Genomic DNA, 56,860 nt, shown 5'->3' on the forward strand with positions numbered 1-56,860 from the left:
TCGCGCGGCGCTGGCGGATCGTGCCGCAGGGCGCGCCGACGCGCCTCGCCAGCCCCTTCCTCCACGGCTTCACCGCCATGCCGGTGAAGATCGAGAAAGACTGAACCGAGCCTCAAGCATCTGGCATAACGTAACGGGAGAAATGCGGCCATGAGCCTGCCGAAAGTGTGCATCATCGGGGCCGGATGTTCCGGCTTCACCACGGCCAAGCGGCTCAAGGACCACGGCATCCCGTTCGACATCTTCGAAGCGTCGGACGACATCGGCGGGAACTGGTACTACAACAACCCCAACGGGGTCTCGTCGTGCTACCAGAGCCTGCACATCGATACGTCGAAATGGCGGCTGGCGTTCGAGGATTACCCGGTGCCCGCCGAATGGCCGGATTATCCGCACCATTCGCAGCTGCTCCAGTATTTCCACGACTACGTCGACCATTTCGGCCTGCGCCCGTCGATCCGCTTCAACACGCGGGTGGAGAAGGCCAAGCGCCTGTCGGGCGGCGGCTGGGAGGTGACGCTCTCGACCGGCGAGGTGCTGCGTTACGATGCGCTGGTGGTCGCCAACGGGCACCACTGGGCGGCGCGCATTCCCGAATATCCCGGCACGTTCAACGGGCCACAGGTCCATTCGCACCACTATCGCACCCCGTTCGAGCCGATCGACTGCGTGGGCAAGCGCGTGCTGGTGGTGGGCATGGGCAACAGCGCGATGGATATCGCCAGCGAACTGTCGCAGCGCCCGATGGCGGCCAAGCTGTTCGTGTCCACCCGGCGCGGGGTGTGGATCTTCCCGAAATACTACCGCGGCCAGCCGCTCGACAAGAACCCCGCCCCGGCGTGGATGCCCAAGAAGCTGCGCCAGTGGCTGGGCAGCCGCATGATCAAGAACCTCGTCGGCAAGATGAGCGACTACGGGTTGCCCGAGCCGGAGATCGAGCCGTTCGAGAGCCACGGCACGGTGTCGGGCGAGTTCCTGCTGCGCGCAGGGTCTGGCGATATCAACATGAAGCCAGGTGTGGAACGGCTCGATGGCGATGGCGTGGTCTTCACCGATGGCAGCCGCGAACAGATCGACGCGATCGTGTGGGCGACGGGCTATGACATCAAGTTCCCGTTCTTCGACGAACCGGCCTTCTGCGCCGATGCCGACAACAAGCCGCCCGCCCTGTACAAGCGCATCCTCAAGCCCGAGGTGCCGGACCTGTTCTACGTCGGCCTGGCCCAGCCGCTGCCGACGCTAGTGAACTTTGCCGAACAGCAGTCGAAGCTGGTGGCGGCATACCTCACCGGGCAATATGCGCCGCCGCCCCCGGCCGAGATGCACCAGATCATCAAGGACGATGAGGAATACTACACCGGCGGGTACTATGCTGCGCGGCGCCACACGATCCAGCTGGACTTCGACCACTATGTCCGCGCGCTGAAGAAGGAACTGGAGCGCGGCGCGAAGCGCGCAGCGGCCAAGGGCCATGCCCTGCCGGTGGTGGCGCGCGCGGAGGTTGCTGAAGCGGCCTGAAACTTGGGTTAGGATCGAGCCCACCCCTAACCCCTCCCGCTTGCGGGAGGGGGATTAGCAGTACAGCACTGCCCTCTTCCCACCCGCAGGCGGGAGGGGCCGGGGGTGGGCCAAAACCGGCACAAACCTCAAAGGAAAAGGGCGAGCCTTGCAGCTCGCCCCTTCCCTTCATCCGATAACGTAACGGGCTATTCAGCTGCCTCCAGCACCTCGCGCGCGGCGGGCTGGTTGTCGTACCAGAACTCTGGCCCGTCGAGGTCAATCGCCGGGATCGCTTCCTTTTCCGCCCAGTAGTTCTGGTTGTGGCGCCACACTTCGTTGTCGCCCCGCCTGGGCAGCTTGTCGAGATCGCGCATCAGGTAGTTGGGGTTGAAGTTGTCGCCTTCGATCCACGGCAGGATCTTCATGTCCTTGTCCTCGGGCCGCAGCTTCACTTCCACCTTGTGCGCGCCGCGCTCGTCCATGTGCTTGAGCAAGCGGCACACGAAATCACCCAGCATGTCCACCCGCAGCGTCCACGAGGCGCGGAAGTAACCGAACACCCACAGCATGTTGGGCACGCCGGTGAACATCATGCCGCGATATGTGACGGTATCGCCCCAGTTGACCTTCTGGCCATCGACCTCGAACGGGATGTCGCCCAGCACCTTCAGGTTGAAGCCTGTGCAGGCGACGATGATATCGCCATCGACCGCCTCGCCCGAGCTGACGACGAGGCCGGTCTCGGTGAAATGGTCGATCGTGTCGGTCACGACCGTTACCTTGCCCTGCGCGGCGAGCTGGAACAGGTCGGCATCGGGGCAGAACGCCAACCGCTGCTGCCAGGGGCGGTACTTGGGCGTGAAGTGCGGCTCGAACTGGAAGTCCTCGCCCACATAGGCGCGGACCAGCGCGCGCAGTTCCTCGACCACGACGTCGGGCTCTTCCACGCACCGCTTATCCATCACGGCCTGGTCGTGCATGACTTGCATACGCACGATGCGGTGGATGGTCGGCTCGTCCACGCCGATCTCGCGCAGGCGGTCGGCCAGCTCGTTCTGGTTGGGGTGGCAGAAGAAGTAGGTGGGCGAACGCTGCACGATCGTGACATGCGCGGCCTTCTGCGCAAAAGCCGGCACCACGGTCGCCGCCGTCGCGCCCGAACCGATCACCACGATGCGCTTGCCGGTGTAGTCGATGTCGGGGTCCCAAAGCTGGGCGTGGACGAACATGCCCTTGTAGGCATCAAGGTTCTTCGCCTTCCATTCGGGCGGGATGTAGGGAACCTCGTGGTCGTAATAGCCCTGGCACATCCACAGCAAGGTGGCGGTGAACACGTGTTCCACCCCATCCTCCGTGCGTGCCGTAACGGTCCAAAGGTTGTCCGCGCTCGACCAGGAACACTGCGTGATCGTGTGGCCATAGCGGATGTGCTGGCCGATGCCGTTTTCCTCGATCACCTCGCCCATGTAGTCGAGGATCGCCTGCGCGCTGGCGATCGGCGCGTCGGTCCACGGCTTGAAGCGGTAGCCGAAGGTGTAGAGGTCGGAGTCGGAGCGGACACCGGGGTACTTGTGCGTTTCCCAGGTGCCGCCGAACGTGTGCATCCTTTCGAGCACGGCGTACGTCTTGCCCGGACACTGGTCCTGCAGGTGATAAGCAGAACCGATCCCGGAAATGCCTGCGCCGACGATCAGCACATCGAAATGCTGGGCCGTATCCGCTCGTGCCATAACGCTCTCTCCACTCGATTATCGCTTGATATGCGGCATCAGTGCCGTCTCTTGTCTAGGACGCCTTGACCAATATCAAATCGAAACGGATTCGGCAGGCCCTTTTCGTTGGTCGGTTAAAAAAGAAAGTCGATCACCCGGCCGCCTGCCAAGTGCGGACCGCCTCGATCGGCCAGGCGAGCATCAGGACGTTGAGCGCCAGGTTGTCGCGGATCATGGCGAGCGTGAACAATTCGAATCCCAGCGCCAGGAGCACCGTGACCCATGCGGGCGCGCGGGCAGCAAACAGGAAGCCCAGCGCCATGCAGGCGATGTCCGACGCGGAATTGAGCACGCTGTCGCCGCTGTAGCCATAGCTGACCGTGACCGCGCGATAGCGGTCGATGATGATCGGCGAATTTTCGAGGATTTCCCACGCGCCTTCGGCCAGCACCGCCACGACCAGCGCCCAGCGGCTCGCAACGTAACGCGCCAGCCCCGCCTTGCGCCACAGCAGGTGCGCCGCGCCATAGAACAGGAAGCCGTGGATCACGTGGCTGAAGCTGTACCAATCGGTCAATTGCTGGCTATTTTCGGGCGACTGGACCACGCCTGCCCACAGGCGCACCGTCCCGCACGGGCAGATCGGCGGACGATGCATGGCGAGCAGGATGGCGACGACGAGCAGACCCCCGGCCAGCGCCACCCCGCTACCCGTTCGATCCGGTCGCAACGTCGTATCCGTGCTTTGCGCGCGCATCCCCATCCCCCATCTCGCTGTCCTTCCCTTTGGTGCCCGTCGGGCCCTTTGGGCGCAAGCTGCGGTTGCGTGGACTTGCCCTTGCCCTTAACGCCCTCGTCATGACCGTTCGACGCTGCGACATCGCGATCCTCGGGGGCGGCCTTGCCGGCGGCCTCGTCGCGCTTGCGCTCGCGCGGCACCGGCCGGACCTGTCGCTGCTGCTGGTCGAGCAGGACGAACGGCTTGGCGGCAACCATATCTGGTCGTTCTTCGGCAGCGATGTCGGCCAGCCCGGGCGCGACCTGCTGGCACCGGCCGTCGCCGCCGCGTGGAAAGGCTATGACGTGCGCTTTCCGGCGCACGCCCGCACGCTGTCGACCAGCTACTACGCGATGACGTCAGACCGCTTCGATGCCGCGCTGCGCGCCGCACTGCCTGCCGACGCCGTCCTGACAGGCGCACGCGTGCTTGCCGCAAGCTCCCGCAACGCCACGCTGGCCGATGGCACGCGGATCGAGGCGCGGGCCGTGATCGACGCTCGCGGCATCCGCAACATGGGCCATCTTACAGGGGGTTGGCAGAAGTTCCTGGGCCAACGCCTGAAGTTGTCTGACCCACACGGAGTGGTCCGCCCCCTGATCATGGACGCCACCGTCGAGCAACTCGATGGCTACCGCTTCATCTATGTGCTGCCTTTTGCCGAGGACGAGGTCTTCGTCGAGGACACGTACTATTCCGACAGCGCGACGATCGACGGCGAGGTGCTGTCGGTGCGTATTGCCGACTACGTGCGCCGCCAGGGCTGGACGGTGGAACGCGTCGTGGCCGAAGAGCAAGGCGTGCTGCCGGTCGTGTCGGGCGGCGATTTCGACGCGTTCTGGCGCTCCACGGGCAAGGAAATCGCGCGCGCTGGCACGCGGGCCGGGCTGTTCCACGCCGTCACCAGCTATTCGGTGCCCGATGCGGTGCGCTTTGCACTGGCCCTTGCGCGACGGGCCGATTGCGGCGGCGAAGAACTTGCGCGATATACCGAAGAATATGCCAGAACACACTGGAAAAAAGGGTTATTCCTTCGCCAGTTGACCGCCATGCTCTATGGCGCGGCGGCACCGGTCGATCGCTACAAGGTGCTCGAACGGTTCTACCGGCTCGACGAGAAGCTGATCGAGCGTTTCTATGCCGGACGCACGACCGCATTCGACAAGATCCGCGTCCTGTCGGGCAAGCCGCCGGTGCCGATCACGCGCGCGCTGGGCGTGCTGACGGGACTGGGCGAAAAGCCGCAACCGCTGTCGCTGGCCGGAAACCGCACGAAATGAGCCCGCACGAAATGAGGAAGTCGCAACGATGAAGAAGGCGTGCGTTATCGGAGCCGGGTTCGGCGGGCTGGCCCTGGCCATCCGCCTGCAGTCGGCGGGGATCGAGACAACCGTGATCGAGGCCCGCGACAAGCCGGGCGGCAGGGCCTATTTCTGGGAGCGCGACGGCTTCACCTTCGACGCCGGGCCGACCGTCATCACCGATCCGCCGTGCCTGCAGGAGCTGTGGGCGCTCAACGGCCACCGCATGGAGGACGATGTCGAGCTGATGCCGGTCAGCCCGTTCTACCGGCTGAACTGGGCGGATGGCACGAACTTCGATTATTCCAACGATGAGAGCGCCTTGCGCGCGGAGATCGCCAAGATCAGCCCCCGTGACGTTGCGGGATACGAAGCGTTCGTCGACTATGCCGCAGGCGTGTTCGAGGAAGGCTATGTCAAGCTGGGCGCGGTGCCGTTCCTCGATTTTGCCAGCATGATCAAGGCCGCCCCGGCGCTCGCGAAGTATCAGGCGTGGCGCTCGGTCTATTCGATCGTTTCCAAGTACATGGAACACGAAAAGCTGCGCGAGGCGTTCAGTTTCCACACCCTGCTCGTCGGCGGCAATCCGATGCAGACCAGCGCGATCTATGCCTTGATCCACAAGCTGGAAAAGGACGGCGGCGTGTGGTGGGCCAAGGGCGGCACCAACCGCCTGATCGATGGCATGGTGCGCCATTTCCAGCGGATCGGCGGCACGGTGCGGCTGGGCGATCCGGTGACGAAGATCCAGTCGCTGGGCAACCGCGTTACGGGCGTGGAGACGCGCAGCGGGTGGCAGTCGAACTTCGACGCGGTCGCCTCCAACGGCGACCTGATGCACACCTATCGCGACCTGCTGAGCACCAGCACTCACGCGCAGCGGCAGGCCAAGGCCTTGAAGCGCAAGAAGTTCTCGCCCAGCCTGTTTGTGGTCCACTTCGGCATCGAAGGCACCTGGCCGGGCATTCCGCACCACATGATCCTGTTCGGCCCGCGCTACAAGGGGCTGCTCGACGACATCTATACCCACGGCGTGCTGCCCGAGGACTTCTCGATCTACCTGCACCACCCGACCGTCACCGATCCGTCGATGGCGCCCGAGGGAATGAGCACGTTCTATGCGCTGGTGCCGGTCGCCAACATGGGCAAGCTGCCGGTCGACTGGGAGCAGATCGGCCCGCTGCTGGAAAAGCGCATCCTCGATGAAGTGGGGCGTCGGCTGATCCCCGACATCCACAGCCGTATCGTGACGAAGTTCCACTATGCCCCCAGCGACTTCGCCACGGACCTGTCGGCGCATCTGGGCAGCGCGTTCAGCCTTGAACCGCTGCTGACGCAGAGCGCCTGGTTCCGCGCGCACAACCGCGACGATGCCATCCCCAACCTCTATCTGGTGGGCGCGGGGACGCATCCCGGCGCCGGGATTCCGGGCGTTGTCGGCAGCGCCAAAGCGACGGCGAAGCTCATGCTGGAGGATCTTGCGTGAAGCGTATCGCGGTCTATTGCGGATCGGCTTCCCCGGCGGACCCGCGTTACGTTGCGCTGGCGCGCGCGGTGGGCGCGACGCTGGCCGCGCGCGGGATCGGCATGGTCTATGGCGGCGGGCGACTGGGCCTGATGGGCGCAGTCGCGGCGGGTGCGCTGGCGGCAGGCGGCGAAGTGATCGGCGTGATCCCCGAAGCGCTGGCGGGCCCCGAAGTCGCGAACCCGGATTGCACCGAACTGCACGTGGTGCGCTCGATGCACGAACGCAAGCAGGCCTTCACCGACCTGTCCGACGGGTTCCTGACCCTGCCCGGCGGCGTCGGCACGATGGACGAACTGTGGGAAGCGGTGAGTTGGGCGCAGCTCGGCTACCACGCCAAGCCGGTCGGTCTGCTCAACGCCTTCGGGTTCTACGATCACCTGCTGGCGTTCAACCGCCACATGATCGAGGTGGGCTTCGTGCGGCCTGCCCACGCGGGCATTCTCATCGCCGAACACGATCTGGACCTGCTGCTGGCGCGCATGGCCGCGCACGAACCGCACCAACCGATCTTTGCGATGAAGGCCGAGGACCTGTAAGGTCAGGGGAGATGGAAGATCGAAGTAGCCTCGTCGCCACGGCGCGCGATTCGATCCGCAAGGGATCGAAGAGTTTCGCCGCGGCGAGCGCCCTGTTCGACCGCGCGACGCGCGAGCGGGTGTGGCTGCTCTATGCCTGGTGCCGCCGCTGCGACGACCTGATCGACGATCAGGACCATGGTGGCAGGTTGGGCAGCACCAAAGACGTAACGCAACGTCTCGCCGAGGTGCGCGACCGGACCGCTCTCGCCTTCGCGGGCATGCCTGCGGGTGATCCGGCTTTTGACGCGCTGGGGCTGGTGGCGACCGAGACCGGGCTGACGCTCGACATGGCGAACGCGGTGATCGACGGCTTCGCGCTCGATGCGGCCGACTGGCAGCCGCGTAGCGAGGCCGACCTGATGCGCTATTGCTGGCATGTCGCGGGCGCGGTCGGCGTGATGATGGCCGTGGTCATGGGAGTCTCGCCCACCGACGAGGATACGCTCGATCGCGCCTGCGACCTTGGCCTTGCGTTCCAGCTCGCCAACATCGCGCGCGACTTCGCCGAGGACGATGCGGCGGAGCGCTGTTACGTACCGCTCGAATGGCTGGCCGAAATGGACATTCCCCCCGGCGAGCAGATGAAGCCGATCCACCGCAAGGCCATGGCCGCGCTGGCGCAGCGCATGTGCCGCCTGGCGCACGCGCACGAATGTTCCGCGCGGGTGGGCGCTGGCCGGCTCAAGCCCCGCCAGCGCTGGGCGATCCTCGCGGCGGCGGGCATCTATGGCGAGATCGCGCGAGAGGTGGAGCGCCGGGGTGAGCGGGCGTGGCACAGCCGCACGGTGGTGAGCAACGGGCGCAAGCTGCAGTGGATCGCGCGGGCCGGATTGCGCGCGCTGCGCCCGGTGCCGCGCGCGTGCCACGAGGGCGCCGCCGCGCGGCGCCATACCCGCCGCGACCTGATCGCACTCGCCGGAGAACACCGATGGACCACGCCGCGCTGATCTATCGCACGCGCCTGCCGGTACGGATCTGGCACTGGCTGAACGCCTTGAGCGTGTTCGTGATGCTGATGAGCGGGATGATGATCCTCAACGCCCATCCCTGGCTCTACTGGGGCAAGTTCGGCGCCAATCCCGACCATGCCTGGCTGGAAATCCCCAACTTCCCCGGCAGCGACGTGCCCTTCCCGCCGCTGCTGACGATCCCCAGCCGCTACGACCTTGCGGCCGCGCGCCAGTGGCATTTCTTCTTCGCGTGGGTGCTGGCGGCAAGCCTTGTCGCCTTTCTGGTCTACGCCGTCACGTCACGCCACCTTGTGCGCGATCTCTGGCTGCGGCGCGAGGAGCGATCGCCCGGCCACCTGTGGCGCGATATCAAGGCGCACGCGGCCTTGCGCTTCCCCACCGGAGACGCCGCGCGCGCCTACAACCCCTTGCAGAAGCTCGCCTATCTCGGCGTCCTGCTCGTGCTGTTGCCGCTGGTGGTGCTGACCGGCCTGACGATGAGCCCGGCGCTCAACGCCGCGTTTCCGGTTCTGCTCGACCTGTTCGGCGGGCGGCAATCGGCGCGGTCGATCCATTTCCTCTGCGCCAGCGGGCTCGCCCTGTTCATCGCGGCACATCTGGCGATGGTGCTGCTGGCCGGACCGCTCAACGAACTGCGCTCGATGGTGACGGGGTGGTACAGGTTGCCAATGGAGAAGCGGCCATGACGATCCTCACCCGCCGCAATGCTCTGGTCGGTGGCGCGGGGCTGATGCTCGCCGGGTGCGACCGCATCGTCGCATCGCCCACGGTGAGGAAGGTGCTGACGCTGGGCGAGAAGGCGACGATGAGCGCGCAACGTCTCGTTACGGACCGCAACGCGCTCGCGCCCGAGTTTACGCGCGCCGATCTGTCGCCCAGCTTCCGGGTCAACGGCACCCGCGCGCCGGGATCAGCGGATTATCAGCGCCACGCAGCCGAAAACTTTGCGAACTGGCGACTTGCCGTGGGCGGCATGGTCGCACATCCGTTGTCGCTGAGCCACGCACAACTGCGCGCCATGCCCGCGCGTAGCCAGATCACCCGCCACGATTGCGTCGAAGGCTGGAGCGCGATCGGCGAATGGACCGGCGTGCCGCTCGCGCTTGTGCTGCGCCATGCCGGGCTTTCGGCAAACGCGCGTTACGTGGTGTTCCATTGCGCCGACGACTATGCGGGCAAGCCCTATTACGAGAGCATCGACATGGTCGACGCCTTCCACCCGCAAACAATCCTGGCCCACACCATGAACCGCCAGCCACTGTCAGTTGGCCACGGCGCCCCCTTGCGGCTGCGGGTCGAGCGGCAGCTGGGCTACAAGCAGGCCAAATACGTCATGCGGATCGAAGCGGTCGCCAGCCTTGCGGGCATCCACGGCGGCGGCGGCGGATACTGGGAAGATCACCGCGGCTATCAGTGGTACGCGGGGATCTGAGCCCGCCGTCCTCGCCCGCAGCGTAACGTCACACCTTCACCAGCCCGAGGTCGATCAGGCTGCGCGCAGTCTCGATGATCGTGTCCTCCGCCGGATGCATGGTCCAGCCGACGCGCCGTTCCGCATGGGCGGAACTCGCCGCGCGGACCTTGCCGAGTTCGGTCGACACCTGCTTGAGCGCCGAGCTGAACGGCGCGCCGAGTTTCACCACGAAATTGGGCAGCCGCCGCGTCGGCACCTTGCGCGCCTCGTGCCCCAGCCGCCGCTTGAGGATGGCGGCGATCTCGGAAAAGGTCAGGAACGGCCCCGAGGCGAGGAAGCGTTCGCCCGCCAGCCCCGGCTCGGTCAGCGCGCGCACGTGCAGGTCCGCAACGTCACGCACGTCGACGATGCCGAAGCCGACATCGGGCAGCGCGGGAATCGCGCCTTCGAGCAGTTGCTTGACCAGTTCGATCGAGGTCGAAAGATCGCCGCTCGTCACCGGCCCGAGCACCGCCACGGGGTTGACCGAAACGAACTCCATGCCCGCGCCTTCCGCCGCGATCCAGTCGCGGGCGGCGCGTTCGGCCACGGTCTTGCTGCGCATGTAGGGCGGCACGGCGGGGTTCTCCAGCACGGTCCAGTCACCCTCGGCAAAGACCTTGCCCGCCACGTAACGATGCGGCGGATGGCCATAGCCCACCGCGGCGAACGAGGAGGTCAGCACAAAGCGCGTCACCCCCGCCTTCTTCGCCGCGCGAAGGGCGCGCAGCGCACCGTCGCGCGCGGGCCCGACCAGCTCTTCGGGGTCCTTGGGCACGTGCAGCGGAAACGGGGAGGCCACGTGCGCCACATGGCTGCATCCCGCCGCCGCCTCGTCCCAGCCCGCGTCGGAGGTCAGGTCGGCGGCAAAGAACTTCAGCGTTTCGGGCGTTCCGCCCAGCAAGGGCCGCAGTTCCGCCTCACGCGCAAGGCTGCGCACGGTGGTGTTCACGTGCCAGCCCGCGTCGAGCAGCTGGCGGATCAGGAAGCCGGCAATGTAGCCGCTGCCGCCGGTGACAAGAACGGTTCCGTTCATCGGATTGCTCCCTTTCAGAATGCCAGCATGAGGCGGCGCGCGAGCGCGGGCGACAGCGAATAGACCAGACGCAGGAACTTCACCTGCCCGACGTTGGCCTCGTCGGCGTTGCGCTGCATCGCGGTGACGATCTCGGCGGCGCAGGCCTCGGGCGACAGCTTCTTCATGTGGAGCTCGGTGGTCATCGCGGTTTCCACGACCGGCGGCAGCACTTCCAGCACGTGGATGCGGGTGGCCTTCAGCTGTTCGCGCAGCGCGATGGTGTAGCTGCGCAGCGCCGCCTTGGTGGCGCAGTAGATCGCGCTGGCCGTGTTGGGCGCGATGGCCAGGCCCGAGGTGACGTTGACGATCATTGCCTCCGGCCGCGCGCGCAGGGTTTCCATCAGCCCGGCAATCAGCCGGATGGGCGCGTGGACGTTGAGCTGCAGGGTGCGTTCGTCCGCCGCCGCATCGGGCATGGCGGCGCGATAGTCGTGCGCCGCGCCCATTCCGGCGTTGTTGACCAGCACGTCGATCGGACGACCTGCCACTTGCGCGAGCAGACCGGCAACGCCTCCGCTGGTGGCGAGATCGGCGGAGATCACCTCGAACCCTTCGCCGCGCGCCGCTTCGATGCGGTCAGGCGTGCGTCCCGTAACGATCACCTCGGCCCCCTTGCCCCGCAATTGCCGCGCCAGCCGCAATCCGATGCCGTCGGTGCCGCCGGTCAGCAATACCAGCTTGCCGTTCAGGTCCATGTCTCATCTCCCCCGCTTGTCGTTGCGGGGGAGACTATCACATAAGTTGCATTCCGCAACTTTATTTGAGGAGGACCAGTTCCTCGGCCATCGACGGATGCAGCGCCACGGTATCGTCGAACGCTGCCTTGGTCAGCCCGGCCTTCACGGCAATGGCCGCTGCCTGCAGGATTTCGGGCGCTTCCGGCCCGATCATGTGGATGCCCAGCACGCGGTCGGTGTTGGCATCGACCACCATCTTGTACAGCCCCCGCTCGGGCCGGTGCCCGAAGATGTTCTTCATCGGGCGGAAGTCCGACGAATAGACCTTCACCGCGCCATACTGGTTGCGCGCCTGCCCTTCGGTGAGGCCGACAGCGGCCAGCGGCGGCTGCGAGAACACCGCGCTGGGGATGCAATCGTAGCTGATCGACACGTCCTTGCCGCCGAACACGCGGTCGGCAAAGGCATGGCCCTCGCGGATGGCGATGGGCGTCAGCTGCACGCGGTCCGTCACGTCACCGACCGCATAGATGCTGTCGCACGTGGTGCGGTTGAAGGCGTCGACCTTGATCTCGCCGCGCTCGCCAAGCTCCACCCCGGCGTTTTCAAGGCCAAGCCCGTCGACCTTGGGACGGCGCCCGGTGGCGACAAGGATCACGTCGGCCACCAGTGGATCGGGCTGGTTCTTGAGGTACGCTTCGAGGCAGCCGTCCTCGCGCTTCACCACCTTCTCGAACGGGCAGTTGAACTTGTATTCGATGCCGCGCGCCATGGTGATCTGGAGCAGGCGGTCGCGCAGGGCCTCGTCATAGCCGCGCAGCAGCGTCTCGCTGCGGTTGACCACCGTTACGTGACTGCCCAGCGCGTTGAAGATGCCGGCAAATTCCATCGCGATGTAGCCCGCGCCTGCGATCACCACCTTCTTCGGCAGTTCGGGCAGGTGGAACACCTCGTTCGAGGTGATGCAATGTTCCGCGCCTTCGAAGTCCGGCGTCACGGGCCAGGCCCCGGTGGCGATCAGGATGACCTTGGCGGTGATCTCGCGCCCACTGTCGGCCAGCCGCACCGAATGCGGCCCGGTGATCTCGGCGCGTTCGAGGAAACGCTCGACCTTGTTGTTTTCCAGCGTCGATGTGTAGGCCGCGTTCAGCCGGTCGACGTCCTTGTTCACCGCATCGCGCAGGGTCGGCCAGTCGAAGCGCATCCCCTCGACCGTCCAGCCATAGTTGGCCGCATCCTGCAGTTCCTCGGCGAAGTGCGAACCGTAGACCAGCAGCTTCTTGGGCACGCAGCCGCGGATGACGCAGGTGCCGCCGACGCGGAACTCCTCGGCCACGGCCACGCGCGCGCCGTGGCTCGACGCGATCCGGCTGGCGCGCACCCCGCCCGAACCTGCGCCGATGACGAAAAGGTCGTAGTCGTAGTCCTGCTCGGCCATGAAATGCTCCTTTGCGGCGCATATGGGGCGGACGGGGGGCGGTTGCCAAGGGAGAAGCGCGGGAACCGGCCTGCCCCAAGAGGTGGGGCCATATTCGAACGGCGGTTTGCGCCCACTTGCAGACATTCCGTCGCCGAGCCATCGTGCCTCATGCTTGAAGACGACCTAGCGCAGCTACGGCGGGTGATCGCACGCGGTGCAGCAGCCCGCGACATCGATGCTGCCCTTAAGCCAATCGGCTCTGTCGGGGATCCGAGAACAATAGCGCCACTTCTGCTCATGTTGACCGATGACGTGGAAGATGAGGGTCTATGGTCACTGGTCCACGCTGCCGAGCATTTTGATGACGCAACGTATATCAGGCACTTCCTTGCCGCCTTGTCCGGCGTGGTGGCTGGTTCAAGCCGTTGGGCATCAATACTTTTGATGCGGATACTGAACTCCGAGGCATCCCGAGCGGAGTTGATACGCCAAGTTCGGATAGCACCTGTTGATACGCGCAAGGCTGCCGCCTTGCTCTGCGGTGCGATCAACGAACGAGACGCGCGGTTCTTAGCGAAGACGACTAGCGTTTTGCTCGCTGCGTCGAACGACCGCTAACCACCCAACATCTACCGTCGCCCCGTGCTTGACACGGGGCTTGGCTACTTTGCGTTCTCGCTTTGCGGTGTCGCCACCGGATACCACTGGTCCCAAAGGTCCAGCCAGTCTGGATTGTCCGTCTCGATCAGCGCGAATTTCCATTCCCGGCGCCATTTCTTGACCAGTTTCTCGCGGGCAATGGCCTGTTCGATTTCCGCGTGCCGCTCGGCATAGACCAGCCTGGTCTTGCCAAAGTCCGTTACGTGGATCGAGCCACGACCTTCACGATGCTGCCATACGCGACGGATCAGATCGGAGGTGACACCCACATACATGCCGCCTCGGTCTGGTTTGCCATGATATAGACCCAGCCGCCCTTTTCCATCACGCCAGCATGCCAAACGCGGGGGCGCAAGGGAAGCCGAGCCCCGTGTCAAGCACGGGGCGACGGGTAGCTTGTCTGTCGGTCGTCCCGCTCCCCGCAGCCCGTGTCCACGCTGCGTGCCCCCTCTCGCAAGCCGGAGGGGGCGGGGGTGGGCAGCGCCGCCCCTTCAGATCACCCGCCGATGCCGGCGGCCGCGAGAAGCGCCTCGGTGGAAGCGTCGAAGCCTTCGCCGCCGCCCGCGTCGATCTGCTTGGCGATCGCCTTGCCCAGCTCGACGCCGAACTGGTCGAAGGGATTGATCCCCAGCAGCATCGCCGAAACGAAAGTGCGGTGTTCGTGGAACGCGATCAGCGCGCCCAGCGTGCCGGGCGTCAGGTCGTCGCACAGGATCGTCGCCGAAGGACGGTCGCCCGGATAGGCGCGCGCGCCGTCCTCGGACGCCTTGCCCGCCATCAGCGCCGCGCCTTGCGCAAAGCAGTTCGACAGCAGGATCTGGTGGTGCAGCGGATCGAGATCGTGGCCCGGCACCTTCACCGCGAGAAAATCGACCGGGATCAGGTGCGTGCCCTGGTGCAGCAGCTGGAACACGGCGTGCTGCGCATCGGTGCCCACGCCGCCCCAGGTGATCGGGGCGGACGGGCGTTCCAGCGGCTCGCCATTCGCGGTCACGCGCTTGCCGTTCGATTCCATCTCCAGCTGCTGGAGATAGTCGGGCAGCAGCGCGAGGCGTTCGTCATAGGCGAAGACGGCGCGCGTCTGGCAGCGGCGCGCTTGCGTGTAATAGAGGTCGGCAAAGGCCGCGCGCACCACCACGTTCGCATCGAACGGCGCTTCGATAAAGTGCGTGTCGATCGCGGCGGCACCGTCGAGGAATTCGGCGAAGGCGTCCGATCCCAGCGCCAGCGCGACCGGAAACCCGATCGAGGACCACAGCGAATAGCGCCCGCCTACGGTCTCGCTGAACGGCAGCACGCGGGTTTCGTCGATGCCCCATTCCACGGCCTTGTCCGGGCTGGCGGTCAGCGCCACGACCCGGCCATAGGGGTCGGCGACGCCGCCCTGCCGCAGCCATTCCAGCGCCGAAGCGGCGTTGGTCATGGTCTCGGTGGTGGTGAAGGTCTTGGACGCGAGTGCAATCATCGTGGTTTCGGGATCGCACTGCTTCATCGCCGCTTCCAGCGCGCAACCGTCGATGTTCGAGACGACATGGACCGCGACCTTGGCATCTTCGCGCGCCAGCGCGTCGATCGCCAGCGCCGGGCCGAGCGCCGAACCGCCGATGCCGATGTGGATCAGGCTTTTCACCTCGCCCAGCAGACCTTCGTGGATCGCGTCGACCAGCCCCTTCATGCGCGCGTGCAGCGCTTCGGCCTCGACCACGGCGGTCGGCGAGCCGATACCGCGCTCGGCGCTGTGTTCGGCGGCGCGGCCTTCGGTGTTGTTGATCGGCTCGCCCGCGAACAGGGCGTCGCGCTTGGCTTCGAAGCCCATGGTGGCGGCGATGCGCGCCAGAACGGCTTCGACCGCAGGCGTCAGGTGGGTCTTGGCCCAGTCGAACCGAATCGGGCCGCCGGGAATCTCCAGCTCCGTGCAGTAGCGCGCGAGGCGATCATCGCCTTGAAAAAGCGCGGAAAGCGTGGGGGCATCGAGGCTCTCGAGTTCGCGCCAGAGCGCCTGGGCCGGGTCCGCCATCTGTCTTGTCCTTTCGCAACTGCGGTATTCGCCCCTCAATGCCCGCTCGGGCTTCGTCCGCCAAGCACCGCCGTTCATCGATGGGGCCTGTGCGAAATCGTATTTTGTGGGCAGGTCGGGCCACGAATCCCGCTTGACGTAGGCAAGGCCCCTCCACATGACCGCCACGATGACCTCACCCGACGACAATGGACCCGTGGAAGGGACCTCCGCGCCAGCGCCGGGCCAGCCCGGAGAACCCAACATGGCGCGCACACGCGTGAAGAAAGAGAAGAAGGAGGACAGCTTCCCCGTCTTCCTGATCAAGCTGGTGCTGATCGTCGCGATCTTCCGCAGCTTCATCTTCTCGCCCTTCAACATCCCGTCGGAATCGATGCTCCCCCGGCTGGAGAACGGCGACTACCTGCTCGCCGCCAAGTGGCCGTTCGGCTATTCGAAGTACTCGCTGCCCTTCAGCGCCCCACTGCTGCCGAGCCGCATTCTGGCGGGCCAGCCTGCGCGCGGCGACGTGGTGATCTTCAAGGCCCCGCCGGGCAACGATGTCGACTACATCAAGCGCGTGATCGGCCTGCCGGGCGACACCATCCAGATGATCGGTGGCGTGCTGCACATCAACGGCAAGCCGGTGAAGAAGGAGCGCATTGCCGACTTCGTGATCCCGGTTTCGGCCAACACCAACTGCGTCGCGCCCGAATTCGAGGCGACCGAGAAGGATGGCACGGCTTCGTGCCACTACCCGCAGTTCCGCGAGACGCTGCCCGAGGGCCGGAGCTACAACGTCCTCGACCTCGGCTATCGCCCGCAGGACGATACCCCGCCGGTGATGGTGCCCGAAGGCGACATCTTCCTGATGGGCGACAACCGCGACAACTCGATGGACAGCCGTTTCCCCGCCGTTGAAGGCGCGGGCATCGGCATGGTGCCGCAGGACAACCTCGTCGGGCGCGCCACGATCGTGATGTGGTCGACCGACGGCAGCGCCAACTGGTTCCTGCCTTGGACGTGGTTCACCGCCGCGCGCTGGAACCGGATAGGGGGCACGTTCTGAGCAAGACCCCTTCCCCTTCGCTGACCGAAGAGACGGCGCGCTTCCTGACCGAGCTGACCGGCGCGGCGCAACGTGACGCCGCGTTGTGGCACGCTGCGCTGACGCACGGGTCGCTGGGAGAGCCGGTCGATTACCAGCGGCTGGAGTTTCTGGGCGACCGCGTGCTTGGCCTCGTCATCGCCGACTGGCTGTTCGAGAACACCGGTGCGGCCGAAGGCAAGCTGTCGCAGCGGCTCAACGCGCTGGTCAGCCGCGAGACCTGCGCTGACGTTGCCCGCACGCTGGGCATCCCGCCGCACATCCGCATGGGCAAGCAGGCCCGCGACGATGGCGGCGCGAACAGCGACAACATCCTCGGCGACGTGATGGAAGCGCTGATCGGCGCGCTGTTCCTCGAACGCGGCTTCGATGACGCCCGCGCCTTCGTGCGGAAGGCCTGGGCCCGGCCGATGAGCGGCGGCACCGGGCAGCGCAAGCATCCCAAGGCCGCCCTGCAGGAATGGGCCGCGGGCAACCGGCGCAAGCCCCCGGTCTATACGCTCGCCAGCCGCGACGGGCCCGACCATGCCGCGATCTTCACCGTGCGCGTCGCCGTGGGCGGGGTGGGCGAAGCCGAAGCGCGCGGTTCGAGCAAGCAGGAAGCCGAGACCGCAGCGGCCCGGATGTTCATGGAGCGCTTCGGCTGATATACTCAGCCCCACTTCGATCCTCGAAAAGAACGGAATACTCGTAACGTGACGGAAAAGTGCGGCCTCGTCGCCGTGATTGGCGCCCCCAATGCGGGCAAGTCCACCCTGGTCAACGCGCTCGTCGGCCAGAAAGTGGCGATCGTTTCGGCCAAGGCGCAGACCACCCGTGCACGGCTGATGGGCATCGCGCTGGAAGGCGAGACGCAGATCATCCTCGCCGACACGCCGGGCCTGTTCGAACCCAAGCGCCGGCTCGACCGCGCCATGGTCAACGCGGTGTGGGAAGGCGCTTCGGAAGCCGATGCCATCCTGCTGGTGGTCGATTCCCGCAAGAAGAAGCGCGACTATCTCGAACCGATCCTGACCAGCCTGAAGGACCGCCCCGAACGCAAGATCCTCGTACTCAACAAGGTCGACGCGAGCCCCAAGGAACCCCTGCTTGTCGCGGCGGAGGAACTGTCGCCGCTGGGCAATTTCGACGAGGTGTTCTTCGTTTCGGCGCTGACCAACGATGGCGTGGCCGAACTCAAGACCCGGCTGGCCGAGCTGATGCCCGAAGGCGCGTGGCACTATCCCGAAGATCAGGTGTCCGACGCTTCGGAACGCCTGCTCGCCGCCGAGATCACGCGTGAGCAGATCTACCGCCAGCTTCACGACGAGCTGCCCTATGACAGCGCGGTGCGGCCCGAAAGCTATACCCATCGCAAGGACGGTTCGGTCGAGATCCACCAGCAGATCGTCATCGCGCGCGACAGCCAGCGCGGGATCGTGCTGGGCAAGGGCGGATCCAAGCTCAAGTCGATCGGCGAAGCCTCGCGCAAGGAGCTGGCCGAACTGCTGGGCACGAAGGTCCACCTGTTCCTGCACGTGAAGGTCGAGGAAAACTGGGCCGAGAGCAAGGAAATCTACGAGGAAATAGGCCTCGACTGGGTGAAGTGATGCGCCCGGCCGCTCTGGCGCTGGCGGCGATGATCGCCTGCTCCACCGCGCAGGCGCGCCCTGCCCCGGCGCCCGGCGACCGTTACGTGGCGCTTGGCAGCTCTTATGCGGCAGGGCCGGGTCTTGGCGCGGTCGCCGATGGCGCCCCGGCGCGCTGCGGCCATGGCGCTGCGAGCTATCCCCGTCAGCTTGCAGCCAAGCTGCGGTTGAAGCTGACCGATGCGAGTTGCAGCGGCTCCACCACCGAGCATATCCTCGGCCCCTGGAACGAGATCGCCCCGCAGATCGAGGCGGTCACCGCCGACACGCGTCTCGTCACGGTGACGACCGGCGGCAACGATGTCGGCTTCGTGACCAACCTTGGCGCGGCGGCCTGCGCGACGATGCCGGAAGCTGCGCGCCCGCCCCAGTGTCCCCGCCCTCGCGTCGTGAGCGAGGCCGACTGGCGCGGGGTCGAACAACGGATGGCGCGGATCGCCGCCGAAGTGCATGCCCGTGCGCCGCGCGCGCGCCTGGTGTTCGTGGATTACGTCACGATCGTCGGCCCCACGGGCGGCTGTGCGGCCTTGCCGGGCGACGCCGATGCCCTGGCATCGAGCCGGGCGCAGGCCCGACGGCTGGCCGCCATCACCGCGCGGGTGGCACGCCGCAACCGGGCGTTGCTGTTCAGGGCTTCGGCGCTGACGCAAGGCCATGGTCCGTGCGAGGCCGATCCCTGGAGCCTGGGGATCGCGCCGGGCGAGCCCGATGGCGGCGTGCCGCTGCATCCCGGCCCCAAGGCGCACGGCGCCATTGCCGAAGGCCTCGCGCGGTTGCTGGCAAGGCGCGGTTGACCGGATTGCGGGCTTGCCGCATCCCTTCAGCGGGAGGACCGACCGGATGATCGACAATGCGCCACTGCTGCTGATCGGGTGCGTGCTGCTGATCGCGATGCTGGCGGCCTATGGCCTTGGCCAGGTCCTGCACGGCGTGCTGCTGCGCGGGCGCGAGGACGGGGCGACCAGCAACGAGAGCTATGTGCTGTCGGGGGTGTTCGGCCTGCTTGCGCTGCTGATGGCCTTCGCTTTCAGCCTCGCCATCGGGCGTTACGAGACGCGGCGCGAACTGGTGGTCGACGAGGCCAACGCGATCTCGACGATGGCAAGCCGCCTGAGCCTGTTCGACGAGCCCCAGGCCGCAGCACTGCGCCTCCCGCTCGCGACATATGCCCGCGCCCGCGCAGAAGCGGGCAAGATCGAGGATGATGCGCGCTGGCAGGGCGCGGTGGACGAAGCGGCGCGTCTGGGCGACGGATTCGGCAACCTGCTGTTCGCAACGTTGCGTTCGATGCCGCCCGATACGCGCGGCCCCGTGCTGGTGCAGGCTTACAACGAGATGAGCGACCTTGCCACCGCGCGCCATGCCGCGCGCAAGGCACGGCTGCCCGAAGAGGTGCTGCTGCTGCTGGCGCTCTATTGCTGCGCGGGCGCGACCATGCTCGGCTACACGCTCGCCGGTACGGGGCGGCGCCATACGCTGGCCTCGCTGATCTTCTTCGCGCTGCTGGCGGGCGCCTTCGTCACCATCCTCGATCTCGACCGCCCGCGCGGCGGCGCGATCCTGGTGCCCCAGGACGAACTGGAAGCCGTCGCCCGCGCGATTTCCTGACCCGCGAAGGGAAACGCCGCACAGGGCGTTAAGCTTGCAACAGACCGGCAATGCCACGGTCGGCGACACGGACCGCGCGCCTTTCAGCGTACGCGCCGTTGCCCCGCCGCGTGGCTTTGTCACGTTTGGAACGTATAGAATTGCAACGGCTGTTTCAGAGATTTGCGCAGGCCTTCCCTTCTTTCAACAGCGCGCCAATTAATTCAGGCCTTTATTCGATCTGGCGCATTTTCAGGACTGATGCATACTGATTTTATTGGAACAATACTGTCAGTTCGTGCACAGAGTGCGAGCGTCGTGCGGTCGATGGAGCATCTTGATGTCTGAACTGCGCGGCAACGATGCTGCGGCTGCAGGAATTGCACTGGCGGGTAGCGGGCCCTTTGCAGTCCCGGTACCGCGCTGGACCTGGCCGACCGACCTCCCCCGCCCGCTCGTCTCCGCGCTCGGCTTCCTTGCGCTGACGCTGGCCCTGCATCTGATCCAGTTCGGCAATCCGGTGCTGCATGTGGACGAGGAGTTCTACCTGCTCGTCGCCGACCATATGCGGCACGGCGCGCTGCCCTTCGTCGACATCTGGGACCGTAAGCCGCTGGGGCTGTTCCTGCTCTACCGCTTCTTCCTGCTGTTTCCGGGCGATGGCGTCGTTACGTACCAGCTGTTCGGCGTGGCCGCGTGCGCGGCAACCGCGCTGGTGATCGAGCGACTGGCGCGCGAGATCGCCAGTCCTGCCGCCGCGCGGCTGGCGGGCGCCGTCTATATCCTGTTCCTGCCGGTGTACTGCTTCGGCATCGGGCAGGCCCCGGTGTTCTACAACCTGCCCGTGGCGCTTGCGGCGCTGCGCACGCTAGAGGCCTGGCGCGCGCGCGACGAACGCGACTTCGTGCGCGGCGGCGTACAGGCGATGGCGCTGCTGGGGCTGGCGATCCAGATCAAGTACACGGTGGTGTTCGAAGGCGCGGCGTTCGGCGTCGTCCTGCTTGCCCGCGCGCGTGCGCTGGGCTGGAATGCGGGGCGCTTGGCCGGGGTTGCCCTGCTGTGGTGCGCCGTTGCGATCGCGCCCACGCTCGCGTTTCTGGCCGTCTATGCCGCGCTGGGGCATGGCGAGGCCTTCATCCACGCCAACTTCCTGTCGATCCTCAACCGCCGTTCCGATGGCATGGCCTCGTGGTCGCGGCTGGGCAGCGAAATGCTGGGCCTCGTGCCGTTCTGGCTGGCGATCCTGTGGGCCGACCGGCGACTGGCTCCGCGCGAAGGACACGATCCGGCGGCGCTGTGGTTCCTGCGCCTGTGGGCGATCGCCGCCTTTGCCGGGTTCCTCGCCTTCGGATCGTGGTACGACCATTACGTCACGCCGGTGCTCGTGCCGCTGAGCGTGCTGGCCGCGCCCGCGCTGGCCCAAGTGCCGGGCGCGCGCTGGCGCTGCGTGCTGCTGCTGGGCTTCGGCGCGATCGCCAGCGTGGTGGTCATGGCCGACAGCATCCGCCGCCATGGCACCAAGGCGCAGGCCGACCACGTCGCCACCGCGATCCGCAGCGAGCTGCACGGCGGCTGCGCCTTCGTGTTCGATGGCGAACCGGCGTTCTATCGCATGGCGGGAAGCTGCCTTCCGGGCCGCTATCCCTTCCCCAACCACCTCAACACCTGGACCGAGGCGCAGGCGCTCGACATCGATCCCAACCTCGAAGTCGCGCGCATCCTGATGGCGCGGCCCGACGTGGTGGTCGTGGCGGAATGGTGGCCGTTCTACCTGCCCAACTGGGAAACGCGTGCGATCGTGGGCGATTTCCTCGCCCGCGGCTACGAACGCTACGCCAGCGTGAAGCTGGGCACGCACACCTTCGGCCTGTGGCGGCGCCGGAAGGGATAGCCCCTCCGGCGCGGCGCGTCATTCCGCGGACTTGACGGCCTTGGCCTTGGCAGGAGCCTTGGCAGGAGCCTTGGCCTTGGGTGCGGCCTTCTTCGCAGGCGCTTTCTTCGCAGGCGCCTTCTTTTCCGCCGCGTCCTTCTTGGGGGCAGCGGCCTTCTTCGGCGCGGCTTTCTTCTTGCCCTTCGCGGGCCCCTTGGCCGCGCGCGCGTCGATCAGCGCAATGGCTTCCTCTGGCGTCAGCGCCTCGGGCTGCTTGTCGCGCGGCAGGGTGGCGTTGGTCGTACCGTCGGTGACGTAGGGGCCATAGCGCCCTGCCATCAGCTTGATTTCGCCGCCCGAGGTCGGGTGTGCGCCCAACAGCTTAAGCGGTTCGGCCGCCGCGCCACGCGCCGGACGCCCGCCGCCCGCCGCCGCTTCGGCCAGCTTGATCACGGCGGCGTTCATGCCGGTTTCGAACACTTCGGCGGTCGCCTTGAGCCGTGCATACTTGCCATCATGCGCGAGGTACGGCCCATAACGCCCTATGCTTGCGGTAATAACGTTGCCGCTTTCGGGGTGCACGCCGATCTCGCGCGGGAGCGACAGCAGCTTCAGCGCCCATTCTAGATCCAGCTCGCCGATGTCCTTGGGGATCGAGGCGCGCTTGGCTTCCTTGCCCTCGCCCAGCTGGATGTAGGGACCGAAGCGGCCCGTGCGGCGGGTGACGTCAAGATCGGTCACCGGGTCCTTGCCCAGCACGGTCTCGCCGCCATCGCCGCCATCCTCGGCGCCTCCGGGCTGCGCGAACTTGCGGGTAAACTTGCACTCAGGGTAGTTCGAGCAGGCGACAAACGCGCCATACTTGCCGCCGCGCAAGGCAAGGCGGCCCGACTGGCACTTGGGGCACAGGCGTGGATCGCTGCCGTCGTCCTTCGGCGGGAACAGGTAATCTTCAAGAAAGATGTCAAGTTCGGCCGTTACCTCGCTGGGCTTCTTCTCCATGACCTCATCGGACTTGGGCTTGAAGTCGCGCCAGAACGCTTCCAGCACCTTCTTCCAAGCCGCGCGCCCGCCCGAGACGTCGTCAAGTTCGTCCTCCATCCCGGCCGTGAACTGATAAGCGACGTAGCGATCGAAAAAGCGTTCGAGGAACGCCGTCAGCAGCCGCCCGCTTTCCTCTGCGAAAAAGCGGTTCTTTTCGGTGCGGACGTAATTGCGGTCCTTGAGCACCTGGAGCGTTGCAGCATACGTCGAAGGGCGGCCTATGCCGAGTTCCTCGAGCCGCTTGACGAGGCTTGCTTCGGAATAGCGCGGGGGCGGCTGGGTGAAGTGCTGGCTCGCCTCGACGCCGCGCTTTGCGGGGGTGTCGCCCGCCGCCATCGCCGGCAGCAGGCCGCTTTCATCGTCGTCCGCGTCGCTCTTCTGGTCGCGGCCTTCCTCGTAAACGGCGAGGAAGCCGGGGAACTTCACCACCTGCCCCGTGGCGCGCAGTTCGTGCTTGCCGGTGCCGTCACGCAGGGTGACGGTGGTGCGTTCGAGGTTGGCCGAGGCCATCTGGCTTGCCAGCGCGCGCTTCCAGATCAGGTCGTAGAGCCGCGCCTCGTCACCCGAACCGTGGCGGTCCTTGGTGAAGTCGGTCGGACGGATCGCCTCGTGCGCCTCCTGCGCATTCTTGGCCTTGGTTTCGTAATGACGCGGCTTTTCGGGCAGGTAATGACCCGAATAGCGGTCAGAGATGGCCACCCGCGCCGCCGAAATGGCGCTGTGGTCCATCTGCACGCCATCAGTACGCATGTAGGTGATCGCGCCCGCTTCATAGAGCGTCTGCGCCACGCGCATGGTGTGGCTGGCCGAGAAGCCCAGCTTGCGCGCCGCTTCCTGCTGCAGCGTGGAAGTGGTGAACGGCGGCGACGGATTGCGGCGGGTCGGCTTGGTCTCGACCTCCTCGACACGGAAGGTGCCCGCTTCGACGATGGACTTGGCGCGCAGGGCAATGCCCTCCTCACCCAGCGAAAGCCTTTCAAGCTTTTGCCCATCGAACTTCACAAGCCGGGCGAGGAATTCGGTGCCGCCCTGCTCCAGCTTCGCGACGACCGACCAGTATTCCTGCGACTTGAACGCCTCAATCTCGCGCTCGCGCTCGACGATCAGGCGCAGGGCCACCGACTGCACGCGGCCCGCCGACTTGGCGCCGGGCAGCTTGCGCCACAGCACCGGCGAAAGGGTGAAGCCGAACAGGTAGTCGAGCGCGCGGCGGGCCAGATAGGCATCGATCAGGTCCTGATCCAGCTCGCGCGGGCGCTTCATCGCCTCGGTCACCGCCTGCTTGGTGATGGCGTTGAAGGTGACGCGTTCGACTTCCTTCGGAAGCGCACGACGTTTACCCAGCAACTCCTTGACGTGCCAGGAAATGGCTTCACCTTCGCGATCAGGGTCAGTCGCGAGGATCAGGCGGTCGGCCTGCTTGGCAGCGTCGGTGATGGCCTTCACCCGCGCCTGCTTGTCGCCATACAGTTCCCAGTCCATCGCGAAGTCCTCGTCCGGGCGGACGGAGCCGTCCTTCACCGGAAGATCGCGGATGTGCCCATAGGAAGCGAGGACCTGGAAGCCGGGACCGAGATACTTCTCGATGGTCTTGGCCTTGGCCGGGGATTCGACGATGACAAGCTGCATGGCGGTGAAACTGAACCCTTACACGTATGCGTACGCACGAGGGTGGCGAGACGAACGGCCTCTCGTCAACCCATACCCTCGTCCGGTCAGGCGCGGGGCGTAGCCCGCCAGGCGATGAGGAACAAGACCGCCAGCAGCAGATCGATCGCGGCGAAGAAGGCCACAATCGGCAGGACGCGCCCCTGCGTGAACAGCACCAGCGCGGGTACGCCGAACACGAGCTTTTCGAAAACGGCCGGAATCATCAGCGCGCGGTACTTCACCGGATCGCCGCCCACGATCCAGAATACCGCCTGGAACACAATCGCGCAGCCGACGAAGCCGAGGAAGGTTTCAGCGCCCAGATGCGGCAGTGGCACGAGGTAGAGCGGCGGCAGCACGAGAAAGCCCCAGAGCGCCGCGCTCCGGAATATCCGTTGCGCCAGTCGTGCTTCGGCCATCGCCTCCCCTTTCGCCCGTTGTCAGCGAAGGACGACGATCTGCTCCACCAGACGCTGGTTGGCAAGGCTGGCGGCCTTGGTTGCGCCCTGTTCGTAGTTGCCGGGCTTGGCCTGGAATTCGAACTTGCGCGTCTTGCCGAACATCATGCCACCGTGGCCGAAAGCCGCCATCAGCCCGCCCGCGACGTTGGCGGCGGCCTGCGTGGTCTTGTCGAGGCCGCTGGAGGCATCATGCTTCTCGATCAGGTCGCCGTCTACCGGAATGCCACGCGCCAGCGTCATCGTCACCGTCTTGCCGTTGCTGCCCAGCACGGTCATCCGCGAGAAGCCGGACACGACCGAAACGTTCGCATTGACCTCCAACCCGCCGAAGCTGAACGCACCGGGGCGCTTCTGGTCGGAAAAGTCGATCAGGTAGGTCACGCCGATCACCGGCACGCCCGCCGCCTTCGCATAGTTCGACAGCGCCATGCTGGCCTGCCCCGCCTCCATCGACAGGCCGATGCTGGACAGGCCGCTGCCCTGGAAATCGCCGGGCAGCATGATCAGTGTCGGCAGCACCGTCGGCTTGACGTAGGTCGCCTTCCCCTTGCTCTTCTTCTCCAGCATGATCGACACGTCGAGCGGCGAGGGATTGCCGTGCGGCTTGGCGAGTTCGGGCGCGGCGAACACCGTGGCGGCATCGCGCACGGCAAAGCCCGCGCCGGTCAGCTGTGTCACGAAATCGGCATAGGCGGCATCGGCCACCGCCTGCATCATCTGCGGGGTGACGCCGACGAGCGAGGACTTCGCCTTGGTCGTGCCGCCAAAGGCCCCGATCATGCCACCGGTCGCCTTGGTCTGGTCGGTCGATTCGAAGATGAAGCCGACGTTGAACGCGCCAATCGCCACGGCGCTCGCGCCCTTGACCGCGTCCTTGCCCGACACCTTGACGAGCTGGTCGGGCGCGGCGGCGGCAGGGGCGGCGATCGTGGCAAGCGCCAGCGCGGGCGCAGCGAGAAAAAACAGACGGCTCTTGGTCATGGCAGCATCCCCCGGAAACGGTAGCCACACCCTAGAGCGCTGCAAAACCGTCACCATCCCACGATCGGGGGATGTCGTCAGGCGAGCGAGACCCTGCCCCCGGCATGGCGGATGAGACGCCCTGCCAGTTCCAGTTCGAGCAGCGCGGTCTGCACGGCTCCAGTCGACGCGCCGCTCTGGCGGACGATCTCGTCCACCGGCACCGGCGCGGTGCCCAGCAGGCCCGCGATATCGGCAGGGTCTTCCGGTTCGGCGGGCACAAACGCCATCGGCTCGCTTTCGCGAAAGGTCGAGCGCGGCGCGCCGTCGAAGCCCGCCAGCAGTTCGATCACGTCCTGCGCGCTCTGCACCAGCACCGCGCCTTCGCGGATCAGGTGGTTGCAGCCCTGCGAGCGGCTGTCGAGCGGCGAGCCGGGAATGGCCATGACCTCGCGCCCCGCCTCCGCCGCAAGCCGCGCGGTGATCAGAGAGCCAGACTTTGGCGCCGCCTCCACCACCAACGTCCCACTTGCCAGCCCGGCGATGATGCGGTTGCGCCAGGGGAAGTGACGGGCCAGCGGTTCGGTGCGCGGCGGCATTTCCGCGATCAGCAGCCCGCGTGTCGCGACCTCTTCCTGCAGGTCCAGGTTCTCGGGCGGGTAGGTCACGTCGATGCCGCTGGCGATGACGCCGATCGTGCCGCCCCCTTCGGACATGCCCGCCAGCGCGCCCGCATGGGCGGCGGAATCGATGCCCCGGGCAAGACCGGAGACCACGGCGTAGCCCTCGCCCGCCAGCGCGGTCGCGAACTGGCGCGCCAGCTTGACCGCGCCCGCCGAGGCATTGCGCGCGCCGACCACCGCCACCGATGGCCGCGTGAACAGCGCCGCATCGCCGCGCACGGTCAGGATCGGCGGCGGGCTTTCAAGGCGCGCGAGGCCTTCGGGATAGTCGGGAGAATCGTGGAACAGGTAACGCGCGCCAAGCTTGCGCACCGCCGCGATCTCGTCCTCGATCCGCGCGGCCTCGGCGGGGCGATAACGCGCACCGCCCCGCCCCGCCAGGTCGGGCAGCGCGGCGATGGCCTCGCTCGCGGTACCGAAGCGGCGCAGCAACTGGGCATAGCTGACCGGCCCGACGTTGGGCGAGCGCAGCAGGCGGATGCGGGCGAACGCCTCGTCGCGGCTCAGTGCGGGCGCCTGCGCCTCGCTCACCCTTTCGACCCGACTTTCGGTTCCGTGCCCGCACGCAGGCGGGCGATGTTGGCGCGGTGCAGCCAGAACACCAGCAGCGCGAGCAGCGCCAGCACCAGCGCATCGTCGCGATAGCCGAGGATCACTGCCGCGACAGGGGCCGCCAGGGCGGCGGACAGCCCGCCGAGCGAGGAAATCCGCGTGATCGCCAGCATCCCTAGCCACACCACGGCATAGGCCAGCCCGATCGGCCAGGCGAGCCCGAGCGAAACGCCCATCAGCGTCGCCACGCCCTTGCCGCCCTTGAAGCGCAGCCACACCGGGAAGCAGTGCCCCAGCACCGCGCCCAGAGCCGCCAGCGCTTCGGCTCCGGCCCACAGGTGGCGGGCGAGCAGCACCGCGGCCAGCCCCTTGCCCATGTCGAGCAGCAGCGTCGACGCCGCCAGCCCCTTGCGCCCGGTGCGCAGCACGTTGGTCGCTCCGATGTTGCCCGAACCGATGGCGCGCAAGTCGCCAGCCCCGGTCAGGCGGGTGAGGATGAGGCCGAAGGGGACGGACCCCAGGGCATAGCCGAGCGCGAGCGCGAAAATCTGTTCCACAAGCGGGGTCATATCGCCGCTGCGAAACAAAAGGGAGAGGCGGCTTTCCTTTTTGGCGGCTCTGCCAGTAGAACGCCCCCTATGAGGGCAGGCTTTCAGGATCGAGTTGCGTCCGAAATGGCGCGAACCAGCGCGGTGGCGGCGGATCCAGCCGCTCCGCTGCTGCTGTTCGATTCGGGAGTCGGCGGGTTGTCGGTGCTGGCCAAGGTGCGCAAGCTGCTCCCGCAGGCACCGGTGATCTACGCCGCAGACAATGCCGGGCTGCCCTATGGCGACAAGACGGAGGCGCAGATCGCCGCGCGCGTGTCGGGCCTGCTGGGCCGCATGACCGAACGCTTCCGCCCACGCCTCGTCTGCATCGCCTGCAACACCGCTTCGACCATCGCGCTCGCTTCGGTGCGCGAGGTGCTGGAAGTGCCGATCGTGGGCACGGTGCCCGCGATCAAGCCCGCCGCCGCGATGACGCGCACCGGAGTGATCGGCCTGCTCGGCACCGCCGCCACGATCCGGCAGGGCTATGTCGATCGGCTGGAGGCCGAATTTGCCGCCGACAAGCTGCTGCTGCGCCATGGCGCGCCCGAACTGGTCGCCGCGGCTGAAGCCAAGCTGCGCGGCGAAGCGGTGGATCCCGAAGTCTATACCCGCGCCGCTGCCGCCTTGCGCGCGATGCCCGGTGGCGAACGGATCGACACCGTGGTGCTGGCCTGCACCCACTTTCCGCTGGTGCAGGACGAACTGGCACAGGCCTTCGGGCCGGACGTCCGCTTCATCGATGGATCGGACGGGATCGCAAGGCGCATCGCCGCCTTGACGCAAGGGCAGGACTGGCGGCGCGACGCGCCCGATCTGGCGCTGTTCACCCGGGCCGACGATTCCATCACCGGGCTATCCGGGGCGCTCGCCGCGCACGGGCTCGCCCGCGTGGCCGTGTTCTGAAGGGGGCTACGGTGGGACTGCCGTCGAGAATTTTCATCGCGCTGTTCCTGCTGACGGCCGGCCCGTACTACTGGTACCTGATCGACGCGCGCACCGCTGAAGCCCCGACGCCACGGATCGACATCGCCGCGCTGCGCCGTGCCGCTGATCGCATTCCCGGCCCTCGCCCGGTGGAGATAGCCTATGCTCCCGTCGCGGTGCGCCGCATGGCAGGCACGATGCTGGTGGCGGGCGGCGGTCTGCGCTCGCAACTGGTGGGCAAGGTGGCCTATCGCCTCGTCACGCCCGGCGGCGACACGGTGATCGATGCCGGCCCCAACCGCGCGCAGGCAGAGGAAATCGGCTTCGACCACTTCAACGATGCCGCACGGCACCAGGTCGATGGCTGGATGATGCGCTCGCGGCGGATCGTTTTCACGCATGAACATCCCGATTTCGTGGGCGGCTTCACCACCTCGGCCTTGTTCGACCAGATCGCGCCCAAAGTCGTGGTGACGCGCGTGCAAGTCGAGACGATGGACCGCATGCGCCCCGGCGTGAAGGCGCAGGTCGCGCCGGTTGTCGACGCGCAGGGGCCCACGCCGATCGCGCCGGGCGTGGTGTTCGTGCCCACCCCCGGCCATTCGCGCGGCTCGCAGATGATCTACGTGCGTCTTGCCGATGGGCGCGAATACCTGTTCGCCGGGGATACCGCGGCGATGCAGCGCAACGTCACCTGGCAGCGCCCGCGTTCGCGACTCGCGTCGGCCTGGCAAGGGGGCGAGGATCGCGCCGCGGTCGTCGGATGGCTCAAGGCGCTGGCAGCCCTGCACACGCAGGCGCCGGGCCTGACGGTGGTCTACGGCAGCGATCTCACCTGGCTCGAAAGCCGGCGCGGGCCGCATTTCAGGAGCGCCTTCCGCTACGGCTCGGGCGAGCGGCGCGGCGTGCTCTCCGATGGCGACGTCGTGTCCGACAGCGACGCCAACAATTGATGCTGGCCAAGGCCTTGCGAGAGGCGTAAGAGCCGCCACATTCGCCGATGAGGGGCCTGTGGGATCGGGTGCCCTTGTCTGGAGACGGTCGGTCTCCATGCAGCAGAGGAGCGGCGGGGTGAATTACGATCAGGTTTTTGATTCCGCTATCGAACGTCTGCATTCCGAGGGACGTTACCGCGTCTTCATCGACATCCTGCGCAACAAGGGCGCCTACCCCAATGCACGGTGCTTTGCCGGGCACAACGGGCCCAAGCCGATCACCGTGTGGTGTTCCAACGATTACCTTGCGATGGGCCAGCATCCCAAAGTGATTGCCGCGATGGAAGAGGCGCTGCACGACGTGGGCGCGGGCTCGGGCGGCACGCGCAACATCGGTGGCAACACGCACTATCACATCCAGCTCGAACAGGAACTGGCCGACCTGCATGGCAAGGACGGTGCGCTGCTGTTCACGTCGGGCTATGTCTCGAACGACGCCACGCTGTCGACGCTGGCCAAGATCCTGCCGGGCTGCGTGATCTTCTCCGACGAGCTGAACCACGCCTCGATGATCGCGGGCATCCGCAATTCGGGCGCGGACAAGAAGGTGTTCCGTCACAACGACATCGAGCATCTGGAGGAGCTACTGGCCGAAACCGATCCGGCGCTGCCCAAGCTGATCGCGTTCGAAAGCGTCTATTCGATGGACGGCGATGTCGCCCCGATCCACGCGATCTGCGACCTCGCCGAAAAGTACAATGCGCTGACGTACATCGATGAAGTTCACGCCGTGGGCATGTACGGCCCGCGCGGGGGCGGCATCACCGATCGCGATGAAGCGGCGCACCGTATCGACATCATCGAAGGCACGCTGGGCAAGGCTTTCGGCGTGATGGGCGGCTACATTGCGGCCGACACCCGGATCATCGACGTGATCCGCTCCTACGCGCCGGGCTTCATCTTCACCACCTCGCTCTCGCCCGTGCTGGTCGCCGGCGTGCTGGCGAGCGTGCGCCACCTCAAGGCCAGCAGCGTCGAGCGCGAGGGCCAGCAGGCCGCCGCCGCCCGCCTCAAGGAGCTGTTCCGCGACGCAGGGCTGCCGGTGATGGCTTCGACCACGCACATCGTGCCGCTGATGGTCGGCGATCCGGTGCGCGCCAAGAAGGTCAGCGACATCCTGCTCGCCGAATATGGCGTGTACGTGCAGCCGATCAATTTCCCGACCGTGCCGCGCGGCACCGAGCGCCTGCGCTTCACGCCCGGCCCTGCCCACAGCGAAGCGATGATGGTCGATCTGACCAAGGCGCTGGTGGAGATCTGGGAACGGCTCGACCTGGAAGTGAGGAAGGCGGCCTGACCGCCTGATATCACGAGCTTTTACAAAAAGCCCTCTTCCACACGGAAGGGGGCTTTTTGCTGTGCGTCGCGCAGCGGGGTGGGCTGAAGCCCCGCGCTGCGCCCGCACCACAGAAAAGGCCCCGGCACGCATCCGTGCCGAGGCCTTTTTCTTGTTGGTGCAGCGACGATCAGCGCAACGAAACGACGTTGTCCGAAACGCGCGGATCACGGCGGTCGCCCCGATACTGGCTGGCCATCGGCTCGTCCGAGACGGTGTAGACCTCGGTGGCGTCGAAGCCGTTGAACGCGGTCTTCATTGCCGCGCCATAGGCGCCGAGCATGCCGATCTCGATGAAATCGCCCGCCCGGATGTCGCCCGGCAGTTCGAACGGACCGTCCATGTGGTCCATGTCGTCGCAGGTCGGCCCCCAGAACGAGAAGCCCTCCACGTCCGCCGAAGCGCCATCGCGCAGCAGGCGGACCGGGAAGCGCCAGCCCACGTGAGCCGCATCGAACAGCGCGCCATAGGCACCGTCGTTGATGTACAGCTCTTCGCCGCGGCGCTTTTCCACGCGCACGATGATCGAGTTGTATTCGGCGCACAACGCACGGCCCGGCTCGCACCACAGCTCGGCCGAATACGACACCGGCAGCGATTCATAGGTGCGGTCGATGACGTCGAAGTAGTCTTCGAGCGGAGGCGGTTCCATGCCCGGATAGATCGACGGAAAACCACCGCCCACGTCGATGATGTCGACTGTGACAGAGGCATCGACGATAGCGGCGCGCGCCTTTTCCAGCGCCTGCACGTAGGCATGGGGACTCATCGCCTGGCTACCGACGTGGAAGCAGATGCCCAGCGAATCCGCGATCTGGCGGGTAGCCTGCAGCAGTTCCGCCGCTTGCGTCAGGTCGCAGCCGAACTTGCTGGCAAGGCTGAGTTCCGAATATTCCGACGAAACACGCAGACGCACGCACAGCGTCAGGTCTTCGGGGATCACGCCGCCATTGGCCTTGGTGGTCGCGGCCGCGATCTTCTCCAACTCCTCGAGCGAATCGAGGCTGAAAACGCGCACGCCATGGTCGCGGTAGGCTTCCACGATCGCACTTGGCGTCTTGACCGGATGCATGAAGCACAGCGTCGCTTGCGGCAGGGTCGAGCGCACCAGACGGACCTCGGCGATCGAAGCGACGTCGTAGTGGGTCACCCCCGCATCCCACAGGACCTTGAGCAGGTCGGGCGACGGGTTGGCCTTCACGGCATAAAGCGAGCGGCCCGGGAAATTCTCGACAAAGAACTTCGCGGCCCGCGCCGCAGCGTGCGGGCGGTTCAAAACAGCGGGTTGGTCGGGCGCGAAGGTGCGCGCTACAGCCAGTGCGTCAGGATGGATGTGCAACTCAAGGGACCCCCAAACGGAACTGTTGAACGAAGCTGCCTTGCGGTTTGGAAGTCCCCATGGGGCAGCGAGAGGGGGCTAAATAGGACCCTCGCGCTGAACATCAAGTGAAAAAAAGGGCGATTCAGAATTCCGTCAAAAAAATGAAACAAACACTACCAACGTGGCGGTTTTCCTACAGTTTCAGCACATCTGCGAGCGCTCTCCACGCGGGCAGCGACAAGGGGTCGTTGGCCCCGTTCGCTGCCGTCGGATGCGAGGCGAATCGTGCCACCACCATTTCGGCTGCGGGATCGATCCACAGCGTCTGCCCGTGGATGCCGCGCGCGCTGAAAGCGCCGCCTTCGTCGTGGGCATGCCACCACTGGCTACCATAGCTCCAGCCCGGCAACTGCGGGTAGCGCGCAGGATCGAACTTACCCGGATCGCCGCCCGCGCGGATCGCCGCGATCGCGCCCGGCAGAAGCCCCCCTGTGCGGATCGCCTCGCCGAACCGGGCCAGATCCTCCAGCCGCAGGCAAAGCCCGCCGCCTGCGAACGGCGTGCCGATCTCGTCGACGATCAGGTCGGCATCGCCCAGCATTCCGCAAGGGCGCCAGATACGCTCGGACAGGACTTGCGCCAGCGGCTTGCCCTCCACCCGCGCGACGATCCACGCCAGCACCTCGGTGTTGATCGTGCGATAGGTGAACTTGACGTCATGCGCGCCATCGGGGCGCACGGTTTCGAGAAAGGCGCACAAGTCGCGCGGGCCCTCGTAGGAATTCGGCCTTGGCGTCAGCCCCAGCGCCGCGCTGTAGGCTCCGATTCCCGACGACGGATCGGCATAGTCTTCCGAAAAATCGAGCCCCGTGGTCATGTCGAGGACGTGCGACACGCGCGCCGTACCGTACCCGCCCTGCGCCAGTTCCGGCAGGATGTCGCGCACGTGCGCTGACGGATCGAGTCGCCCTTCGTCGATCAGCAGCCGCGCCAGCGTGCCGATGAAGCTCTTGGTCACCGAAAACGCGATGTGCCGCGCCTCCGGCCCGGTCACGCCGAACCAGCGCTCGAACACCACGGCCCCACGGTGCAGTACAATGATTCCGTCGGTGAAGGCGTCGACCAGCGAATCTTCGAAACGGATGGGCGTTTCTCGCCCGCTAGGCACGAAGCGCACGTCGGCCAAATCGTTACGCAACGCCCTCGGGAACGGCTGCCCCTCGCCCGAAGCCGCCACGCGGACGGTGGGCAGGAACTGGCGCATGTTCGCATAGGACCAGCGGATCATCGGAAAGCGCATGTGGTCCGCGCGCGCGGTCAGGATGCGCCGGTCGGGCGGCGGTGGATTGCCCTGCATCCAGCCCATCGTCACCGGATCGCTGGTGCGCCCGTCGAGCATTTCCTTCGCCATCGGCTTTCTCCCGCCCTTATCTTGTCGGACGGGAGGATGCCTCAGGACAGCCGGTCGCGGAAGTCCTGATACGAAAACGTCCGCACGCGTTCGAGCGCATCGGTCTCGCTGTCCCACAGCCAGATCGACGGCAGCGGCACGCCGTTGAAGGTCGTTGTCTTGACCATCGAATAGTGCGCCTGGTCGAGGAACGCGAAGCGCGCACCCGGCTCGCAGGGCACCGGCAGCCGGTAATCGCCGATGACGTCACCCGCCAGGCAAGAAGGCCCGCCGAGGCGAACGGGAGCATCACCCTGCCCGTCTTCGTATTCGTCGATCGGCAGTTCGCCCAGCATCGCAGGGCGATAGGGCGCCTCGATCACGTCGGGCATATGGCACGTCGCCGAAATGTCGGTGATGGCGAGCGGCATCCCGTTCCAGTGGGTATCCAGCACCGTGCCGACGAGAATGCCCGCATCGAGCGCCACCGCCTCGCCCGGTTCGAGATAGATCTGGCACCCCGTCTCTTCGCGCACATTCTTGAGAAACTGGATGAGGTCATCGCGCTGGTAATCGGCGCGCGTGACATGATGCCCGCCACCGAAGTTCAGCCATTCGAGCTGGGGGAAGAACCGCTCGATCCTTGGGCGCAAGGCATCCCACGTGCGCTGAAGCGGTTCGAAGTCCTGCTCGCACAGCGTGTGGAAATGCAGGCCCGTCACGCCTTCGAGATGCGCGTCCTCAAGCTGGTCGATCGGGAATCCAAGCCGCGAATGCGGCGCGCACGGATCGTAACGCGGCACTTCACCTTCGGCATGCAACGGGTTGATCCGCAAGGCAATGTCGAAGACCTCACCCTGCGCCCGCGCCGCGTCGATCTGCGGGCGAAAGCGCGCGTGCTGCCCCGGCGAATTGAAGATCACGTGGTCCGACAGCCGCAGGATCTCGGGCAGGTCGTCCGCCTTGTAGGCCGCGCAGTATGTCGCGATCTCGCCCTGATAATGCTCCGCTGCCAGCAACGCTTCCCAAAGGCCCGAGGTGCAGACGCCATCGAGGTAGTCCCCGACGATCGGCGCCACGCGCCACATGCTGAACGCCTTGAGCGCCGACAGCACCTTGATCCCTGCCGCATCACGGAGATTGGCAAGGATCTTCAGATTCTGCCTGAGCTTCGCCGCATCCACGACAAAGGCCGGGCTATCCACCCGCCCCATGTCGAACTGCGCAAACGCGCCCGGATCGCCGGCTCTGGTTTCCATATCAACTCACTTCTCGTGTACACCGAAACGGTGGTTTGCAGCCTGCAAGAAGGCCTCTTTCCAGCCAAGTCGGGAGCGGCCGCCCAGATGGCCCAGATTTCCTAGATCGATAGAACAGGGAGGATGGTTGCTGAAGCGGCCACTCACAAAGCCACCCTCATGCCAGTCTGAAAACACATTATCCTCGGTGTCCCGGTCAGGGGAAAAGGTGGAAAGATCCCGATCCCACTCATTTCGATGGGGGTTCGGCGGTCCATGACTCAGTATAACTACATGTTCGGTGGCGACACAAAGTTCGCTGGCTTTTAAGAATTCTAAGGGGTCTGGTGGGCGCCCCTTCACTTCAAAAAAAGCCTCCAGTTCCGGCAGATAAAAGTCTGGAAGGTAAGAGCCAGAGGGCAAGCGGTAGCCCTCTGGCTCATAGTCATAGCGCCAACCCAGCGCATCGAAAACAACAGCCCAACGCGCCTCAGCCCGAGAACGAAATTTGATCCCGCGATAGAGAGTCTGAATTACGCTCATGAATGACTAGGCCACACTCTCTAGATGATTGGCCAAGCCTCAGAACGCCAGCGGACCGGCCAGTTCCTTCACCTGCCAGGGCAGGCCATGCTTGTTGAGCATGTCCATGTAGGGATCGGGGTCGAACTGTTCGATGTTGAACACGCCCTCACCCTTCCAGATCCCCTGCACCATCAGCGCCGCCCCGATCATCGCCGGAACGCCGGTGGTGTAGCTGACCGCCTGGTTGCCCGTCTCGTGATAGGCGTCCTCGTGGTCGCAGATGTTGTAGATGTAGAAGGTCTTCTCGACCCCGTCCTTCAGGCCCGTGGCGATGTCGCCGATGTTGGTCTTGCCCTTGGTCGTGGCGCCCAGCGAGGCGGGCTCGGGCAGCACGGCCTTGAGGAACTGGAGCGGGATGATCTCCTTGCCCTCGTAGATCACAGGGTCGATCCGCGTCATGCCCACGTTCTGCAGCACGGTCAGGTGCGTGATGTAGGCATCGCCGAAGGTCATCCAGAAGCGGATGCGCTCGATTTCCGGCAGGTGATGCGCGAGGCTTTCCAGCTCCTCGTGGTACATCAGGTACATGTTCTTGGGGCCGACCGCCTCGAAATCGAAGTTCTCGCGGATGGTCAGCGCCGGGGTCTCGATCCATTCGCCGTTCAGCCAGTGGCGCGCGGGCGCGGTCACTTCGCGGATGTTGATTTCCGGGTTGAAGTTGGTGGCGAAGTGCTGGCCATGATCGCCCCCGTTGCAATCGAGGATGTCGAGCGTGCGGATCGTGTCGAGCTTGTGCTTCTTCAGCCAGGTTGCGAACACGCTGGTCACGCCCGGATCGAAGCCCGAGCCGAGCAGCGCCATCAGGCCGGCTTCCTTGAAACGTTCCTGGTAGGCCCACTGCCACTTGTATTCGAACTTGGCCTCGTCGATCGGCTCGTAGTTCGCGGTGTCCATGTAGTTGACGCCAGCGGCCAGGCAGGCGTCCATGATGTGCAGGTCCTGGTACGGCAGAGCGAGGTTGACGACCAGCACCGGCGTGACCTCGTTGAGCAGCGCGGTGGTTGCAGCGACGTCGTCGGCGTCGATCTGATAAGTCGCGATCGTCTGGCCGGTGCGCTCCTTCACCGAAGCGGCGATGGCATCGCACTTGGCTTTCGTGCGGCTCGCCAGCGCGATTTCGCCGAAGATGTCGGGGTTCATCGCCATCTTGTGGACGGCGACCGAGCCGACGCCGCCGGCGCCGATGACAAGGACCTTGGCCATGGATAACTCCCGGAAAAATGCAGTGTGAAGGCCGCGGACGGATGCTCGCGCGGCGGACATGGCCAGCGCCTTTAGGGCAAGGGCGTTACAAACCCAATACCCTATCGGCAACCCGCCCCAACCCGCTCGCCAAGCGAGTGTCACAATACCACAACGCGATAATCCTATCGGCCCGAGCCAAGGACCGACGCAAAAGGACTTGAGCGAGCCCCATGCAGACCAGCAAGCCGCAATTCGCCGCCGAAACGCAGAAGAAGGTCAAGGGCGCGATGGTGCGCAAGAGCGTGGGCGTCGGCACGCGCCTGCTCGACCACGCCTTCGCCTTCGCCTTCCGGGGGCTTGTCTACGCGCAGATCTGGGAAGACCCGGACGTCGACATGGAGGCGCTGCAGATCCAGACCGACAGCCGGATCGTGGCAATCGCCAGCGGGGGCTGCAACGTGCTGTCCTATCTCGTCGCCAACCCGGAGGCGATCACCGCGGTCGACCTCAACACCGCGCACGTGGCGCTGAACAAGCTCAAGCTCGCCTCGGCGCGGCACCTGCCCGACTACGCGCTGTTCCGCCGTTTCTTCGGCGAGGCTGACAGCAAGGCCAATATCGAAGCCTACCACGCCTTCATCGCGCCGCATCTCGACGAGCCGACGCGCCGCTACTGGGAAGGCCGCGACCTGATCGGCCGCCGCCGCATCGGCGGTTTCCAGAAGGGCATCTACAAGCGCGGATTGCTGGGCAATTTCATCGGTGTGGCGCACCTTCTTGCTAAGGTCTATCGCATCGACCTGTCGAAGATCCTTGCCGCGCGTTCGATCGAGGAACAGCGCGCGGTGTTCGAGACCGAGATGGCGCCGGTGTTCGACAAGAAGTTCGTGCGCTGGCTGACCGACCAGCCTGCCTCGCTGTTCGGCCTCGGCATTCCCCCGGCGCAATTCGACGTGCTGGCGGGCGATCAGCCTATGGCCAACGTGCTGCGCCGCCGCCTCGAAAAGCTCGCCTGCGATTTCGATGTCTCGGACAACTATTTCGCATGGCAGGCTTTTTCACGCGGATATGGCCGCGCGGCCGAATGCCCGCTGCCGCCCTATCTCCAGGCCGCGAACTGGCAGACGGTGCGCGCCCGCGTCGACCGCGTCGACGTGCGCCACGCCAACATGACCGAGCATCTGGCGGCCCAGCCCGACGCCTCGCTCGATCGCTACGTCCTGCTCGACGCGCAGGACTGGATGACCGACGACCAGCTGAACGACCTCTGGCGTCAGATCACGCGCACCGCCCGTCCCGGCGCGCGCGTGCTGTTCCGCACCGCCGCCGAGCCGAGCCTGCTGCCGGGCCGCCTCGACGACGCGGTGCTGGCGCGCTGGAACTACCATGCCGAGGCCAGCCTCGATTACACCCGCCGCGACCGCTCCTCGATCTATGGCGGCGTCCACCTCTACGAGCTGGCGTGATGGCAAGCGTCGCTACCGCTTCGCATGGCGCGCTGATGGATGCCGTGTACCGGCGGCAGAAGCACATCTATGACGCCACGCGAAAGTACTACCTGTTCGGGCGCGACACCCTGATTTCGGCGCTCGATGCCCCGGTCGGAACCAGCGTGCTGGAAGTGGGCTGCGGCACCGGGCGCAATCTGGCGCTGATCGGAAAGCGCTGGCCGGGCGCGGCGCTGCACGGGCTCGACATCTCGCAGGAGATGCTTTTGATCGCGTCGGGCCGGTTGGGCACAAAGGCTGCGCTAGCTTTGGGCGATGCCACCAATTTCGATCCCAAGGCGCTGTTCGGACGCGACAATTTTGACCGGATCGTGATTTCCTACGCAGTGTCGATGATCCCCGTCTGGCGCGAGGCGGTGGTCCATGCGGCATCGCTGCTGGCGCCGGGCGGATCGCTGCATATCGTTGATTTCGGAGATCTTTCCGGCCTGCCCGCCCCCTTGCGCGTGGGCCTTCGGGGCTGGCTGGCGAGCTTCCACGTCACCCCGCGCACCGACCTTGGCGCGGCGCTGGCGGCACTGTGCGAGGACGCTCCCTTCGCCGCGACGACGCGACGCGGGCCGCTGGGATACTTCCAGATCGGAGTGCTGACCCGCAACCGATAATGGGTTGCATTTGACAATCGACCCAGGCCCACGCACTCTTTCGCCACGGCAGCTCGGCAATGTTCGGAAACTGCCTGAAGAGGGGGAGTGAAACCTATGATCGGAATGACGATCCTGAAACCCGTGGTCGCGCTGGCGGCGTGGACCATGGTGATGTGGGTGTGGATGTACGTCACCCGCATCCCCGCGATTGCGAAGCTGCCCAAGCCCTCCGAACCGGGGGCGGACCAGGGCTGGACCGGCGCGATGCTGGAAACGTTGATCCCGCGCGAGATCCAGTGGAAGGCGCACAATTACAATCACCTGCATGAAGCACCTACGGTGTTCTATGCGGTGTGCGTGGTGCTTGCCATGATCGGTCAGGGCGATGGCCTCAACGCTCAGATCGCCTGGGCTTACGTGGCCTTGCGCGTACTCCACTCGCTCTGGCAGTCGACCGTCAACAAGGTCAACGTCCGCTTCCTGTTGTTCGCGCTCTCCAGCCTCGCGCTGATGGCGCTGGTCCTGCACGCCGCTTTGGCGGTGTTCTGAACGACACCTAGACGCACCTGAACGACACCTAACGGCACCAAGGGCCGCCTGAACGCGTTTCAGGCGGCCTTATGCGTCCTTGAGAAACAGGCTGGCGAGTTCGACGTGGGTCGACCAACGGAACTGCCCCACCGCGCGTAAGCCTGCGAGCCGATAGCCGCCCGCGATCAGCGTCGCGGCATCCTTCGCCCAACTCGCCGGATTGCAGCTGACGTAACAGACCCGCGCCACCTTGCTCGCCGCGATCTGCGCCACCTGTTCCTTTGCCCCGGCCCTTGGCGGATCGAGAACGACGGCGCCGAAGCGGTCGAGTTCCTCGGTGCGCAGCGGATTGCGGAACAGGTCGCGATGGAGCGCGTGGACGGGGCGGCCACTGGATCGCGCCGCTGCCTGGCAGGCAAGGTGCGCGTCGCGTGCGGCTTCGACCGCGAGAACCTTGGTCTGCGGGCCTGCCAGCGCGAAGGCGAACGTGCCGAGGCCTGAGAACAGGTCTGCAACAGTGGAACTGCCCGCCAGCCATGCACGCGCGGCGCCGGTCAGAGCATCCTCGCCATCGCGGGTCGCTTGCAGGAAGGCGCCGGGAGGCAGGCCGACCGGCGTATCGCCGAGCGTGACGGTGACGGGATCGGGCTCCCATACGCTTTCCGGCCCATAGCCGTTGTCGAGCGTCAGGCGGGCAAGCTTGTGATCGCGCGCGAAGTCGAGCAGCGCCTCGGTGCGGGTGAGATCGTCCGCCGTGATCCCGTGAAGGGCGAGCGCAACCCCTTGATCCGCCAGCGTCATTTCGACGTCGACGGCCAGCTTGCGCGTCGCCCAGCTTTCGAGCAGGCGCTTGATCGGCGCGATCAGATCGAGCAGTTCGGGCGCGAGCACGTGGCATTCGCGCAAGTCGACGATCTTGTGGCTGCCCTGTTCGCGAAAACCGAGGACAACGCGCTTGCCGATCGCCTGCGCATGGAGCGTGGCGCGGCGGCGGGTGCTGGGCGGCGACAGGTGCGCGGGCTCGGCGGGCGGCGGGGCGATGTCCTGCCCAAGCGCGGCGCCTTCGACGCGTCCGAACACATATTCTTCCAGCGCGCGTTCCGAGAGGTGCTGGAGCTGGCAGCCGCCGCAGGCGGGGAAGTGGCGGCATGGCGGATCGACGTGGTCGGGGCCGCGCGTCACACTGCCGTCGGCTTCGAGGATATCGCCGGGCGCGGCGAGCGCGATGTAGCGGCCGTCGGCGGTCTGGCCCTCGCCCTTGGCGGCGATGCGGATCACGCGGGTGCCGGTCATGACATGGCTCCTGCCAGCGCGCGGTTCGCGGCGTGCGCGAGATCGCCAGCGGTGAAGGCGGGGCCGGACAAGCGCGCGGCCTCGCCGTGGAGCCACAGACCTTCGCGCGCGGCGCGCGGTGCATCGCCAGTGACCGCAAGACGGCTGGCGACCAGCCCTGCGAGAACGTCCCCGGTCCCGGCAGCGGAGAGCCAGGTCGAAGCGCGCGGCGCCACGGTGACGGCGCCATCGGGATCGGCGATCACGCTGTCGGGGCCTTTGAGCAGGACGGTTGCCGTCGCGGCCTTGGCCAGCGCGGCTGCGCGGGCGTGGCGCGGGCCTGCACCGGAGAGCGCGAAGGCGCTTTCGAGCGCGGCCATTTCGCCTTGGTGGGGAGTGAGGATGGCGGGCGCTTTCAATGGGAGGTCAGGACCGAGCAGCACGAGCGCATCGGCATCGAGAACGGTGGGAATCGCACGCGCAATGACTGCCGCCAGATGGCGGCGCGCCGTCTCGTCACGGCCAAGACCGGGGCCGATCAGCAGCGCGGCGAACCGGGGCTCGGTCAGCAGGTCGCCGATCGGTCCTTGACGGACGACGAGTTCGGCGGGCGGGGTGCTGGACGAGGCGTGAGGCACTGCGGCGAGGACAGGTTGGAGCAGTTTGACGTACCCGGCCCCTGCCCTGAGCGCCGCCGTGGCCGAGAGGATGGGCGCGCCGGGCATATTGCCCGAGACTACCCCGAGCAAGCCGCGCCGGTACTTGTGCGCATCGGGCCCGGGTGCGGCGAAGCGGGGGCGTTGCAGCAGGCACGGCGCTTCTGCGCGCAACGTTACGCCGATGTCCACCAGCCGCAGCGCGCCCATCGTGGCCGTGGCGGGCATTGTCCAGTGCGCGTGCTTCCACGCGCCGAGCGCGATGGTCAGGGCGTTGGCGGGAAGCCCTGTGTTGAGCGGCTCGCCCCGGTCGCTGTCCACGCCGCTGGGCAAGTCCACCGCGACGGTGCGATGGTGCGCGGCAGCGAGCCGCTGGAGCAGCGCCAGCAGATCGTCGGGCAGCGCGCGGGTCAACCCGCTGCCGAACAGGCAATCGACGAAAACATCCCCGGAAACAGAGGCTTGCGCATCCGTTACGTGACCTGTGAACAGGCCGAGCGCGTTGATCGCCGCGGGCGTGGCGGGATCGCGCGCCGCAACGACGGTGACCGCGTTGCCATGCTCCATCAGGTGCCGCGCGATGACATAGCCATCGCCGCCGTTGTTACCGGGGCCGCACAGCACGGTGACGGGACGCCCTGCGGCAAGGCGGCGGACGAGTTCCCCCGCACCGCGCCCGGCGATCTCCATCAGCGCTTCGACCGCGGTTCCGCCCGCGATCAGCTCCTCCTCGGCCGCGCGCATTTGCGCGACGGTCAGGATCTGGCGGAGCGTTGCATCACGGGGTCGGGGCATCGGACGGACTGGTATCCGGCTTGAGGCTGGCGGGGAAGCGATAACGATCCTGTCCGACGCTGACTTCGAGCACGCCATCGGCAACCCAGTGCGCGGTGGATTGCTCGACGCCGTCTGCCACGATCACGCCGCGACCGTCGCCCACTTTCTCGAAGCGGCGGAACATGCCGTCGGGTGCGGCGACGACCAGCACCGTACGGCCATTCTGCACCGCCGGTTCGACGGTGCAGTCCGGCTTGAACGCAGTCGCGCCCGCCAGCGCGCAGTCGATGTGCCGGAGCGGTGGCCCTACCTCACCGCCCTGACCGCAGGCGGCGAGAGCCAGCAGTGGAAGGAGCGCGTCAGCCCTTCGCATCGAGTTGCGAAATATCGCGCACCGCGCCGCGCGCGGCGCTGGTGGTCATCGCGGCATAGGCCTTGAGCGCGGTGGACACCTTGCGCGGGCGATCCTTGGCGGGTTTCCACCCCTTGGCATCCTGTGCCGCGCGGCGGCGGGCGAGTTCGTCCTCCGACACCTGCAGCACGATCGAACGGCCCGGAATGTCGATGGCGATCACGTCGCCGTTCTCGACCAGGCCAATGGTGCCGCCCTCAGCCGCTTCGGGCGAGACGTGGCCGATCGACAGGCCCGAGGTGCCGCCCGAGAAGCGCCCGTCGGTGAGCAGCGCGCAAGCCGCACCCAGCCCCTTCGACTTGAGGTAGCTGGTGGGATAGAGCATTTCCTGCATGCCGGGGCCGCCCTTTGGCCCTTCGTAGCGGATCACGACAACGTCGCCCGCCACGACCTGCCCGGTGAGGATCGCCGTCACCGCCGCGTCCTGGCTTTCATAGACCTTGGCCGGGCCGGTGAACTTGAGGATCTTGTCGTCGACGCCGGCGGTCTTCACGATGCAGCCATCGAGCGCGATGTTGCCGTTGAGCACGGCGAGGCCGCCGTCCTTCGAGAAGGCATGCTCGGCCGAACGGATCACGCCCTTTTCGCGGTCGAGGTCAAGTTCTTCCCAGCGACGGTTCTGGCTGAAGGCGACCTGCGTGGGCACGCCGCCGGGCGCGGCCTTGAAGAATTCCTGCACCGACGGTGCGTTGGTGCGCGCAATGTCCCACTGGTTGAGCGCATCGCCCATGGTGCGCGCGTGGACGGTCGGCAGGTCGGTGTGGAGCAGCCCGGCGCGATCGAGTTCGCCGAGGATGGCGAAGATGCCGCCCGCGCGGTGGACGTCTTCCATGTGGACGTCGGACTTGGCCGGGGCGACCTTCGACAAGCACGGCACCTTGCGGCTCAGCCGGTCGATGTCGGTCATCGTGAAATCGACGCCCGCTTCGTGCGCGGCGGCGAGCAGGTGCAGCACGGTGTTGGTCGAGCCGCCCATGGCGATATCGAGGCTCATCGCGTTCTCGAACGCGCCGAAGCTGGCGATGGCGCGCGGCAGCACGCTCTCATCGTCCTGTTCGTAATAGCGCTTGCACAGATCGACCGCGACGCGGCCCGCTTCGAGGAACAGGCGCTTGCGATCGGCGTGGGTGGCGAGCGTGGAGCCGTTGCCGGGCAGCGAGAGGCCCAGCGCTTCGGTCAGGCAGTTCATCGAATTGGCGGTGAACATACCCGAGCACGATCCGCAGGTCGGGCAGGCCGAACGCTCGATGGTCTGCACTTCTTCATCGGAATAGGCTTCGTCGGCGGCGGCGACCATGGCGTCGACGAGATCGAGCGCGACTTCCTTGCCGCGCAGCACGACCTTGCCCGCTTCCATCGGACCGCCCGAAACGAACACCACCGGAATGTTGATGCGCAGCGCGGCCATGAGCATGCCCGGCGTGATCTTGTCGCAGTTGGAGATGCACACCATGGCATCGGCGCAGTGCGCGTTGACCATGTATTCGACGCTGTCGGCGATCAGGTCGCGGCTGGGCAGCGAATAGAGCATGCCGTCGTGGCCCATGGCGATGCCATCGTCGACCGCGATGGTGTTGAACTCCTTGGCCACCCCGCCCGCAGCCTCGATCTCGCGCGCGACCATCTGGCCAAGATCCTTGAGGTGGACGTGGCCGGGAACAAACTGCGTGAAGCTGTTGACCACCGCGATGATCGGCTTGCCGAAGTCGCTGTCCTTCATGCCCGTGGCGCGCCAGAGCCCGCGCGCGCCCGCCATGTTGCGTCCGTGCGTCGTGGTGCGGGAACGATAGGCGGGCATGGGATCGACTCCGAAGTTGAGGGTTGGTTCGGGTTTTGCTGCGGCCCTACCGTAGCAATCGTCAGCCGTCGAAGGTTAAATTTGCGACGACTTCCGACCTAGATTGGAGCTCATTCGCCGATGGCAATGGCCACGCGATTGGCAATGCGCCAGAGGCGTTCGGCCCATTCGGCCTGGCCCTCGGCGTGGTCGATCAGGTCCTGCCGGATCTCTATGCCGAGGTAGGGGCGGCCATCGGCTTCGGCATGGCGGTTCATCGTGGCGTTGAGCAAGCGCCCCGAATAGGGCTGCTGGTCGCCGACGATCAGGCCTTCGGCTTCGAGCAGGGGAATGGCGATGCGGGCGGCGCGGTCGTCCTGGTTGTAGAGCACGCCGACGTGCCAGGGGCGCGGCTCATCGCTGGTGGCAAGCTGAGGCGTGAAGCTGTGCAGCGAGAGGATCAGCGCAGGGGGCGCGGCCTCGATCGTGGCGGCGAGCGCATCGTGATAGGGACGGAAGAAGCGGGCGAGACGGGCTACGTGGCCGGCGTGGTCGAGCGCGTTGCCGGGGATGGCGTGGCCGTCGCTGGCGATGGGAACGACCGTGGGCAAATGCTCGTCGCGGTTGAAATCGCAGACGAGGCGGCTGACGTTGCCCTGGAAGGCAGCGACGCCGGGACGCTGCGCCATGGCCGCGCCGATCGGGCCGACGCCGATGTCGATGGCGACGTGCTGGGTCAGGATCTCGGGCGCGATGCCGAGGTCGATGTCGGCGGGAACGCGGTTGGAGGCGTGGTCGGAGACGACGAGGATGCCGCCGAAGCGCGGGGTGCCGATCAGGCGGAAGGCTTCGTGCTCCATCAGCGGAGGGCTCCGGCGAGGGTCCACCATGCGGGTGGCATTTGCGCCTGCGCCGCGTCGCGCTGTTCAGGCGTGTCGTACAGCGCGAAGCAGGTCGCGCCGGATCCGCTCATCCGGGCGAGCCATGCGCCGGTTGCGCGCAGGGCGGCGAGGACGTCCGCGATCTGGTGGACGAGCACGAGCGCGGGGGCTTCGAGGTCGTTGCGGCCTTCCAGCGCGATGGTGCGTAAATTACCTTGCGGCAACGCGCCGCGATCGACGCCGTCCCAGCCCTTGAACACCGGGCCGGTGGCGAGCGGGATGCGCGGATTGACCAGCAGCACGGGAGTTCCGGCAAGGTCGTTGGCCAGGGCCTCCAGCTCGATGCCGGTGCCGCGACCGATGCAGGCGAGGCTTTCGACGCAGGCGGGGACGTCAGCGCCCAGCTTTGCGGCGCGAGCATGCCAGTCGTCGGGCAGGCCATGAGCATCGCGCACCATGCGGAAGACCGCGCCCGCGTCGGCCGACCCGCCGCCAAGGCCCGCCGCGACGGGCAGGCGCTTGTCGAGCGTGACGTCCCAGCCTGCTCCGTGCGGAAGCGAGGAGAGCGCGCGGGCGACGATGTTGTCGAAAGGATTATCGAGCGTGCCGGCGAACTCGCCGGTGACGTGGAGGCGGTCCTGCTCGGCGGCGCGCGCGGTCAGAGCATCGCCCGCATTGACGAAAGCAAACAGCGTTTCGAGTTCGTGATAGCCATCCTCGCGGCGTCGGCGGACGTGGAGCGCGAGGTTGATCTTGGCGTAGGCGGTTTCGGAAAGGGTCATTGCAGCCCCTCTGAAACGAAACAAGGCGCCGGAGCAAGCCCCCGGCGCCTCGTCCTGTTTGGTCACCCGATCACATGTTCGGGTAGTTGGGGCCGCCGCCGCCTTCCGGCGTCACCCAGTCGATGTTCTGGGTCATGTCCTTGATGTCGCAGGTCTTGCAGTGGACGCAGTTCTGCGCGTTGATCTGCAGGCGCGGATTGCCTTCTTCCACGCCGACAAACTCGTAGACGCCCGCCGGGCAATAGCGGGCTTCAGGCCCGGCATAGAGCGGCAGGTTGATGCGCGTCGGGACCGTGGGGTCCTTCAGCTTGAGGTGGCAGGGCTGGTCTTCCTCGTGGTTGGTCCCTGAGAGGAACACGCTCGACAGGCGGTCAAAGCTGATCACGCCGTCCGGCTTGGGATAGGCGATCGGCTTGAACAGGTCGGCGCGCTGCGTCGCCTCGCTGTCGCGGTGGTGCTTGAGCGGCTTGGCGATGCCGAACTTGAACAGCTGGCGCAGCCACATGTCGGCGCCGGCCAGGACCGTGCCCAGCTCGCCGCCGAACTTGGCGATCAGCGGCTGCGCGTTCTGGACCTTCTTAAGCTCGGTCGCGATCCAGCTTTCGCGGACGGCAGTGTCGTATTCGACCATGTCGTCCTTTTCACGGCCCGCCGCGATCGCCGCGACAATCGATTCGGCGGCCAGCATCCCGCTCTTCATCGCGGTGTGGCTGCCCTTGATGCGGGGCACGTTGACGAAGCCCGCCGAGCACCCGATCAGCGCGCCGCCGGGGAACGACAGGCGCGGCACCGACTGCCAGCCACCTTCGTTGATCGCGCGCGCGCCGTAGGACACGCGACGACCGCCTTCGAGGATCTTGCGGATTTCCGGGTGGGTCTTCCAGCGCTGGAATTCCTCGAACGGGAAGACATAGGGGTTGGCGTAATCGAGCGCGGTGACGAAGCCGATCGCGACCTGGTTGTTGGCCTGATGATACAGGAAGCCACCACCCCAGGTGTTGCTTTCCGACAGCGGCCACCCTTGCGTGTGCAGCACGCGGCCCGGAACGTGCTTGTCGGGATCGATGTCCCACAGTTCCTTGATGCCGATGCCATAGACCTGCGGCTCGCAATCGCGCTCGAGGTCGTAATGCGCCTTCAACCGCTTGGTCAGGTGGCCACGCGCGCCTTCGGCGAACAGCGTGTACTTGGCGTGCAGCTCCATGCCGGGCTGGTAATCGCCCTTCTTCTCGCCGTCCTTGCCGATGCCCATGTCGCCGGTGGCGACCCCCATGACCGCGCCGTTTTCATCGAACAGCACTTCGGCGGCAGGGAAACCGGGGAAGATTTCGACGCCCAGTTCCATCGCCTGTTCGGCGAGCCAGCGGCACAGGCTGCCCAGCGAGCCGGTGTAGTTGCCGTGGTTCGACATGAACGGAGGCATCGGCCAGTGCGGAATGCTCATCTTGCCCTTGCGGGTGAGCACCCAGTGCCAGTTGTCAGTGACCGGGGTTTCCGCCATCGGGCAACCCATGTCGCGCCATTCGGGCAGCAGTTCATCGAGCGCGCGCGGATCGACCACCGCACCCGAAAGGATGTGCGCGCCGACTTCGGAGCCCTTTTCCAGCAGGCAGACCGAAAGGTCCGGATTGACCTGCTTGAGACGGATGGACGCCGCCAACCCCGCAGGACCGCCCCCGACGATCACCACGTCATAGGGCATCGATTCCCGTTCGCTCATTCCCCTGGCTCCGACTAAACGCTCGATTGACTATGCGTCCGCCTTGAAAGCTGGCGCGTCCAAGGTCAATACCGCCTTCGTGACTGGACATAGAGACAGGTGAGCGAAATCGCGAACAACGAAAGCGCGCGGATGGCCGATGCGCTGGGGGCGGCGCTCGACTGGTGGCGTGACGCGGGCGTGGACTGCGCCTTCGTCGACGATCCGCAGGACTGGCTCGCCGCCGCCCGCCCTGCCCCTTCGCCCAAGCCGCAGCGGATGGCCGCCACCGAACCGCCCGCCCCTACGGCACCGCCGCCCGCAGGCGGCGCACGCGACGGCTGGCCTGCCACGTTGCAAGGCTTTGCCGACTGGTGGATGGCCGAGCCTTCGCTTAGCCCCGCAGGCATCCCGCGCGTGCCGCCGCAGGGGCCCGAGGGCGCAAGCCTGATGGTGCTGGTCGCCATGCCGGAAGCTGACGACACCGCGCAGCTGTTGTCGGGCCGCGGCGGGCGGATGATCGATTCCATGCTGGGCGCGATGGGCCTTGCCCGCGAGCAGGCCTACCTCGCCTCGGTCCTGCCAACCCGAATCGCCATGCCCGATTGGGATGACTGGAAGGCGCGACGGCTCGGCGACGTGCTGGCGCATCACGTCGCGCTGGCTCGCCCGCAACGTTTGCTGATCTTCGGGAAAACGCTCGTCTCGGCGCTGATCGACCACGATTCGCCGCATAGTCTTTCGGATTTACGGCCACTTAACCATGAAGGGGGCAGCACTCCGGCGATTTCCACGTATGATCTGGATGCCCTGCTGGCGCGACCCGCTTTCAAGGCAAGCCTGTGGAATCGCTGGCTGGAATGGACGGGGACAGAACAAGCGTGACCAAACGGCGGCATTTGCGCGCAGGCCTTGCGGTCCTGACTGGTGGCCTTGTGCTTGGGCTGGCGCTTCCGGCAAAGGCCAACAGCGCCGCAGCCGACTATTTCCGCAGCCGCGCCGATCGCACGGCTGTGCCCACGCTGCTCAGCCAGGACGACCGCACGTTCTACAAAGGCCTGTTCGGCGCGATCGAGCGCGAGGACTGGTCGACCGTACAGCAGATGTTCGCCCAGCGCGCCGATGGCCCGCTCCACGCCGTGGCCCGCGCGCAGTTCTACCTTGCCGCCACCTCGCCCAAGGTCGAACTGCAACCACTGACCGACCTGCTCAGCCAGGCGCCCGATCTGCCTTGGTCCGACCAGATCGGACGACTTGCGCTGAAGCGGGGTGCAACCGCCCTGCCCGTCGCGCTCCCGCCCACGCAGGCGCTGTTCAACGTGCCGACGCTGTCGAAGCGGCTGAAGCCGCGCAGCGTCGCCGATGGCACGATGCCCGATTCCATCGCCGCCGCGATCACCGACCGTATCAAGAACGACGATCCGCTAGGCGCGCGGCTGCTGCTTGATGGCGTGGACGCCACACTTTCCGCCGAAGCGCGCGCCGAATGGCGTCAGAAGGTGGGCTGGGCCTTCTACATCGAGAACGACGACGCCAACGCACGCACGATCTCGCTGTCCGCCTTCGATGCGGGGAATGGCGCATGGGTGCCCGAGGCCTTGTGGACCGCCGGGCTTGCCGCCTGGCGCATGGACGATTGCATGGCCGCGGGCGAGGCCTTCGAACGCGCCGCGGGCATGACGCAGAACGCCGAACTGGCCTCTGCCGCGAATTACTGGGCGGGCCGCGCGTGGATGCGCTGCCGCAAGCCGGAGAAGGTCGCCGCCTCGCTACGCGCCGCCGCGCGCAATCGCGACTCGCTCTATGGCATGATGGCGGCCGAAGCGCTGGGCCTGCGTGAAGCCGTGCCCGCCGCCGCGCCCGACTTTTCGGACAGCGACTGGCAGCAGCTGCGCGCGGTGAACAACGTGCGCCTTGCCGTGCAACTGGCTGAAGTCGGCGAAGATGGCCTGGCCGACGAAGTGCTGCGCTATCAGGCGCGGATCGGCGCGCCGGGGCAATATGCGCCGCTCTCGCGCCTTGCGCGCGATCTGGGCCTGCCTTCTACGCAGTTGTGGATGGCCTACAACGCGCCTGCGGGTGCGCGGGCGGACGAAGCCGCGCGCTTCCCGGCGCCGAAGTGGACCCCGGCCAATGGCTGGAAGGTCGATCCGGCGCTGTTGTTTGCGCACAGCTTGCAGGAATCGAACTTCCGCACCTCGGTCACCAGCCCGGCAGGCGCCAAGGGGCTGATGCAGGTGCTGCCCGGCACCGCGCGCGACCTCACCCGCGTCGAGCCAATCATGGCGGGCCGTGAAAAGCAGCTCGACTTGCCCGACGTGAACCTCGCGTTCGGACAGACTTACCTCTCCCAGCTCAAGACCCGGCCCGAAACGCAGGGGCTGCTGCCCAAGGTGATCGCCGCCTACAACGCCGGGCCGATGCCGATCGGGCGCTGGAACGTGGAAGTGCGCGACAAGGGCGATCCGCTGCTGTGGATCGAATCCATCCCCTATTGGGAAACGCGCGGCTACGTGGCCACGGTGATGCGCAATTACTGGATGTACGAACGGCAGGCGGGCGGCACCTCCGAAAGCCGCGTCGGGCTGGTGCAGGGCCTGTGGCCGAAATTCCCCGGGCTCGATGGAGCCCAGAACGTCAGGATCGCCTCGCTTGAGCATTGATACGTCGCGCGAATTCAAGCCTATCGCGATCGCCCTTCTTACCGTTTCCGACACGCGCGGGCCCGACGAGGACACCTCGGGCGATATCTTGGCCGAGCGCATCAAGGGCGCAGGGCACCGCCTTGCCGCGCGCGCGATCGAAAAGGACGATGCCGCCCGAATCGCCAGCCGCCTCAACAACTGGATCGACGACCGCGCGGTCGATGCCGTGATCGTCACCGGCGGCACGGGGCTTACCGGCCGCGACGTGACGCCCGAGGCGCTCGACAAGGTCAAGACGCGCGACATTCCGGGATTTGGCGAACTTTTCCGCTGGCTCAGCTTCAAGACCATCGGCACCAGCACGATCCAATCGCGCGCCTGCGCGGTGGTGGCACGGGGCACCTACATCTTCGCCCTGCCCGGCTCGAACGGCGCGGTGAAGGATGGCTGGGACGGCATCCTGGCCGAACAGCTCGATAGCCGGAACCGGCCCTGCAACTTCGTGCAATTGATGCCGCGGCTGCTGGAAACGTAAGCTCCACCTTCGGCGCGCTTGCGCAAATGTTCCATTTATGTTCTCATGCCCCCTCATGAGAACACCGCCGATCCATGGCCGCGGTGCACCGTCCAGCGCGGTGCCGACGCGCTTCGGTCTTGCCGTGCGCGAGGACGACGGCGACTGGCTAGACGCGCGCGAGGATGTCGACGGACCGGAACGCAAGCTGCGCACTACCGTCACCGAAGAATTTCCGAAAACGGTGATGAGCTTTAATCGCTCGCCCGACATCCCGTTCGACCGCTCGCTCAACGCCTATCGCGGGTGCGAGCATGGCTGCGTCTATTGTTATGCGAGGCCCAGCCACGCCTTTCACGACCTGTCGCCGGGGCTGGATTTCGAGACAACGCTGTTCGCAAAGCCCAAGGCCGCCGAGATCCTGCGCAAGACGTTCGCGGGCCGGGGCTATGTACCCAGACCGCTGGCGATGGGCACCAACACCGATCCCTACCAGCCGATCGAGCGAGATTATCGCATTACGCGCGCCGTGCTGGAACTGTGCCTCGAGGTACGCCACCCGGTGACGATCACCACCAAGTCAGCGCGCGTGCTCGATGATCTCGATCTGCTGGCGGAACTGGCGCGGCACCGGCTGACGGCGGTGGGGATTTCCGTGACCAGCCTCGACCCGCACCTGTCGGGCCTGTTGGAGCCGCGCGCCTCGGCCCCGGCCAAGCGATTGGCGACGCTGGGGAAACTGGTGGCGGCAGGCGTGCCCGCACACGTATCGGTGGCCCCGGTCATTCCCTCGATCACCGACGAGTTCATGGAAGGGATCATCGAGCGTGCCGGCGCGCTGGGGGTGCCTTCGGCCAGCTGGATCATGGTGCGCCTGCCGCACGAGGTCGCGCCGCTGTTCCGCGAATGGCTGGAGGCCCATTTTCCCGACCGCGCGGGCAAGGTGATGAGCATCATCCGCGACGTGCGCGGGGGCAAGGATAACGATGCGCGGTTCTTCACGCGGATGAAGCCGCAGGGCGTGTGGGCCGACCTGATCCGCACGCGCTTTCGCCTGGCCTGCAAGCGCGCGGGGATGGAGCGGGTGGCGCTGGAACTGGACTGCTCGCAGTTCCGCCCGCCTGCGCGGGACGGCCAGTTGGCTTTGTTCTGAGGATCTGCCCGCCCCTGCCCCCTCCCGCAGGCAGGAGGGATGGGGGTGGGCAGGCGACTTACGCCACCTCGGCGACGAAGCCCTTCCAGTTCTTCATGTAGTGGACGAAGGTGGGGCTAAGCGCCTCGTCGAGCAGGTGCTGTTCGGTCACTGGCAGCGCGGGCGACTGGTAGGCGGGATCGGCCAGCACGCGATCGGGGAAATCGTGTCGCAGGATCGCGCCGCGCCCGATCGCCACGAAATCGCAGCCCTTGTCGAGCGCCCAAGCGCAATCGTCGGCGCTCAGCAGCTTGCCCGCGACGCACACGCGCGTATCCCCGCGCGGCAGGTCCATGAACCAGTCGATCAGCAGGCGGCCTTCGCCTTCAGGATCGTTGGGCGCCTTGCGCAAGTCCCACAGCGACAGGTCGACGTAGTCGAGCTTGCCCTCGGCCATGACCTTGCCGATCAGCGCGCGGATCTCGAGCAGCTTCTGGCCGAAGCGTTCGGGCGAAACGCGCAGGCCCAGCTGGAACTGCGGGCCGCAGGCGGCGCGGATGCCGTCGATGATCTCCAGCACCAGCCGCGCGCGGTTTTCCGGGCTGCCGCCGTACTTGTCGTCGCGTAGGTTGAATTCGGGCGAAAGGAATGCCGCGAGGATGTAGCCGTGCGCGCCGTGGATCTCCACGCCATCGAACCCGGCCTTTTCGGCGCGGACGGCGGCAGCGATGAAATCGTCGCGCAGCTGTTCGACTTCGGCGGTGGTAAGGCCGCGCGCGCCGCTTTCGGCGTGATCTGACGGGGCGACGGGATGCGCGACCACCGCCTTGTCCGAGCGATAGCCCGCGTGGTGCAGCTGCACCGAGGACACCGCGCCATAGGCGCGGATGCCATCGGCCAGCCGCGTCAGGCCCGGCAGGTGCGCGTCATCGAAAATGCCGATCTGGCCAACGAAGCCCTGCCCCACACGCTGCACATGCGCGGCGGCGGTCATCACCATGCCGAAGCCGCCTTTGGCGCGCGCGACGAGCCAGTTGTATTCATCGTCGGCCAGCGTGCCGTCGGGGTTGCTCTGCTGGTTGGTCAGCGGGGCGAGCATGAAGCGGTTCTTCCACGCCGGGCCGCGCGCGAAAGTCAGGGGTTGCGCAAGCGGGTTTGTGCTCAAGATCTTATCCTTCGATGGGCGCGAAGCGGACGAGGCGGCTGTCCTCGACCGCAGCCTGGCGGTGCACCACCACGGGCGCGTAATCGGGGTCCTTGACCATGCCCATGAACGCGGCGGCGCTGGGATAGGCCATGACGAAGGTTTCGTCCCATTCCCATTGCGCCGGGCCGGTCACCATGGCTTCGAAGCCGCCCTTCCACACGATATGCCCGCCCGCGCGTTCCAGCACCGGCTGGATGGTCCGGAAGTATTCGGCGTAGGCCTGCGCGCCGGTCAGGCCCTTGCCCGCAAGGTCATGGCCTGCGGGATAGTCCGCCAGCGCCTTGAACTTCACGAGGTTGAGCATGTGCACGGGCGTATCGCGCGGCAGGCTCTTGAAATGGTCGAAGTTTTCGCGGCTCGGATCGATATAGGCGGTCATCGGGCGTCCTTCAGGCAGCAGGCCAGGCGTAGTCACGGAACTGGTCGCGCAAGTCCTTCTTGCTGATCTTGCCCGTGCCGGTGTGCGGGATTTCGTCCACGAAGGCGACGGCATCGGGCACCCACCACTTGGCGACCTTCTGCGACAGATAGTCGCGCAATTCCGCTTCGGTGCAGTCGGTGCCGGGCTTGCGGATCACGACGAGCAGCGGGCGTTCGTCCCACTTGGGATGATGGATGCCGATGGCCGCGGCTTCGGCGACGCAAGGGTGGCCGACGGCGGCGTTTTCCAGCTCGACCGAGCTGATCCATTCGCCGCCCGACTTGATCACGTCCTTGGTCCGGTCGGTCAGCTGCAGGCTGCCGTCGGGATGGATCACGGCGACGTCGCCGGTATCGAACCACTGGTCGGCGTCGGTCGCGTCCTGCTCGGCCTTGAAGTAGCGCTTGACTACCCATGGCCCCCGCACATGCAAAGTACCGGACGTCTTGCCATCGCGTGGCAGAACCTTCGCCGGATCGTCCAGATCGACGCAGCGGATTTCGACGCCGAAAGGCACGCGCCCCTGCTTCGATTTCACCGCAACCTGTTCGTCGAAGCTGAGGTCGTCCCAGTTCCACGGCTCGGCCCCGGTGGTGCCGATGGGCGAAGTTTCGGTCATGCCCCAGGCATGGGCGACCCGAATGCCCTTCTTCATGAAGCGCTCGATCATCGAACGCGGCATGGCCGAGCCGCCGCACACCACCTGACGCAGGCTGGCGGGGATGTCCTTGCCGGTGGCGTCGAGGTGCTGGAGCAGGCTGAGCCAGACGGTGGGAACGCCCGAAGAGGCGGTGACTCTCTCGTTCTCGAACAGCTCGCACAGCGTCGCCGCGTCGTTGGTGGCGCAATAGACGAACTTGGCGCCCGCCGCCGCGCCCGCCCAGGGGATGCCCCAGCTGGCGGCGTGGAACATCGGCACGATCGGCATCATCACCATGCGCGTGTCCAACCCGAACACGGCGGGCGACTGGCAGGTCATGGCGTGGAGCATGGTCGAGCGGTGTTCGTAGAGCACGCCCTTGGGATTGCCGGTGGTGCCGCTGGTATAGCAAAGCATGCAGGGGTCGCGCTCGTCGCCATCGGCCCAATGCGCCTGCCCGTCCTCAAGCGCGATCCAGTCTTCGAAAGACTGCGCCGGTTCATCGCTGTCGAAGCAGATGTAGTGCTGGATCGTCGGCCAGCGCGGCTTCATGCGCTCGACCACCGGCGCCCACACCTTGTCGAACAGCAGGACTTTGTCCTCGGCATGGTTGGCGATGTAATCGAGCTGGTCGTCGAACAGCCGCGGATTGATGGTATGAAGGATCCCGCCTGCGCCGACCGCGCCATACCAGCTGACGAGGTGGCGGTGATGGTTCATCGCCAGCGTTGCAATGCGGTCGCCCGGCCCAACCCCCAGCCGCCGCAGCGCCTGCACCATGCGCAGCGCATCGTGGCGGATCCCGGCCCAGTTGGTGCGCGTTTCGCTGCCGTCAGCCCAGCGCGAGACGATCTCGCGCGGCCCGTGTTCGCGCGCGGCATGATCGAGCAGATGGGTCACGCGCAGCTTCCAGTCCTGCATGGCGCCCAACTGCATCATCATCGCTCTCCCTTATTCCACCAGCCGCAGATGCCGTTCCGGTCTTGCGGTAAGGGCCACATTGGCAAGGCCCTCGATGGGAATCAATCGTTCGATTAAGTCGCTGTCGAGGCGGAAATCAGTCCCTAGCCGCACCAGCGGTTCGCGTGCCCCCCCGGTGCGCAAGCGCGCCAGAACCTCCCCCTTGGCATCGGCCGCGCGCGGCAGCAGCATAGCCAGCTCGGCGATGGCCTCAGGTTTCGTAACGTCAAGCTTGAGCATCATGCGCGCCGCGCTGGTCACGGAATCGAGCGGACGGGCATTGCGCACGGTGACGCGCGGCGGCTCGTCGGGGTTCGGGCGATCGAGTTCGACGTTGAGCAGGACGCAGACGCCGTCCTTGGCCCACTGCACAAAGTTGTCGACAAGCGCCTCTTCGAAGCACGAGGCGGAGAACAATCCCGACGAATCGGAGAAGTCGGCCATGACGAAGTCCTTGCCGCGCTTCGTCTTGCGCTTCTGCACGTTCTCCACCAGCGCCGCCATGACCGCGCCGGATCGGCCGCCCCCGCCTTCCCCGCCCCCACTCATCAGGCTGCCATAGGAGCGCGCGCCGTTGGCCGAGGCCACCGCGCGATATTCCTCGACCGGGTGCGCGGCGAAGTAGAAGCCGAAGTTCTCGCGCTCGGCCGCCATCTGGTCGGCGCGGCTCCACGGCTTGGTTTCGGCAAGGCGCGTGGCGGGCACGGCGTGGTCGTCACCGCCGAACAGGCCCCCCTGCCCCGAAGTGCGTGCGCGCGCGGCTTCGTCCGCCACGGCCATCAGCAGTTCGGCATTGGCGGTGACTTGGGCGCGATTGGGTTCAAGGCAATCGAGCGCACCGCCTGCCGCCAGCGCTTCCAGCCCGCGCCGGTTCATCGATCCCGCGGGCAAGCGGCGGAACAGGTCGTCGAGGCTGGCGAAAGGGCCGTTCGCCTCACGCTCGGCGACGATCGCGTCCATCGCCTTTTCGCCGACGTTGCGCAGGCCCGCCAGCGCATAGCGCACGGCATAGCCATCGTGCGTGCGTTCGACGGTGAACTCGGCCTCGGAATGGTTGATGTCTGGGCCTGCCAGCGCCACCCCGTTGCGGCGCATGTCATCGACGAAGACCGACAGCTTTTCCGACTGGTGCATGTCGAAGCACATCGAGGCGGCGTAGAATTCGTGCGGGTAATGCGTCTTGAGCCACGCCGTCTGGTAGGCGAGCAGCGCGTAGGCGGCGGCGTGCGACTTGTTGAAGCCGTAGCCTGCGAACTTGTCGATCAAGTCGAACAGCTCGTTGGCCTTGGCTGCGGGAATGTCGGACACGGTCTTGCAGCCATCGACGAAGCGCTGGCGCTGGGCGTCCATTTCGGCCTGCACCTTCTTGCCCATTGCGCGGCGCAGAAGGTCGGCGTCGCCCAGAGAGTAGCCCGCGAGGATCTGCGCGGCCTGCATCACCTGTTCCTGATAGACGAAGATGCCGTAGGTTTCGGACAGGATACCCGCCAGCTTGTCGTGCGGGTACTCGATGCTTTCGAGCCCGTTCTTGCGCCGCCCGAACAGCGGGATGTTGTCCATCGGGCCGGGACGGTAGAGCGAAACGAGCGCGATGATGTCGCCGAAATTGGTCGGCTTCACCGCCGCCAGCGTGCGCCGCATGCCTTCGGATTCGAGCTGGAACACGCCGACCGTGTCGCCCGATTGCAGCAGCTTGTAGG

The 56,860-nt window shown here is 66.3% G+C and carries 53 protein-coding genes (2 of these 53 cut by a window edge); 25 read left to right on the plus strand and 28 right to left on the minus strand.

Translation table 11 applies throughout. The annotated features are described in order from the left end of the window. Both K3A84_RS02035 and K3A84_RS02040 read left to right on the plus strand, forming a co-directional pair. Nucleotides 1–104 carry the 3' end of a cytochrome P450 gene (locus K3A84_RS02035; protein ID WP_225007402.1) on the plus strand. 1,132 nt of this gene lie to the left of the window's left edge, so 104 of the gene's 1,236 nt are visible here — the last part of the coding sequence; its start codon lies off the left edge, out of view; it ends in the stop codon at nt 102–104. Nucleotides 105–150: 46 nt separating this feature from the next. Continuing rightward, nucleotides 151–1,518 carry a flavin-containing monooxygenase gene (locus tag K3A84_RS02040; RefSeq protein WP_225007403.1) on the plus strand — a complete coding sequence of 456 codons (1,368 nt, stop codon included), beginning with the start codon at nt 151–153 and terminating at the stop codon, nt 1,516–1,518. Between the two features lie 188 nt (nt 1,519–1,706). Here K3A84_RS02040 and K3A84_RS02045 read toward each other — a convergent pair whose 3' ends face one another. Next, on the minus strand, nt 1,707–3,230 hold the full coding sequence (locus K3A84_RS02045; protein ID WP_225007404.1) for a flavin-containing monooxygenase: 1,524 nt from the start codon (nt 3,228–3,230) through the stop codon (nt 1,707–1,709). Nucleotides 3,231–3,363: 133 nt separating this feature from the next. Continuing rightward, nucleotides 3,364–3,942: a DUF2585 domain-containing protein gene (locus tag K3A84_RS02050; RefSeq protein WP_225007405.1), complete on the minus strand. Its 579-nt coding sequence runs from the start codon at nt 3,940–3,942 to the stop codon at nt 3,364–3,366. A 128-nt stretch (nt 3,943–4,070) separates the two neighbouring features. Here K3A84_RS02050 and crtY point away from each other — a divergent pair, with 128 nt between their 5' ends. Genes crtY through K3A84_RS02080 form a run of 6 tightly spaced genes read left to right on the plus strand, consistent with a single transcriptional unit; the run spans nt 4,071 to nt 9,800 of the window. Beyond that, on the plus strand, nt 4,071–5,270 hold the full coding sequence (gene crtY / locus K3A84_RS02055; RefSeq protein WP_225007406.1) for a lycopene beta-cyclase CrtY: 1,200 nt from the start codon (nt 4,071–4,073) through the stop codon (nt 5,268–5,270). 28 nt (nt 5,271–5,298) lie between these two features. Beyond that, nucleotides 5,299–6,777, plus strand: coding sequence for a phytoene desaturase (locus tag K3A84_RS02060; protein ID WP_225007407.1), 1,479 nt, complete (start codon nt 5,299–5,301; stop codon nt 6,775–6,777). Further along, a complete protein-coding gene (locus K3A84_RS02065) occupies nt 6,774–7,355 on the plus strand; it encodes an LOG family protein (RefSeq protein ID WP_225007408.1) in 582 nt (193 codons plus the stop codon). Before K3A84_RS02060 ends, K3A84_RS02065 begins: the two co-directional genes overlap by 4 nt. An 11-nt stretch (nt 7,356–7,366) precedes the next feature. After that, entirely contained in the window at nt 7,367–8,344 is a 978-nt protein-coding gene (locus tag K3A84_RS02070) for a phytoene/squalene synthase family protein (protein ID WP_225007409.1), read from the plus strand. Beyond that, entirely contained in the window at nt 8,326–9,054 is a 729-nt protein-coding gene (locus K3A84_RS02075) for a cytochrome b/b6 domain-containing protein (protein WP_225007410.1), read from the plus strand. Before K3A84_RS02070 ends, K3A84_RS02075 begins: the two co-directional genes overlap by 19 nt. Next, nucleotides 9,051–9,800 (plus strand): molybdopterin-binding protein, encoded by a 750-nt coding sequence (locus tag K3A84_RS02080; protein WP_225007411.1) that lies wholly within the window; start codon nt 9,051–9,053, stop codon nt 9,798–9,800. The genes K3A84_RS02075 and K3A84_RS02080 overlap by 4 nt, the downstream gene beginning before the upstream one ends. Nucleotides 9,801–9,828: 28 nt before the next feature. On the opposite strand, the gene K3A84_RS02085 is transcribed toward K3A84_RS02080, so the two are convergent. The 3 genes from K3A84_RS02085 to gorA all read right to left on the minus strand — a co-directional run bounded on the left by K3A84_RS02085 (nt 9,829) and on the right by gorA (nt 13,014). Continuing rightward, nucleotides 9,829–10,857, minus strand: coding sequence for an SDR family oxidoreductase (locus K3A84_RS02085; RefSeq protein ID WP_225007412.1), 1,029 nt, complete (start codon nt 10,855–10,857; stop codon nt 9,829–9,831). A 14-nt stretch (nt 10,858–10,871) separates the two neighbouring features. Next, a complete protein-coding gene (locus K3A84_RS02090) occupies nt 10,872–11,594 on the minus strand; it encodes an SDR family oxidoreductase (RefSeq protein ID WP_225007413.1) in 723 nt (240 codons plus the stop codon). A gap of 61 nt (nt 11,595–11,655) precedes the next feature. Next, on the minus strand, nt 11,656–13,014 hold the full coding sequence (gene gorA, locus K3A84_RS02095) for a glutathione-disulfide reductase (RefSeq protein ID WP_225007414.1): 1,359 nt from the start codon (nt 13,012–13,014) through the stop codon (nt 11,656–11,658). 150 nt (nt 13,015–13,164) lie between these two features. On the opposite strand from gorA, the gene K3A84_RS02100 reads away from it, so the two are divergent. After that, a complete protein-coding gene (locus K3A84_RS02100) occupies nt 13,165–13,614 on the plus strand; it encodes an Imm30 family immunity protein (RefSeq protein WP_225007415.1) in 450 nt (149 codons plus the stop codon). A gap of 44 nt (nt 13,615–13,658) precedes the next feature. On the opposite strand, the gene K3A84_RS02105 is transcribed toward K3A84_RS02100, so the two are convergent. Both K3A84_RS02105 and pgi read right to left on the minus strand, forming a co-directional pair. Beyond that, entirely contained in the window at nt 13,659–13,931 is a 273-nt protein-coding gene (locus K3A84_RS02105) for a GIY-YIG nuclease family protein (RefSeq protein WP_404823084.1), read from the minus strand. Nucleotides 13,932–14,152: 221 nt separating this feature from the next. Beyond that, nucleotides 14,153–15,673, minus strand: a complete 1,521-nt coding sequence (pgi, locus tag K3A84_RS02110; protein ID WP_225007417.1) for a glucose-6-phosphate isomerase — start codon at nt 15,671–15,673, stop codon at nt 14,153–14,155. Between the two features lie 244 nt (nt 15,674–15,917). On the opposite strand from pgi, the gene lepB reads away from it, so the two are divergent. The 6 genes from lepB (at nt 15,918) to K3A84_RS02140 (ending at nt 21,866) form a co-directional block, all read left to right on the plus strand. Further along, nucleotides 15,918–16,721, plus strand: coding sequence for a signal peptidase I (gene lepB / locus K3A84_RS02115; RefSeq protein WP_225007418.1), 804 nt, complete (start codon nt 15,918–15,920; stop codon nt 16,719–16,721). 20 nt (nt 16,722–16,741) lie between these two features. Beyond that, the gene (gene rnc / locus K3A84_RS02120) at nt 16,742–17,407 is read left to right on the plus strand and encodes a ribonuclease III (protein WP_404823103.1); all 666 of its coding nucleotides are present in this window, start codon (nt 16,742–16,744) and stop codon (nt 17,405–17,407) included. 48 nt (nt 17,408–17,455) lie between these two features. After that, entirely contained in the window at nt 17,456–18,349 is an 894-nt protein-coding gene (gene era, locus K3A84_RS02125) for a GTPase Era (protein ID WP_225007419.1), read from the plus strand. Continuing rightward, the gene (locus tag K3A84_RS02130) at nt 18,349–19,182 is read left to right on the plus strand and encodes an SGNH/GDSL hydrolase family protein (protein WP_225007420.1); all 834 of its coding nucleotides are present in this window, start codon (nt 18,349–18,351) and stop codon (nt 19,180–19,182) included. The genes era and K3A84_RS02130 overlap by 1 nt, the downstream gene beginning before the upstream one ends. A 46-nt stretch (nt 19,183–19,228) precedes the next feature. Next, entirely contained in the window at nt 19,229–19,996 is a 768-nt protein-coding gene (locus K3A84_RS02135) for a bestrophin-like domain (RefSeq protein WP_225007421.1), read from the plus strand. 319 nt (nt 19,997–20,315) lie between these two features. Continuing rightward, nucleotides 20,316–21,866 (plus strand): ArnT family glycosyltransferase, encoded by a 1,551-nt coding sequence (locus K3A84_RS02140; protein ID WP_225007422.1) that lies wholly within the window; start codon nt 20,316–20,318, stop codon nt 21,864–21,866. 18 nt (nt 21,867–21,884) lie between these two features. Here the strand turns inward: K3A84_RS02140 and topA are convergent, their stop codons facing one another. The 5 genes from topA to plsY form a co-directional block, all read right to left on the minus strand. Continuing rightward, complete coding sequence (topA, locus tag K3A84_RS02145) at nt 21,885–24,518, minus strand: type I DNA topoisomerase (protein ID WP_225007423.1); 2,634 nt, start codon at nt 24,516–24,518, stop codon at nt 21,885–21,887. Nucleotides 24,519–24,604: 86 nt separating this feature from the next. Beyond that, a complete protein-coding gene (locus K3A84_RS02150; protein WP_225007425.1) occupies nt 24,605–24,958 on the minus strand; it encodes a hypothetical protein in 354 nt (117 codons plus the stop codon). Between the two features lie 21 nt (nt 24,959–24,979). Next, a complete protein-coding gene (locus K3A84_RS02155) occupies nt 24,980–25,981 on the minus strand; it encodes a hypothetical protein (RefSeq protein ID WP_225007426.1) in 1,002 nt (333 codons plus the stop codon). A 77-nt stretch (nt 25,982–26,058) separates the two neighbouring features. Then, entirely contained in the window at nt 26,059–27,174 is a 1,116-nt protein-coding gene (gene dprA, locus K3A84_RS02160; protein WP_225007429.1) for a DNA-processing protein DprA, read from the minus strand. Continuing rightward, on the minus strand, nt 27,171–27,764 hold the full coding sequence (plsY, locus tag K3A84_RS02165) for a glycerol-3-phosphate 1-O-acyltransferase PlsY (protein WP_225007431.1): 594 nt from the start codon (nt 27,762–27,764) through the stop codon (nt 27,171–27,173). The genes dprA and plsY overlap by 4 nt, the downstream gene beginning before the upstream one ends. A gap of 105 nt (nt 27,765–27,869) precedes the next feature. On the opposite strand from plsY, the gene murI reads away from it, so the two are divergent. From murI to hemA, 3 genes are all read left to right on the plus strand, one after another. Then, the gene (gene murI, locus K3A84_RS02170) at nt 27,870–28,688 is read left to right on the plus strand and encodes a glutamate racemase (protein ID WP_225007433.1); all 819 of its coding nucleotides are present in this window, start codon (nt 27,870–27,872) and stop codon (nt 28,686–28,688) included. An 11-nt stretch (nt 28,689–28,699) separates the two neighbouring features. After that, nucleotides 28,700–29,662 (plus strand): MBL fold metallo-hydrolase, encoded by a 963-nt coding sequence (locus K3A84_RS02175; RefSeq protein WP_225007436.1) that lies wholly within the window; start codon nt 28,700–28,702, stop codon nt 29,660–29,662. A gap of 118 nt (nt 29,663–29,780) precedes the next feature. Next, complete coding sequence (gene hemA, locus K3A84_RS02180; RefSeq protein WP_318248274.1) at nt 29,781–31,001, plus strand: 5-aminolevulinate synthase; 1,221 nt, start codon at nt 29,781–29,783, stop codon at nt 30,999–31,001. Nucleotides 31,002–31,170: 169 nt separating this feature from the next. Here hemA and K3A84_RS02185 read toward each other — a convergent pair whose 3' ends face one another. From K3A84_RS02185 to K3A84_RS02205, 5 genes are all read right to left on the minus strand, one after another. Next, a complete protein-coding gene (locus K3A84_RS02185; RefSeq protein WP_225007441.1) occupies nt 31,171–32,379 on the minus strand; it encodes a type III PLP-dependent enzyme in 1,209 nt (402 codons plus the stop codon). 175 nt (nt 32,380–32,554) lie between these two features. Then, a complete protein-coding gene (locus K3A84_RS02190; protein ID WP_225007443.1) occupies nt 32,555–33,772 on the minus strand; it encodes a serine hydrolase domain-containing protein in 1,218 nt (405 codons plus the stop codon). Between the two features lie 41 nt (nt 33,773–33,813). Continuing rightward, a complete protein-coding gene (gene nspC / locus K3A84_RS02195) occupies nt 33,814–35,010 on the minus strand; it encodes a carboxynorspermidine decarboxylase (RefSeq protein WP_225007444.1) in 1,197 nt (398 codons plus the stop codon). A gap of 6 nt (nt 35,011–35,016) precedes the next feature. Then, nucleotides 35,017–35,532 carry a PDDEXK family nuclease gene (locus K3A84_RS02200; protein WP_225007445.1) on the minus strand — a complete coding sequence of 172 codons (516 nt, stop codon included), beginning with the start codon at nt 35,530–35,532 and terminating at the stop codon, nt 35,017–35,019. A gap of 39 nt (nt 35,533–35,571) precedes the next feature. Beyond that, nucleotides 35,572–36,777, minus strand: coding sequence for a saccharopine dehydrogenase family protein (locus tag K3A84_RS02205; RefSeq protein ID WP_225007446.1), 1,206 nt, complete (start codon nt 36,775–36,777; stop codon nt 35,572–35,574). 212 nt (nt 36,778–36,989) lie between these two features. Here K3A84_RS02205 and K3A84_RS02210 point away from each other — a divergent pair, with 212 nt between their 5' ends. From K3A84_RS02210 to K3A84_RS02220, 3 genes are all read left to right on the plus strand, one after another. Then, complete coding sequence (locus K3A84_RS02210; protein WP_404823086.1) at nt 36,990–38,225, plus strand: DUF3419 family protein; 1,236 nt, start codon at nt 36,990–36,992, stop codon at nt 38,223–38,225. Then, nucleotides 38,225–38,872: a class I SAM-dependent methyltransferase gene (locus tag K3A84_RS02215; RefSeq protein ID WP_225007447.1), complete on the plus strand. Its 648-nt coding sequence runs from the start codon at nt 38,225–38,227 to the stop codon at nt 38,870–38,872. Before K3A84_RS02210 ends, K3A84_RS02215 begins: the two co-directional genes overlap by 1 nt. A gap of 96 nt (nt 38,873–38,968) precedes the next feature. Next, nucleotides 38,969–39,403, plus strand: a complete 435-nt coding sequence (locus K3A84_RS02220; protein ID WP_225007448.1) for an MAPEG family protein — start codon at nt 38,969–38,971, stop codon at nt 39,401–39,403. Nucleotides 39,404–39,472: 69 nt separating this feature from the next. On the opposite strand, the gene K3A84_RS02225 is transcribed toward K3A84_RS02220, so the two are convergent. The 7 genes from K3A84_RS02225 to K3A84_RS02255 all read right to left on the minus strand — a co-directional run bounded on the left by K3A84_RS02225 (nt 39,473) and on the right by K3A84_RS02255 (nt 47,662). Beyond that, nucleotides 39,473–40,678 (minus strand): class I SAM-dependent RNA methyltransferase, encoded by a 1,206-nt coding sequence (locus K3A84_RS02225; protein WP_225007450.1) that lies wholly within the window; start codon nt 40,676–40,678, stop codon nt 39,473–39,475. Next, nucleotides 40,675–42,108 (minus strand): NAD(P)H-hydrate dehydratase, encoded by a 1,434-nt coding sequence (locus K3A84_RS02230; RefSeq protein ID WP_225007452.1) that lies wholly within the window; start codon nt 42,106–42,108, stop codon nt 40,675–40,677. Before K3A84_RS02230 ends, K3A84_RS02225 begins: the two co-directional genes overlap by 4 nt. Then, nucleotides 42,092–42,463 (minus strand): hypothetical protein, encoded by a 372-nt coding sequence (locus K3A84_RS02235; protein WP_225007453.1) that lies wholly within the window; start codon nt 42,461–42,463, stop codon nt 42,092–42,094. Before K3A84_RS02235 ends, K3A84_RS02230 begins: the two co-directional genes overlap by 17 nt. Continuing rightward, a complete protein-coding gene (gene ilvD / locus K3A84_RS02240) occupies nt 42,450–44,300 on the minus strand; it encodes a dihydroxy-acid dehydratase (RefSeq protein WP_225007454.1) in 1,851 nt (616 codons plus the stop codon). Before ilvD ends, K3A84_RS02235 begins: the two co-directional genes overlap by 14 nt. Before the next feature lie 110 nt (nt 44,301–44,410). After that, nucleotides 44,411–45,139: an N-formylglutamate amidohydrolase gene (locus K3A84_RS02245; RefSeq protein WP_225007455.1), complete on the minus strand. Its 729-nt coding sequence runs from the start codon at nt 45,137–45,139 to the stop codon at nt 44,411–44,413. Further along, a complete protein-coding gene (locus K3A84_RS02250; RefSeq protein ID WP_225007456.1) occupies nt 45,139–45,942 on the minus strand; it encodes a 4-(cytidine 5'-diphospho)-2-C-methyl-D-erythritol kinase in 804 nt (267 codons plus the stop codon). Before K3A84_RS02250 ends, K3A84_RS02245 begins: the two co-directional genes overlap by 1 nt. A gap of 70 nt (nt 45,943–46,012) precedes the next feature. Continuing rightward, on the minus strand, nt 46,013–47,662 hold the full coding sequence (locus K3A84_RS02255; RefSeq protein ID WP_225007457.1) for an electron transfer flavoprotein-ubiquinone oxidoreductase: 1,650 nt from the start codon (nt 47,660–47,662) through the stop codon (nt 46,013–46,015). 99 nt (nt 47,663–47,761) lie between these two features. Here K3A84_RS02255 and K3A84_RS02260 point away from each other — a divergent pair, with 99 nt between their 5' ends. From K3A84_RS02260 to K3A84_RS02275, 4 genes are read left to right on the plus strand one after another with little or no spacing between them, the layout of a single operon-like run. Beyond that, nucleotides 47,762–48,526, plus strand: a complete 765-nt coding sequence (locus K3A84_RS02260) for a uracil-DNA glycosylase family protein (RefSeq protein ID WP_225007458.1) — start codon at nt 47,762–47,764, stop codon at nt 48,524–48,526. Continuing rightward, nucleotides 48,502–50,304, plus strand: coding sequence for a lytic transglycosylase domain-containing protein (locus K3A84_RS02265; protein ID WP_404823087.1), 1,803 nt, complete (start codon nt 48,502–48,504; stop codon nt 50,302–50,304). Before K3A84_RS02260 ends, K3A84_RS02265 begins: the two co-directional genes overlap by 25 nt. Further along, the gene (gene moaB / locus K3A84_RS02270) at nt 50,294–50,821 is read left to right on the plus strand and encodes a molybdenum cofactor biosynthesis protein B (RefSeq protein ID WP_225007459.1); all 528 of its coding nucleotides are present in this window, start codon (nt 50,294–50,296) and stop codon (nt 50,819–50,821) included. Before K3A84_RS02265 ends, moaB begins: the two co-directional genes overlap by 11 nt. Before the next feature lie 55 nt (nt 50,822–50,876). Then, nucleotides 50,877–51,953 (plus strand): PA0069 family radical SAM protein, encoded by a 1,077-nt coding sequence (locus K3A84_RS02275; RefSeq protein ID WP_225007460.1) that lies wholly within the window; start codon nt 50,877–50,879, stop codon nt 51,951–51,953. Nucleotides 51,954–52,011: 58 nt separating this feature from the next. Here K3A84_RS02275 and K3A84_RS02280 read toward each other — a convergent pair whose 3' ends face one another. The 4 genes in view from K3A84_RS02280 to dnaE are tightly spaced (at most 12 nt apart) and all read right to left on the minus strand, a layout consistent with a single transcriptional unit that may run on beyond the window. Further along, on the minus strand, nt 52,012–53,097 hold the full coding sequence (locus K3A84_RS02280; RefSeq protein WP_225007461.1) for an NADH:flavin oxidoreductase: 1,086 nt from the start codon (nt 53,095–53,097) through the stop codon (nt 52,012–52,014). A gap of 4 nt (nt 53,098–53,101) precedes the next feature. Continuing rightward, nucleotides 53,102–53,554, minus strand: coding sequence for a DUF1330 domain-containing protein (locus K3A84_RS02285; protein ID WP_318248275.1), 453 nt, complete (start codon nt 53,552–53,554; stop codon nt 53,102–53,104). After that, complete coding sequence (locus tag K3A84_RS02290) at nt 53,529–55,139, minus strand: long-chain fatty acid--CoA ligase (protein WP_225008119.1); 1,611 nt, start codon at nt 55,137–55,139, stop codon at nt 53,529–53,531. Before K3A84_RS02290 ends, K3A84_RS02285 begins: the two co-directional genes overlap by 26 nt. 12 nt (nt 55,140–55,151) lie before the next feature. After that, a protein-coding gene (gene dnaE, locus K3A84_RS02295) for a DNA polymerase III subunit alpha (protein WP_225007463.1) crosses the window boundary here: on the minus strand, nt 55,152–56,860 show its 3' portion. Its footprint extends 1,888 nt past the window's final position; the window shows 1,709 of its 3,597 coding nt (coding positions 1,889–3,597); its start codon lies off the right edge, out of view; its stop codon occupies nt 55,152–55,154.

Origin of the sequence: Novosphingobium percolationis (assembly GCF_020179425.1) — a bacterium.
Classification (GTDB): domain Bacteria; phylum Pseudomonadota; class Alphaproteobacteria; order Sphingomonadales; family Sphingomonadaceae; genus Novosphingobium; species Novosphingobium percolationis.

Coding starts and splice junctions, on each gene's coding strand:
- K3A84_RS02225 (WP_225007450.1), bottom strand. CDS start 40,678: ATGACCGGCACCCGCGTGATCCGCATCGCCGCCAAGGGCGAGGGCCAG.
- K3A84_RS02080 (WP_225007411.1), top strand. CDS start 9,051: ATGACGATCCTCACCCGCCGCAATGCTCTGGTCGGTGGCGCGGGGCTG.
- topA (WP_225007423.1), bottom strand. CDS start 24,518: ATGCAGCTTGTCATCGTCGAATCCCCGGCCAAGGCCAAGACCATCGAG.
- crtY (WP_225007406.1), top strand. CDS start 4,071: ATGACCGTTCGACGCTGCGACATCGCGATCCTCGGGGGCGGCCTTGCC.
- K3A84_RS02190 (WP_225007443.1), bottom strand. CDS start 33,772: ATGGCGAAGGAAATGCTCGACGGGCGCACCAGCGATCCGGTGACGATG.
- K3A84_RS02290 (WP_225008119.1), bottom strand. CDS start 55,139: ATGATGCAGTTGGGCGCCATGCAGGACTGGAAGCTGCGCGTGACCCAT.
- K3A84_RS02245 (WP_225007455.1), bottom strand. CDS start 45,139: ATGGAGCACGAAGCCTTCCGCCTGATCGGCACCCCGCGCTTCGGCGGC.
- K3A84_RS02150 (WP_225007425.1), bottom strand. CDS start 24,958: ATGGCCGAAGCACGACTGGCGCAACGGATATTCCGGAGCGCGGCGCTC.
- K3A84_RS02130 (WP_225007420.1), top strand. CDS start 18,349: ATGCGCCCGGCCGCTCTGGCGCTGGCGGCGATGATCGCCTGCTCCACC.
- K3A84_RS02135 (WP_225007421.1), top strand. CDS start 19,229: ATGATCGACAATGCGCCACTGCTGCTGATCGGGTGCGTGCTGCTGATC.
- K3A84_RS02255 (WP_225007457.1), bottom strand. CDS start 47,662: ATGAGCGAACGGGAATCGATGCCCTATGACGTGGTGATCGTCGGGGGC.
- K3A84_RS02210 (WP_404823086.1), top strand. CDS start 36,990: ATGCAGACCAGCAAGCCGCAATTCGCCGCCGAAACGCAGAAGAAGGTC.
- K3A84_RS02045 (WP_225007404.1), bottom strand. CDS start 3,230: ATGGCACGAGCGGATACGGCCCAGCATTTCGATGTGCTGATCGTCGGC.
- K3A84_RS02200 (WP_225007445.1), bottom strand. CDS start 35,532: ATGAGCGTAATTCAGACTCTCTATCGCGGGATCAAATTTCGTTCTCGG.
- K3A84_RS02215 (WP_225007447.1), top strand. CDS start 38,225: ATGGCAAGCGTCGCTACCGCTTCGCATGGCGCGCTGATGGATGCCGTG.
- K3A84_RS02230 (WP_225007452.1), bottom strand. CDS start 42,108: ATGCCCCGACCCCGTGATGCAACGCTCCGCCAGATCCTGACCGTCGCG.
- K3A84_RS02070 (WP_225007409.1), top strand. CDS start 7,367: ATGGAAGATCGAAGTAGCCTCGTCGCCACGGCGCGCGATTCGATCCGC.
- K3A84_RS02235 (WP_225007453.1), bottom strand. CDS start 42,463: ATGCGAAGGGCTGACGCGCTCCTTCCACTGCTGGCTCTCGCCGCCTGC.
- murI (WP_225007433.1), top strand. CDS start 27,870: ATGGCGCGAACCAGCGCGGTGGCGGCGGATCCAGCCGCTCCGCTGCTG.
- nspC (WP_225007444.1), bottom strand. CDS start 35,010: ATGGAAACCAGAGCCGGCGATCCGGGCGCGTTTGCGCAGTTCGACATG.
- K3A84_RS02250 (WP_225007456.1), bottom strand. CDS start 45,942: ATGACCCTTTCCGAAACCGCCTACGCCAAGATCAACCTCGCGCTCCAC.
- K3A84_RS02155 (WP_225007426.1), bottom strand. CDS start 25,981: ATGACCAAGAGCCGTCTGTTTTTTCTCGCTGCGCCCGCGCTGGCGCTT.
- plsY (WP_225007431.1), bottom strand. CDS start 27,764: ATGACCCCGCTTGTGGAACAGATTTTCGCGCTCGCGCTCGGCTATGCC.
- K3A84_RS02100 (WP_225007415.1), top strand. CDS start 13,165: ATGCTTGAAGACGACCTAGCGCAGCTACGGCGGGTGATCGCACGCGGT.
- K3A84_RS02075 (WP_225007410.1), top strand. CDS start 8,326: ATGGACCACGCCGCGCTGATCTATCGCACGCGCCTGCCGGTACGGATC.
- K3A84_RS02265 (WP_404823087.1), top strand. CDS start 48,502: ATGGACGGGGACAGAACAAGCGTGACCAAACGGCGGCATTTGCGCGCA.
- lepB (WP_225007418.1), top strand. CDS start 15,918: ATGGCGCGCACACGCGTGAAGAAAGAGAAGAAGGAGGACAGCTTCCCC.
- K3A84_RS02105 (WP_404823084.1), bottom strand. CDS start 13,931: ATGTATGTGGGTGTCACCTCCGATCTGATCCGTCGCGTATGGCAGCAT.
- K3A84_RS02040 (WP_225007403.1), top strand. CDS start 151: ATGAGCCTGCCGAAAGTGTGCATCATCGGGGCCGGATGTTCCGGCTTC.
- ilvD (WP_225007454.1), bottom strand. CDS start 44,300: ATGCCCGCCTATCGTTCCCGCACCACGACGCACGGACGCAACATGGCG.
- K3A84_RS02140 (WP_225007422.1), top strand. CDS start 20,316: ATGTCTGAACTGCGCGGCAACGATGCTGCGGCTGCAGGAATTGCACTG.
- K3A84_RS02220 (WP_225007448.1), top strand. CDS start 38,969: ATGATCGGAATGACGATCCTGAAACCCGTGGTCGCGCTGGCGGCGTGG.
- K3A84_RS02275 (WP_225007460.1), top strand. CDS start 50,877: ATGAGAACACCGCCGATCCATGGCCGCGGTGCACCGTCCAGCGCGGTG.
- gorA (WP_225007414.1), bottom strand. CDS start 13,014: ATGGCCGAGCAGGACTACGACTACGACCTTTTCGTCATCGGCGCAGGT.
- K3A84_RS02060 (WP_225007407.1), top strand. CDS start 5,299: ATGAAGAAGGCGTGCGTTATCGGAGCCGGGTTCGGCGGGCTGGCCCTG.
- K3A84_RS02090 (WP_225007413.1), bottom strand. CDS start 11,594: ATGGACCTGAACGGCAAGCTGGTATTGCTGACCGGCGGCACCGACGGC.
- K3A84_RS02085 (WP_225007412.1), bottom strand. CDS start 10,857: ATGAACGGAACCGTTCTTGTCACCGGCGGCAGCGGCTACATTGCCGGC.
- K3A84_RS02205 (WP_225007446.1), bottom strand. CDS start 36,777: ATGGCCAAGGTCCTTGTCATCGGCGCCGGCGGCGTCGGCTCGGTCGCC.
- pgi (WP_225007417.1), bottom strand. CDS start 15,673: ATGGCGGACCCGGCCCAGGCGCTCTGGCGCGAACTCGAGAGCCTCGAT.